This window comes from Francisella marina, assembly GCF_008369785.1.
GTDB lineage: Bacteria > Pseudomonadota > Gammaproteobacteria > Francisellales > Francisellaceae > Francisella > Francisella salimarina.
Genome location: NZ_CP043552.1, coordinates 57,672 through 112,810, shown reverse-complemented (window position 1 = coordinate 112,810; position 55,139 = coordinate 57,672). Strand labels below are relative to the sequence as shown.

Here is a 55,139-nt window from a genome sequence, read left to right as displayed (position 1 = left end):
AGAGGTTTTCGCTTAGTGTATGTTTTATGGTTTTTTGGTATTAATGAATAATTTATTTTGAAATAAAAGTTTGAAATATACATACACTATTCTCCTGCTGTTAGAGGTTCCAAATACGACTCATAAAGTTATAACCAAATGACATACTCATGCTCTATTCCTTTTGGTTTAATTTAACGAAAAATATTATTTATCTCATTAGACTAAACAATAATCAATTTTTTGTAAAATATTTTTATATATGAAATTAGATTATTTGATTTTTATTAATAAAATATTATTATAAAATCATGTTAATTAAGCCAAGTTCGTTGTAAACTGATTTGGTAAAATGCAAACTTGTACATGTAGGATATTCTCTTATATGATTCATCATGAAAATTTATGATTGAGTCGACTTCGTATATGAGAAATATTCTAAATAAATTTTCAAATCACAAAGGAGATGCATAAATGAATGCTCAGAAATATATTGATAGCGTAATTGCTGATGTTGAAAAAAGAGACGGACATGAAAAGGAATTCATCCAAGCCGTTAAAGAAGTATTTTCTACTCTTAAACCAGCTCTAGAACAAAACCCTAAGTATATCGAAGAAAATATCTTAGGACGTATTGTTGAACCTGAAAGAGGCATCTCTTTTAGAGTACCATGGGTTGATAGAAATGGTGACGTACAAGTTAACAGAGGTTTCAGATACCAGTTTAACGGAGCTATCGGTCCTTTCAAAGGTGGTATTAGATTCCATCCTAGCGTATATTCTGGAATTATCAAATTCTTAGGTTTTGAGCAGGTTTTCAAAAATAGCTTAACTACACTTCCAATGGGTGGTGGTAAAGGTGGTGCTGACTTTGACCCTAAAGGCAAAACAGAGCAAGAAATCATGAACTTCTGTCAAAGTTTTATGATGGAATTACAGCGTCATATTGGCCCAGACAGAGACGTTCCTGCTGGAGATATTGGTGTTGGTGGTAGAGAAATTGGCTATATGTATGGCCAATACAGAAGAGTAAGAAATTCTTTTGAAAATGGTGTATTAACTGGTAAGTCGTTAGAGTCTGGTGGAAGCTTGATTCGTCCAGAAGCTACTGGTTACGGTGCTGTTTTCTTCTTAGATGAAATGCTCAAGCATGATGGTGAAACTATGGAAGGTAAAACTATTGTGACATCTGGCTATGGTAACGTTGCTTGGGGTGTATGTAAAAAAGTTGCACAACTTGGTGGTAAAGTTGTTACTATTTCTGGCTCAAAAGGATTCGTACATGATCCTGAAGGTATCACAACAGATGAGAAGATTGAATTCTTACTTAAAATTCGCGAAGGTAAAGCTTCTATGCAAGACTATGCTAAAGAATTCAATGCTAGCTGGCATCCAGGTGAGAAGCCTTGGGGAGTCAAAGCAGATATCGCTATCCCTGCAGCTACTCAAAATGAAATTGATGTTGAAGAAGCTCAAAAGCTTATTGATGCTGGTGTTAAATATGTTGTTGAAGCATCTAACATGCCTACAACTAACGAAGCAATCGAATTCTTAATGAAAAAAGGCGTATGCCTAGCTCCAGGTAAAGCTGCCAATGCTGGTGGTGTTGCGGTTTCTGGTTTAGAAATGAGTCAAAACTCTGCTAGATTGGCATGGACAGCAGAAGAAGTTGAAGCTAAGTTACAACAAATTATGGCTAACATATTCCACGCTTGTAAGTTTGCTAGTAGCAAATACAACCTAGGATATAACTTGGTTGCTGGTGCAAACTTGGCCGGCTTTGAGAAAGTTGCAGAAGCTATGATTCAACAAGGTAGATATTAGTATCTAAAATTTATATTACATATATACTGCTAGTGACTATTCAATCACTAGCAAAATCTGCTAAAATCACTTTCTCTTAAAGTTCTTTCTTAAAACAAATTGATTAAACAAAATAATTTTACGTCCAATAACTATAAGCATAGGGTAAGAATGCTTATATTACTGTCATTCCCCATATTGATGGGCATGAGTATAGATTTATTTGCACCATCTTTACCAGGTATAAGTATTTCATTAAATACTACAGCATCTATTTCAAAGATGGTGATCTCAATATATCTTATAGGATATGCTATTGGTAATCTGCTAATAGGTATCATTACTGATGGTATAGGTCGCAAAGTTCTACTTAGATCATCATGCGTACTATTTGTGATAGTTAGCTTACTACCTACTCTAATACCAAACGAATATGTATTGCTAGGTTCAAGATTTTCTCAAGGGTTCCTTATGGGGTCAATGGGAGTTGTTACTCGAGGAGTTTTTTCAGATATTCTGCCACCTGAGAAGCTACTAAAACTTGGGCCAACAATGGGATTTTTATGGGGATTAGGACCTATTGCAGGACCTATAATCGGTGGCTTCTTACAAGATGCTTTTGGTTGGAAATCTGGATTTTACTTCTTTAGCATAGTAGTAGCATTGCTGACAATATTAGTTTTTATCTATATCCCAGAAACGCTTAGCAAAAAATCAAAACTAAGCATAACTAAAATCAAACAAGATATAATAGAGGTTGTAACTAATAGAGAATTCATGACTCTCTGTGTAGCTATGGGGATAGCTTATTCACTTATCATTAGTTTCAATACTTTGGGACCTTTTTTAATTCAAGATGTAATGGGATATTCAGCCGCTTACTTTGGTAAATTAGCTATATTTTTAGGCTGCGCTTTCCTACCAGCACCGATACTTGGGCGTAGATTATTAGATCACTATTCTGTTGGTAAAATATTTTTTGTAGTTATACATCTATTTATAGTATTGACTAGTATTTTCTTTATAATTAGCTTAATAAGCAATAATATATCTTTGATCATTATTGCTACTATGGCTGTTTATTTCACATGTGGATCAATTTTTCCATTATCGATGGGTAAAGGTATATCAATGTTTCGCCATATCCCCGGAACTGCAGCAGCAATTATGTATTTTGTGAATATCTCAATGACTAGTCTAACATCATTTTTACAAAGCTACGTTCATGCTCACAGTATTACAAATATTATAAGCATTTACTTGGTTTTAATGTTTATAATTATTGGGTTATACTGGTATAAACTAAAGGATCTTTAAAGTCTTATGTCTATAAAAAGCTATGATGTAATAATAATTGGTGCAGGCGCTGCTGGACTTATGTGTGCTATAGAAGCTGCTAAAAGAGGTCGTAGTGTACTAGTATTAGACCATGCCAATAAAGTAGGCAAAAAGATTCTAATGTCTGGTGGTGGAAGGTGTAATTTCACAAATTATAACATAGCCGCTGATAGGTACTTAGCAGATAATCAACACTTCATGAAATCCGCACTATCAAGATATACCCAATGGGATTTCATCAGCTTGGTTAGTGAATACAACATTCCTTATCATGAGAAGACACTAGGCCAGCTTTTTTGTGATAACAAAGCTAAAGATATCGTTAATATGCTTCTAGATGAGTGCCAAAAATATCAAGCTAAGATACAACTACATACAACTATTGATAGCGCCATAAAAAAAGAAGACTTATTTTATCTAAAATCTAATTCTGGCGAATATGTATGCCAGTCACTGGTGATTGCTACCGGTGGCTTATCTATACCTACTATGGGTGCAACTGGATTTGGTTATAAAATCGCTAAAAAATTTGGATTAAAGGTTAATCCTCAAAGAGCTGGTCTTGTGCCTTTTATTTTCAGCTCAGAAGATCAACAAAAGTTTGGACAATTACGTGGAGTATCAACTTATTGTAGAGTTTCAAACAATCGGGCAAGCTTCGACGAAAACATTCTTTTTACACATAAGGGATTAAGTGGTCCAGCAATTTTACAAATATCATCTTATTGGCATTCAGGAGAAAGTGTTGAAATTAATCTTTCTCCAAATATAAATATTATTGATTTTTTGACTTCGAAAAAAGAACAAAGTTCAAAAGTCACTTTAAAAAATACTCTATCGGAGTTACTACCAAAAAATCTTATTAGTACATTTTTTGAGAAATTTCTACTTGAAAAAAGAATTTGTGATTTGTCTGCTGAACAAATAAATAAGATTCATCAACAGCTCCATGAGTGGGTAATATACCCTCAGACAACAGAGGGCTACCGAACTGCAGAAGTTACCTTGGGTGGTATTAGTTGTGATGAAATGTCATCAAAAACTCTTGAAGCAAATAAAGTCAAAGGTTTATACTTTATTGGCGAAGTTATTGATGTAACTGGATGGCTAGGTGGATATAATTTTCAATGGGCTTGGGCTTCTGGTTGGGCCTCGGGACAAGTTGTATAAATCTAATCGCTAAGCTATAATTAAATAAATATTTTTCGGGTCAAATATTTTAATATGAAAATACCTAATGAGAAAGAATTTGCTATAAAAAAAGCTATTCTAAAAGCTATTGAACAGGGCTATAGTGTTGCCCAATTAGCAGATGGTTTTGGAGTTTCTAGAAGTTTAATATACAAATATCGTAGGGCACTCAGAGACCGGGGTTTCATCAAAAAAAATGAAAATGATGTTTATGTCATAACTGAGAATAAATTTTCTATGAAGCCCGAAGCCCCAAAAACTGCTAGCCTTGATTTAAAATATACTGATTTAAATGACCCAAATATTTATTCTGAAGAAATACAGCTAACTGAAGAAGAAGAGACTTCTCCTAATGAAGACTGTCTGCAAAGTAACGATTCAGAAAATATAGAATCTATTCAAAACTCCGTAGATCAAATGCATAGGCTTAACGAACTGAAGAGAGCCAATAAATCGCGAACTAAAAAAGGTTTTCTAAACAAAGTCTTTGGCAAAATAAAAAAGATAATTTAAGGAAATAACATGACAAAAATTATTGAAGACGTTGCAGAATTTGCACATAAAAACCATATATCAGAAGAAACTGTAAAAGAGTTAATTGCTCACTTTACTAATGATGTTGAGAAAATCCAAAAATTTATTTTAGAGAAAACAGAATGTATTTTTGATGCTAATATCAGAAATCTAGAAATAAAAGAAGCCCTTAAAAATCTTAAATAATTTTTGTCTTCAAAGTCATCTCTATGCTGCTATTGTTTGTGTAGTACTCTTCAAATTATTCAATGAATTCTTCGCATTAACAATATTAGGGCTATAAATATCTTTAGAATCTTGCAATGCTTTTCTTACTACACTTACATCTTGCCCTAAAGACTGAGACTCTTGTAAATTGGCGTACAATAATGCAATGATACCAGCAACATGAGGAGTAGCCATAGATGTACCCTGCATATAACCATATTCATAGTTATTTAGAGTAGAGTATATTTGAGCTGTTTTGCCATAATTATAACTATCTCCACCTGGAGCTCTAACAACTAGACTGTTTACTACCCACTTTAGTATCCCATCAGGAGCATAGTATGTCGAGTAAGGTGCTAACAATCCTTCCGGCCCTGTAGATTCAACAACTATAGCATTAATATCTCTACAGCCTGATGGTATGTCATTAAATAAATTTTTACCATCATTACCTGCGGCAATAACTACTGTTACACCTCTTTCATGTGCAGCTTGAATGGCCTCTTTCCATGCTGGGCATAATGTGCCCATATAGTTCTCCCTCCACTCATCTCGACTGACTATAGGCTGTCCAGTGTATGGATCAATTCTAGACATCCCAAGGCTAAGATTGATAACTTTAACTGGAGCTTTGTTGTCCTCTAAATATTGCCCACTACTATTTTTTGCATATACTTGCGCTCCTGCTGCCCATTTGACAGATTCTAAAATAGCATAAGTATCACCGCTGCCATCATCTCCTAAAGCTCTAATAGGCAAAATCTTAATACTATCTATTGGTCCTGCAACACCTTTGACTTTAGGACCATTTGCAGCCACTGTCCCTGCTACATGTGTACCATGAAAACTACCATTATCATAGATATTGCTAGATACTCTAAGCTCTCTATTCTTCATAAAAAAATAGTAATGGCTATGATCTCTATCTATTTTTTTTGATATATCTTCAGGAGCAGCATAAGCTAATCCTGAATCAATTACAGCGACATCAACTCTCTTTGGGTTATCTAAAACCAAGTCCCATGCACCATAAGCATCAATCCCGCCTGTGACCTCTTTCGGGCTCTGCATATCCCACTGTTGTCCCCAGCTTATGATGTTATTTTGAAAGTTAGTCGTATTGGTTGTTTGTGTATTGTTTAAATCATAAGCATACATTTTTGAATTTTTTGGGATAGCATATTCAACATTTGGATTACTATCCATAAAATTTTTGGCAGCGGCATAAGCATTATTGTTTGATACCTTTTGGGCTGCACTACTTGACTGAGTTTTTAAACTAGTAGTAGTTGGCCGTAAAGCCTGGCCATCACTTACTTTTACAACTTTTGTTCTCGAATCTATATCTTCAAGGACTTGATAGTTTTGAACTGTACTCATAGTAGCTACAGAATTAGCACTAACAGTCCCTATTTTATTTTGATTATCTTTATACTTAACGATTAACTCAATATCGTTTGCATACGCTGAGGCATACAAAGAAGCTCCTATTAAAAATATTTTTTTAAACATATAGTTTGTCCTTAAGTTGTATATTTCACAAATTGTAAACCATTAATTATTTTAATGGTTTACAATATCATTATATAAAAACAACTCTTTTTAAATATTTTTACAGCAGCTTAGAATTTAATTTTCCGTTATTTTGACTATTCGATAGACTTAAAATAAACTAACTTAGTAGGATACTTTAGATTTTATAAATATGGATAACAAAAAAAATATTCTAATAACAGGTTGCTCTCATGGTGGCATTGGCTACGCTACAGCCATCTATCTTCGAGATAAAGGATATCAAGTTTTTGCTTCTGCTAGAAAGCAAGAAGATGTAGATAAGCTCAAAGCTGAAGGCTTTGATACTTACTTGATAGATGTCACTAATTATCAACAAGTTGATCAAGCTTTAGAGTCTATTTTAGCTAAAACTGGTGGCAAATTAGATGCTGTATTTAATAATGCTGGATTTGGACAAGTTGGCGCATTAGAAGATATCGATACGCAATTTATCAAAAAGCAGTTTGAAACCAATGTATTTGCCGTACACAATCTAACTAACAACGCTATAAAAATCATGCGTAAACAAGGTTATGGGAAAATAATACAGCATAGTTCAATACTAGGACTTATTGGTATGAGGTATCGTGGATCATACGTAGCTAGTAAATATGCACTAGAAGGTATGACTGATACTATGCGACTTGAACTTAGGGATACTAATATTTTCATTAGCCTATTAAATACTGGACCTGTAACAAGTAAATTTAGAGAGAATGCTCTAAAGACTATAGATAATGTTGAAGTAGAAAATTCACCTCACAATAAAGAATACTATAGAATAATGCTTGGTAATCACAAACCTATCCCTTTCAACCTACCTGCAATTGAAGTAGCAAAAGTTGTTGAAAAAATTCTTGTAGCAAAAAAACCAAGACCTAGATACTTTATAACGAAAGCAACTTGGATTATGACAACTCTCAAAAGATTTTTGACAACAAAAGCTTTCGACAAGGTTGTAGGAAAATATTAACCATTATTTTCTAAACTTATACAAAAACCATCCTACAAATATAAAAATCATTGGCCCTAAAATTAGTTCTGATTCATATATTGCAATCTCATAAGCATCAGTCATATCGCTTGGAGGTTGAAAGCTAAATATTATACCTAATGATGTCGATACAAAAACTAGTACTGCAAACAGATATTTTATCTTATGATTCATAAGCTTGATATAAGCGATTACAAGATATAAATAAGGGATAAAATAAAGTACAGTTGCCATGAGAATCAAGATTTGATACATCGCATCAACTGATGGCAACAAGTTTGTAAATACGACTATAAAGGTGACCAACACTCCCATAAATATCAAAGCATTTCTTGGAGAATCGTGCTTGTTAGTTTTATGCAACCAGTCCGGCAAAATTCCTTTAGGAGTACATTTAAAAAACATAATAACAGGTGCTAATAACCAAATACTAACTGCGGCAAATTCAGCAAATGTTAATAAAAATGCCATGAGTTTAGGAAACCATGCCCAATGAAATTGATGACCTATAATCTCAAATGCAGTCATCAAACCAGATGCTTTACCGATATCATCAGGTGATGCTACCAGATTCAGAGCTACGGTACCTAGTATATATAGTCCAAGTAATATAAAAGCAGATAAAATCAAGCCATAATAGAGGTTTTTCTTAGCATCTCTAACAGAGTTGGCAAAAGTAGGAATTATCTCGATACCCGCCATAGCAAACATAATAATAGTCAAAGTAGAAAGATTGTCCCACGAGCTACCATGAGGAGCTATATTAGCCATAGAAAAATCAGTAGCACTATGCCCTACGGCTATATATGCTGCCACCCCTAAAATGATTATCACAATAGCAGGTATAAATGAGCCTAAAATACCTCCAATATCTACTAGATATTTATTTGCCTTTAGACCATAAAAGCTAATTACCGTAATCAACCAAAAAGCGATTAATACCACCACAGTAATATAATAATGATTCTCGACCAACTCAGGCTTACCGATAAAGTAAGCAAAATTTGTAGCCAAGAATATTAGAACTGCTGGATAGTAAAATATTGTATTAATCCAATAAAGCCATGCAACCATAAAGCCTGATTTTTCACCTAAAGCTCTAGTAGTCCAAGCATACATACCGCCCTCATCAGGATACTTACGTGACAATTGTGTAGCTATAACAACCAATGGTAGGAAAAATACTAAAGCTCCAAGTATCCAAAAGAATATTGCAGATGCCCCCAAGCCTGCGGCAACAGGTATCCAACGAATACCAAAGTTAGCAGTGACTGCCATTATAGTTACATCTTTTAATCCAAGAACTTTATTATCTGTTGAGATTGAACCCATAAAATATATTACTCGCTAATAATTCATATAATGATTATATACATCATAATTAAGAATAAATATTCTAGAAGCTTATTTTTTAATGATGAATTTAATTTTTAGATAAAAGATATATGAGAATTTGAAATGTAGTCTTTAGATGATATCAAAAACATATCTAACAAGAGATACTTTTGGATATTAAGACTTTATTACATCATGCTCGGCATACCGCCCATGCCACCGCCCATAGGAGGCATAGCTGGAGCATCTTCTTTGATCTCACCAACCATAGCTTCTGTTGTGATCATTAGACCAGCAATTGAAGCAGCATGTTGTAGAGCTGAACGAGTAACCTTAGTAGGATCTAAGATACCCATTTCAACCATATCACCATAAGTATCATTAGCTGCATTATAGCCATGGCTTCCTTCTTTAGCTTTAACTTCGTTTACAACTACAGAAGCTTCGCCACCAGCATTTTGTACAATTTGTCTTAGAGGAGCTTCGATTGCTTTTCTAAGTAAAGCAATACCGTGGTTCTGATCATCATTATCACCAGTCAAGCCATCAAGAGCTTTTTGCGCTCTAATAAGTGCAACACCGCCGCCAGCGACGATACCTTCTTCTACAGCTGCACGAGTAGCATGTAAAGCATCATCAACACGGTCTTTCTTCTCTTTCATCTCAGCTTCTGTAATAGCACCAACTCTAATTACAGCAACACCGCCAGATAGCTTAGCTAATCTTTCTTGTAGCTTCTCTTTGTCATAGTCAGAAGTAGCTTCTGCAACATTTGCTTTGATTTGAGAAACTCTATTTGCAATAGCATCTTTATCTCCAGCACCATCAATGATTGTAGTATCATCTTTAGTCACTTGTACTCTATTTGCAGTACCTAAGTGCTCCATATTAGCTTCTTCTAGCTTCATGCCAAGCTCTTCAGATATAACTGTAGCACCTGTTAAGATTGCAATGTCTTCTAACATAGCTTTTCTTCTATCGCCAAAGCCAGGAGCTTTAACTGCACATACTTTAACTACACCACGCATATTGTTAACAACTAAAGTAGCTAAAGCTTCGCTCTCAACATCTTCAGCGATGATCAATAGAGCTTTACCAGACTTAGAAACACCTTCTAATACAGGAAGTAATTCACGGATATTAGAGATTTTCTTATCAACTAGTAATATATATGGGCTCTCTAGATCAGTAGTCATGTTCTCTTGGTTTGTCGCGAAATATGGAGATAAATAACCTCTATCAAACTGCATACCTTCAACGACATCAAGCTCATCTTCAAAACCTTTTCCTTCTTCTACAGTGATCACACCTTCTTTGCCAACTTTTGCCATAGCTTCAGCGATAAGCTTACCTACAGTAGAGTCAGAGTTAGCAGAGATTGTGCCCACTTGCTCGATTGATTTAGAGTCAGAACACGGCTTAGAAAGTACTTTTAGCTCTTCTACTAATTTAGTAGCAGCCTTATCAATCCCTCTTTTTAGATCCATAGGATTCATACCTGCAGCAACAGCTTTTAGACCTTCTGTAAGTAGCGCTTGAGCTAATACAGTGGCAGTAGTAGTACCATCACCCGCCACATCAGCAGTTTTAGATGCTACTTCTTTAACAATCTGAGCACCCATATTCTCAAATTTATCTTCTAGTTCGATTTCTTTAGCAACAGATACACCATCTTTAGTAATTGCTGGAGCACCATATGATTTGTCTAATACGACATTACGACCTTTAGGACCTAAAGTAACTTTTACAGCATTAGCTAAAGTGTTAACACCATCTAGCATTTTTGCACGAGCGTCATCTGAAAATAAAACTTCTTTTGCAGCCATTTTTATTTCTCCTTTGAAATTTCTAAGATTCTTTTTAATTATCCGATAATACCCATAATGTCGTCTTCTCTCATCATAAGAAGAGTCTCATCATTTACTTTTACCTCACTACCTGAGTATTTACCAAATAGTACTTTATCGCCTACTTTCACATCCATAGGTTGAGTAGAACCATTGTCTAATTTCTTACCATTCCCAACAGCTACAACTTCACCCTCACTTGGCTTTTCTTGAGCACTACCAGTTAAGATAATCCCACCTGCAGACTTTGTTTCTTCTTCTGCACGACGTACTAATACTCTGTCTTGTAATGGACGAATGTTCATAACAATCTTACTCCTTTGTTAATTATTGCTATTTTGTGTTTTCAAAAATTTTTTAATTTTTGTGCAGCTTAGAAATTTTCCTATTCTAAGTTCTTGCATGACTAGATATTGAGCCAAAAAAGTCATTTTCAAGATTTTTTTGTATTTTTTTTGTTAGAATCTCCTTGATAAAAATCAAATACACCAAAAAGATGAAGAAAATAGTACTGACCATATTCCTTATTACTATTACAACAAGTATTTTTGCTTTAGATATCCAAAGTAAAGAAATAATGATAAACAAAAATAAGGTTCATTATTATCAAGTTAACAATTCCAAGAGCGACTTAAATCTTATTATGTTAACTGGTATTGGTACTACTGCTAACTTTTGGCCAAAAGATTTTATAGATATACTCTCGCAAAAGTATAACTTATATATTCTTGATTATCGTGGTATAAATACAAGTCAAGATAATTCAAATGTAAACTATTCCATCTATGATCTAGGAAATGATACTAACTCCTTCATCAAGAAACTAAATTTGAAAAATACGTATCTATTAGGTTGGTCAATGGGAACTACAATTGCCCTACAAACAGCTTTTGATAAAAGTAAATCATTTAAAAAAATCTTTTTAATATCTCCACCTTTGCCAACAAGTGCTAATGACAACTCTACAAAGTTTAAAAAAACTCCTAAATTCAATAGTAATGACGATATCTATAATTATGTATTTAACAATAATTTATATAAATACTCTCCTAAAGATCTAACCACTGAAAAATCTAGATTTATAAACTCTGATATAAGCACTTTATTTCCTACTCCAGAAGTTTATGCGAAACAGAAAATAGCTCGAAATGAATGGATTTCAAATAAAGATGCTATTAATAATTTTGTTAATATTGATATACCTACTGTAATATTCTTATCAAAGAATGATCAAATAGAGCATATTGATAGTATTCAAAAAACCATATCTTTAGTAAAAAATAAATCTATAGTAAGTACAATTTATCTAAATAAATCCGGACATGCTATTGATTGGGATCAATCTCTCAAATTAGCGAATATCATAAATAACTTAGCATAATTAAATATATAGTATTAACAACAAAACATGAGGTATAACTTTGAACAATAAAAGTATGAGCTTCACTGCCCGTTTAGTTCACACAATAGGCTTTGAATTTTTTGGAATAGTGATTTTCACCCCATTTGCCATGTTTGTCCTACACAAAGATATGTTTCATATCGCAGGACTAGCTATCATAGTATCAATAATAGCCATGCTATGGAATCTTGTATATAACTATATTTTTGACATCGTCGAGAATAAAACAGGCGGGTGTCGCTCAAAAAGAGGAGTTATTATAAGAGTGTTGCATGCCATTCTCTTTGAAGCTGGTCTTTTAATTGTTACTATCCCTCTTGTTGCATATATGCTAGATATGGGGCTAATAGAAGCAGTTATTGTTGATATTGGCTTTGTTATTTTTTATCTTGTATATGCTTTTGTGTATAATTATATTTTCGATAAGATTTACTTCGGTTTTATACATAATTAGATATAGCACCCATAGCTTAACTGGATAGAGCGTCGCCCTCCGGAGGCGAATGCGGGGGTTCGAGTCCCTCTGGGTGTGCCACTCTAATTAACAAATTATTACTTAAGAGCTTTTAAAATAATGAGTTTTGTTAAATAAAATATCTAATATTATTTTTCATAAGGTGCAAATAAGGTGCAAAGATAAAACTTTTCCACAGGTTTAAGTATTTACACGAACAACCCATCCTAGACCCTCGAGATTAGTCTTATTAGTTAATCCTGACGCACTTGGGGCTGAACTTGTGCCACTATTAAGATCTAAAGTACCATTCTGTATATTATTAGTATTAGCAGAAGTCCATACGGAAGCAAGTATATTATCAACTGATTGTTGTGTTAATGCACAATCCTGAAATGCATTTTGATATGCACTACAAACAGTTTGATTATCAAATAATCCAGCCGGTACATCAGTAAGTAGCGTACAATCATTACATAAGCCAGTAAAATTTGTAACATTAGGTGAATTATCAAATAACCCGTCCGGTAAAGATGTTATATCTGTTTCAGCAAATGCATACGCATAAACAATACAAGAAGTTAAGCTATCAAACCATCCAGATGTAACGCTTGTTATACCAGATCTTTGGAATACAGACTGCACCGTTGTAGCATTTGGCATTTTATCAAAGAAATCAGATGGTATATCTGAGTTATCTATATCTGTAGATCTAAAAGTCATGAGTCTAGCTGTATCACAATTAGGTAAACTAGCTGGTAATGTAGGTATACTCTTAAATCCATAAGCGAAAGCGGCGTATAATCCATTTATAGAACTTGCATCTATTGATTCAACAGCGCCTAAAGATGTGAAAAATTGTTTAGCTGTATCAATTAAAGATGTGTCAGCTGTAGATTTACCCTCTATAATAAAAGCCCCTATAAACTCAGGCAAGAAAGCATATATGAAGAAATTACTCATATAAGGATCAGTTGCACCAAACGTCTTATCTACAGCGTATATACCTTTTCTTGTTGCGTAAATAAATAATCCATCAAATGGACCTTGCACATCAAAATAAACTCTTGTACTAAGTGAAGTGGTTTCAAGATATTCGCCTCCTGTAGTTCTGTATATAGGTCTATAAGATATTGTGCTAGATGACACTGTACCATTAAAACCATTAACTGATTGGTCATCTATTCTTCTAATAGTATCACCATCAGTTGTGACTGGAGTTGTTCCTCCTGTATTTTGCCACAGATATTGGCTTTCAGCAGTAATAAGAAATCCCTTAGCTGTTTCAAGCTCCCCTAATAGAATTGATCTATAATCTACTTTAGATTGAGATGCTACTATTCCAGCTATCATGCTAAAGCTCCGATTAATGACCAAGTATTAGAACCTAGATATATTAAAGTAACAGCACATCCAACAGCTCTAATATTAAGCAAACTGTCCTCTGATATTATTGTTTGAGATCCACCAGTTGCAAAAGTTACAGTATTAGATCCAGTATCTGACTGCCAAATAAAATCTATTTGATCTCCAGCAACAATATTAACTATACTAGTATCATCAATTGTCAAAGTTACAGCACCAGTAATATTTAAAGTATTTATATTGTTTTTGATCGAAGATGTAACAGTAGTGTTAGTTGTTATATCATTAATTGCTGGTGAGTTTCTTGCTACTTCAACCCATACAGCATTATTCTGAGCATTATCAATTAAAACATAATATTGATCTGTATCTGTATTAATCCATGTTTTACCGACATTATATTGCCAGTCTGTTAATGTTGGACTAACATTGGTGCTTCTAGGGTTTTCCATTTGATAATCTTGATGAAATTGATCAAGAGTTTGACCAGCAGTACCAACCTTTACAAATTCGCCATTTACATATTTAATCATTTTTTTAAACCCTTATACTGTATCCACCAACTAAATCAGCAGACTTATGAATTATTATATAACTATCTTCAATCATTTGTAGATCTGACTGTATTTCTGTTGCATCCTCATATATTTCTAATGTACAACGGTTATTAAAATACACTTTAAACTCTCTATCATCTGATAGACTGGCAGTATTAAGTCTTAATGTAGAATCTGTTGAACCAGTATAAACATAATCAGTATCATTGGATACATCTATTGTAGATGAGCTAGATACAGTTACTTGATTTGTTTGTCCAGTAGTTACGGTTGGCTGTGATCCACCGCCGCCAGCGCCAACATTATTAGGCGGTAAAAAACCCATAAATTACACCTCGAAGTTTATTATTGTATTAGGGTCAATGCTTTGGAATTTCTTAACATAAAGATTTTCCCCAGCAACCTTAACATACCCCCTATCTTCATGAGGATATATAATACGCCCTTTAGTTTCAGTTGGTAGTGATGAGCCACTGAAAAATACTATAGGTCTTTCACTGGGATTTTGAATACTGAAAACATCACCATCTGATATGCCCATAGATGCAAGATCTACTTGTTGAAAAGTATTAGAATTAACTGTATGAAAATTTGTTGCCATAAGATTAATCTTTGAATAATTTACATATATTGTATGGCTAGTTTTAAATGTCGGATTTAAGCATTAAGTAAATCTCTATCTGCTTGAGATAATGCACGGTTGTAAAATCTTGTTTCTCCAATAGTTACATCACTAAAAAGTCCAGCAGTTCCATTATTATTAAACGCAGCAAGAAAGATATTATTCGGAGCTGACAGTGCTGTAGAAACAAAATTAACACTCCCAATTTCAACATTGTCTAAATACAATCTAAGAGTTGTACCATCGCCACTAGCAATTATATTATGTTTATTGATATCAGATGGAATATTATTAGTGACTTGAATGTCTGTAGCTGTATTGTTTGGAGCATCGGCTTGATAAAATAATCTAATGATCTTATTTGAACCGGTTACAACTCTGTTATCGTAAGCTATTGATAATCCATTAGTTGCTGAAGCAAAAGAGCTTGATAATAAAGTATCTATAGTGTCACCAAATGTCGAAGAGTTTCTATAAATATCAATACTTATAGTAAATATATTTGTGTTTGTTATGTAATTAAACGTATTATTTAGGTCTGCATACCCTGTAGAACCATCAAATTGTATACCATTAGCAACAGCAGTCCAACCGCCAAATAATGTACCATCACTAAAACCTTGCTCATCAATAAGGGTATTGCCACTTATATTATCCATTGTGTAATGAGCTATTAGACCAGTAGTAATATCTCCACCACCTGATCCACTAGTAGTTATTGTCTTTATCGGAGTTTCTAAGCTTTTATTTAATACAGTTTCTGTAGCTAAAACTTGGCATTCATAAGTTGTAGAATTTGGAAGCCCTGATATTGTATAATCTGTATTTGATGTAGCTGAAGACTCTATCCATGCGGTTTCGCCTTGCTCTCTGTATCTATAGACAAACTCTAGATTGCTAGAGTCACCCTCGTTCATGCTGTTAATATTGGTTGAAATCTGAATATCTGGCATATTATATCTCCGTTAAACTGACTATTATATCAGCATCTAACACCTCAAAAACATCTATTGTAATATCAGCATCAAGCACACTATTGTTATCAAATACAAAATTAACTGATAATGATTGATAGCTTTCTACGGTATCTCTAATTGATGAGAGTGTGGCTATAACATCAAATGTATTTGTACCTATATCGTTAGATACTTCTGATTGTGTTAATGTGATTGAGTTTGTATCTGTTGTCTTTGTTATTGTACCTTGTGATACTCCTGATAAGAAAAACTCAAAAACCACTTTGTTTTCGGTGTCTTCTTCTATCGCTGTACTACCATCGTAATAATCTAGAAATAAAGATCCTGTTTCTGTGATTCTGTTACGACTTGCAAGCGTTATAACAGCATCAACCAATATTACCTCTATGTTTTCTGTTAATACATCTAAGCTATTTATTTTTATATTTTTAGGTGGATATGGTTTGTAATATCTTGAAGATAAGATTAAATCATTCTTTGTTGCATCTGCTGGATCAAGTTGAAATCCATTTTTGATAGGTAATAATTTAACATCTAAATCATCATTGATATAATATGACTCATTAACGCTATAATTGCCTTGTGTGGCGAATAGATAAGATCCTGCGTTATGTTCTTGTGGGTATGTGTCGAGTAATCCACGCTGTATAGTTATTTGATTATTGTTGTAATCTATACTTTGTATATATATAACTTCATCATTTATAAATGCATACTTGTTAGCCTTAACTCTTGAGTTATTGTATACATCTGAATATGATATAACCGTATCAGTTTTAGAAATAGCAGAATCAATCAAGAAACCAGCACCAGCAGTATAAGAAGCTGGCAAAGTTACATCATTAACATCAAGCCTATAAACAGGAGAATTATTACTATTTATTATTTGGTGTATAAATGCTACTTCCGTACCATCTTTAGCTCTTGCATTAGCATCTCCAATAAGTGTAGCCATTTGGTAATATAATATATTATCTACTCTTGCTGGTAGGTCTGTTGGCTTCTCTGGAACTGGTACAGGGTCTACTGTCTGATCTATCGTAGCAACATCAAGCCATAAGTCAGATATAAGTTTAAGTGTTACGTACTTAGCACGAATAAAGCCTCTTTTCTGTTTACTCACAACCCTAAAACCACGATTAACATAACCAAGTTGATCGAATGAAAAAATAACTAAATCGCCAGCATTAAGAACATCAGCATGTATTGTTGCCTTGATTGTTATAGTTTCAGGTGCTGAATTTAATTTTCTTAATTCTCTATCACCAAGAGAATAAGCAATATTTGCATTAGTAACACCAAGATAACTAATCTTTGTTATGTTATGTCTACCAAGCTCGGCAAACATACCGCCGTCAAATACAGATATAATATCTTTATTATCATTTCTATCGTAGTTTGTGTATTCAATATCGACTTGAGTTACAGCTTCTCCTGCTTCTGATTGCGAAGACTCAATAAACTCAATAAGATAACCGTTTGTGTCTGATATTTCGAATGCCCCTGTCGGATTTGTATACCTTAACAGTGTAAGATTGTATTGCTGTGTGTATTCATCAAAAGAAAGATATATATCAGCTTGCTCGCATATTTCATCTATAAACTCTTGGACATTTTTTGGTTGAGTTATGACATAACTTAATCCGATACCTTCTGAATAAAGCCTATCAGCTACATCCATAAAGTTAGATTGATTGATGTTGTACCATTGTGCTCTTACTGGCGACCATTCTTGAGTTAGTAACTCATATATAATATGTACAGGGTTCATTCCTCCATAACATTTAACTTTAGATGGATACCACATAGAAGCATAATTTGTATGTCTATAGAATCTCTCACCATAAACAATGACATTCCCAAAATTAGAATTGTTGCCAATGTAAGCATTTTTAAAAGTTAAGCTTGTAACGTAATTATATGCAGGCTCTATAGCAACTCCAGCAGTAGAGTTATCTAACTTATTATTGACTCCGAAATAATTATCAGTTCCTTGTGCTGGATGTCCACTTTTGATTAAAATGTCAGATAGAAAACCACCCTCACGATCTCTTGAACCATATAAGTCATAACTACCAACTTGGCTTGATATAGTATGACTATTAACTATATTATAGCTATCAATAAGTAAATCCTTATCATTAACTATAATTTTAGTGATAAAGTCCAATCCTCCTTCACAAAACACAAGTCTAGAAGAATAATAATACTCAACCCATTGAGTCTCTGTTTGTGTGCTTGTTTGACTTTGACCTGAACCACCACCGCCACCAAAAAGAGCCATCTAATTAAACCTCTTCTTAACTTTGCTAATATAAAGCCTCATGTGAGAATCTTTTATATTTTTTATTTGCTCTTCTTCAATTCCATTTTTGACAAAGTTATCAAAGTCAATATTGTTATTTTTGCAAAATTCTACTATACCATTATGACAACACTTAACTCTTCTTAATTGCGAATAGGTAATATTCATTACTTACCACCTCCACTACTACCACCATCTGCAGTTTCAGGATCAACGACATTACCATCTTCATCTGTTATTTTGGAATTAATCTCATAATTAAAACCTCCATCTACCACAATATTTGAACCCTCAAACTTACCATATCCAAAACATAACGGTATTGACACTGATAAATTTGCAGTTGGAACAGTTTCTTGATCTATTGATACTTCTGACTGTTGTTTTTTTTGTGTTGTATTTCTCTTAACAAATAGCGTAGAGATAGCAGCTAAAACTAAGCCAAATAAAAGCAACCACATAAGATAAAAAAATAGATTATATTAATTTATATTTTATGGTTATTAGATATTCTCGGATTTTAGAAAGTTTGTCTTTTAGCTGGATTTAGGTTTGATATATGGGGAAATCCACCGAAGTTATTATAATTACCAAACTTATTAATACAGGTGCTTTGGTTTTTATCACAACCAGCATATATAGTAACTATCTTACCATTCAAAAATTGACCATCAAATACATTAGCTACGTTTATGGTGTTGCCAACATGAGAGCGTATAACACTTGTACGATATCCAGTGTCAGCAGATACAACATAACCACCAACATACCACCCATTAGGTTTGTCATTACTTGACATAACTATAGTTAAATTATCACTTCCAGTGGTAATACTTCTAACATCAGCATAAGAAGCTTTATTTACCCCACATTGCGAACCGTATAACTGAAATCTGCAACGCTTACTAAACTGATTGCTACAAAACTCATCTTGATGCTTATTTGGCAATGTCTTTATCTGAAATGATACATATTCGTTACGCTCTCTTTTACCTTTTGAAAGCTCGCCTTGTATGAGTAAAGGTTGATCAGTTGCATTTTTATCGTAACCATAAACACTTATAACCCACTTCTTTAGATCTTTTCTTCTATATAAATAATTAGCAGATTCATTCATAGCTGATATTTTTACTGTAGCAGTATTCTTGCTGTTCTCTGTCTCTGAGTTAACTTGTAAATCAACTTCTATCGATACTGGTACATAAGTTATCGTATTTATTGTTTTAGCTCTTGAACCTGAATAGAAGTATAAATTCTCGCCATAATCTGATTCGATAGCTACTAAGTATTGTGGACTGCCTAGTCTAACACTTCGTAATAATTCTAAAAATGTAGCCATTATTTATAGCTCCTTTTCTTCGTTATGTAATCTTAAACAACTAAAACTATGCCTATGAGTTCTGCTATTGATATCTTCTATTGATACCATATCGCTAGCCATTCTCACTAGCATTAAGAATCCTGTTTGAACTATATTTATATTGCTTGGTAAATCAGTATCTAGTGTAAGCTTGAAAGTATAATTACTATTATCTACAACATCTGTAACTTTTCTATAATGCTTAAAACCATCGCTATCAATAAAATAGATATGTGAATTTTCAAAAGATGTTATAACTGAATAGCAATCAACATTTATTACATTGTAATTAGTACCATCAAAATTAATAAAATTAAATTCATCTTTGTAACTCAATAACCAAAATGGCTTCTGTTGACCATTGCAGTCAAAAATGAAAGCTAGATAATCATCTAGTAGCTTATTATCAAATATATGCTGAACGCCGAATATATCATCGTTATATAATCTATTTTCTGATATATCAAACAAGCCCATACCAGTAGTTATAATATTTTTATTCTGTGATACTGACCTTGTTACCTTGTCAATATAGTACCAGTCATCAACATACAAGCCATTATATGTGCTAAATGGTATAGCACCATTAACTTTTGGTATCTCATTCGTGATTATTTGAACATCAAAAGTTGAGTATTTGCGTATATTTTCAATACTTATATCATCTACATAGCCAGCGCATAAAGGCACTACTTGAAATCTATCGTAATAATTTCTAACCTCATTTCTAAGATTTATAGTATTGCTAGAAATATTATCAATCTGCACCACTTCATAATTGCGATGGTCTTTATATATAAGAATGTTTAAACCATCTTCAAATCTTTCTGAGTAAGATTCTTCATAATCTATTGAAGTTGTTCCAATACTTAATTCTTTATAGAAATATTTTGACTTTTCCCATAATGGGAAACTGTACTTTGATTTAAAACTTTTCTTAGCATAAGCATCTAATAAAGCATATCCTTCACGATTTATTAATTGATAGCTTCTACTAGATTTAAAGTTTGGGGCTTCTCTTAATGCTGTGCGATACTCTCTATCGTAAGATTGAGATATATTAGTTAGAAACTCAAATGTATCTGTTTTTGTTCTATTCTGTTCAAATATCCATACAAGTACTCTTGACCCTTGCACTTTGATTGGTGTATCTGTAGTGGTGTAATTAGATGTTACAGTACCATCTATGATAGGGTCGCCATCTGCTGTGGCTGTGATAGTTACTAGTATCTCTTGAGTAGGCTGTAGCGTAATGGTATCGTAGTTGATATCCACATTAGAAGTATCGCCAATAAATGTCTTAGAGCTTAATGTTTGCACCTCATTAGTAGCATTCCACACATAAGCAGATATTGATACATCATCACTAAATGAGCCAAAGTTAAATATATGACCTAGTTTATCATTTGGTGTGAGTGTATTGATTATGTACACACCAGAATATACATAATCATAAGTTGATAACGACTTTGCAACATTGTGTCCATTGTCTTTAGTGTATTGTATATTTGCCTGTACAGAGAAAGAAGCTGAATTGTTTATATTATCTACAGGGTAAACATCATTTACATATGCGGCTGGCGATTCTGTAGTAAAAACAGGTATCGACCTATTATTAATATGAGCAATCATTATACTTTGACCATTATGCAGTATTTCAGCAAGTCATCTGAATAGTTTCCTGAACTTGGTTTAGCCGTTATATTCGGCATCCTTAAATAAGTTGAAGCATTAATTGTAGTTGTATCGTATTTATTTAAAAGGTCGTTTCTGCCTATATAAATATCATCGCTAAATGAAAGTATAGGCTTAACAAGTCCAGTTTCCATCTTGTAAACATTTAATGGCACGCCAAATGTCGAATAGTATATATTGCTTAATAGTATACTGAATAAATTATCGCCTGATACATCTATTTGAGGTTGCCTAGCACCTGAAGTCGATACACCAGCACATAAAAAATCACTAAAAACACTGGTAACTTTAAACACACCAGAACCAGTTGAGTATATTATATTATTAATACTTGTGTTAGTTAGTTGGGAATACTCCAACACCTCAGATATGTAGTTATTAAAACTAGACGCACCTAAACCGTCATTACAAGATTGTGAAGAAATCCAACAATCTCCAATACTATAGACATGACCAAAGTTAAATAAGATACCATTACAAACTATAAACCCAGTATCTCCACCAAACCTTTCATATTCAAATATCTGCTTAATATGTATTAAGGTTGGAGTTACAACTACAACAGTCTCTCTATCATCAACAAATAAGTTGCTATCTCCATAATTAGCACTCTGCGCCCCAGCTTGTAGCCTACCCTCTGTTCCGGCAACATATCCAGTTGACATTGATGATATTATGTATTTAGCTGATGAATCATAGTCAAGATGAAAGTATGTAGAACCATTATTCCAAGTCATGCACGTATCAGAATTTACAGACTCATTTATTCTATCTACAGCAAAACCGTTAGCAGTCAAAAGTGTTGACAAAACCCCAAAAATATCATTGATACTTGCTGGACTAGCTACAACTTGATAACTCATATTAAATATTCTCCATTGATACTGCGTACATTTTACCGTTAGATAAGTCTTGGTGTTGTGGGAAGCATATATATTGCATACCGCCAGCATCAGTAATTATATTTTCAGCAGTGTTATTTGTTGAGCTAACTTGGTAAACACCATCTAGCTTGCCAGCTAAGAAAGAGTTATATATTACATGACAATCTCTAAGTAAAAACTCGTTAGTAGTACCTAAAACATTACCCAACAAGAAATCACCGTCATAAACAGCACCATTAGAAATTTTCCTAAATGGATATATTCTTAGGGTTGATTGATTAACAGCTGAATTAAGGTTGCTAACAGCGCTACAATAGCCTCCAGAGTAAGTTTTAGTATCATCTGTATACTTTGATGTCGCAGTCCCAATCTGGTTGCCTATAGATATTAACGGTGCAATGTATTGACTAGGTAATACATAAGGATAGAAATATCCAGCATAGAAATGATAATAACTTGAGCCTATACGCCAAGTACACATTATCCTACCAATAGATATTGATAACCAATAATTAATAGTGCCATCCCAAAGAGTAGATTCTGTGTAAACTGTGCTTAGGTTTGTCTTATAAGAAGTCACTCCGGCAATATCATATATACCGGTTCTAAATTTGTAGTTATATCTACCAGCAGAGCTATTCTGATTAGTCATTAATTCTACTTGTACATTAGTACTCCCACTATAACCTGTTGACTGTAGATAGCATATATTTTGGTCGCTATCATTATCTGCAGGAGATGTGTTTAAGCTTGCACTAGATCCATTAGCAACGCCATTGATTGATACGGCATTCCAGCCATTAAGTTTAGCATTATCTATTATAATACCTAATAAGTTTATGTAGCTGGTTGCTGTTCCTTGTATGAACATTTAGAATAGAATTAGAATAAAACTTATAAAGATTGTAAGAGAAGTTGAGAAAGTCGGATTTTACAGATATTCTTGCTTCCTTTTCATGATATCAAATATCTTAGTTTCAAATTGAGGCTCGTTTGTAGCTTCCATAAGAGCCTCTTGTTGATTAGATACTACGACTATTTTTATATTATTTTGACCAGTTGCATTATTACTAACTTGCTGGTTATTGCTCATAGACTGTGATAATGTAGGCTGAGTGCTTACATATCCACCAGTAGCATATTTTGGCAATCTACCATATTTGTTCATGTAGTCTAATGTTGATCTACCTATAGCATCAGTTGCTCTAGTTCTCATCACGAACTCACCATCGCTGAGCATAGCTGGTATAGAGTCACTTGTAGCAGTACCAGCACCAAAGACAGCCCCACCATTTGAGAACGCTTGAACAGATCCACCTTGTGAGAAGCCACTAAATAAACCTCCAAAACCACCACCTTGGAAGAATGAAATAGAAGACGATATAGCTTTGAATACCTGCATTTTAATTATTAATGATGAGATATCTGCAAGTATTTTAACTGTCATATCTCTAAAGCCATCAGCCATGGTTTTATTGCCATTGGCAACCTCAACAATAGTACTCGATAATGTATTACCAAAACCATTAACAGAATCAGTCAATAACTGCGTATAACCTATACTTTGCAGTGCTTTAAGATCAAAGTTTGATATTGCTGTTGATAAGCTTTCTGTTCCATCTTTTGCTTGTTGTGCAGCTTCGGCACTTGCTTTCATTTTTTCTTGAAGTTTCTCTAATGGTATATTTAATGCTTCTGCTATTTTCTTTAGTTTTTCTAGCTCCTCCCTCTGCAATGCTAATTTATCAGTAGCAGATAGTAAGCTTTCTACATCAGTAATTCCTATAGAATTTAAAGCTTGAATCTTTAATTGAGCTTCTGATAATTGGTATGTTTCTTGAGATAATTTAGATTGTGCATTTCTAAGAGTATCGAGCTTAGCAATAGCTTCTTGAACTCTATTATCATCCAAGCCAAGAGACTTTAAAAAGTTTTGTTCATTAAACTGTAATTGAACTGGTTTTTGTATGTCATTTTTTACAGAATCTGACTTACTCTTTATATCATCTAGCTTCTGCTTAGCATCATCGGTGTATAGTTTGTAGGTTGTTTCGACAACTGCATTTATACTATCTGAGAATATTTCTCTTTGATTATCTTCATAAGCTTTATTAATAGCATCTTTTTCAGCGAGTAATTGTTGTATTCTTTTAGTTGTTGCCTCATCGCCAGTATCAATACTTTGTCTTAAACTATCTCTAAGGTTATCTAAGCTCTTAGCTATATTATCAAATGTTTCAGAACCTGTTACCCAAGCTATTGCACTTGCGATATCCCTCGCATATCCAAGAACACCTCTAGCTAAATACTTAAATAGATTTAATACCGCTTTTACTGGATTTTTAAATGCTGATTCAATAAATGTAGCTACTAGTTGCACATTTATTTTCATATATTCAAAAATATTGAATATAAATAAGAAAGTAGATTTAAATACAACTTTTATACTCTCAACAGCTGTCTTAATTATTATTGCAGCGTTTTTAAAAGCATTTCCTATAATCTCTCCAACTGATAAACCTGTAGAGCCTGTCAAATCTAAAGCTTCTACAAGATCACTAAAAGCACCGAAGACATCTCCAACAATATCAACAAGAACTTTAAATGCTGAAACTATACCCTGTATAGCACCTGATATATTCTGAGCTAACCATTTACCATTAGCCTGAAACCATTCTGTAGTTCCCTTTACTAGCTCTATAATGGTTGGCAATAGCTCGCTTGCTAGAATGTTCTTGAAACCAGATACAGTAGCAGTTGCTCTTTTCATAGCATCCCTAAACTCAACACCAGCATGAACACCATCTTGAGATATGACATTACCTGTTCTTTGTGCTTCATCTCCCATTTCAGCAAGACCTTGAGAACCATCCTTAAGCATATTAACAAGGTTTACACCTTCACTATCAAAAAGCTTAAATGCAATTCTTACCCTATCAGACTGACTAGTCACATTTTGCATAGCATCTGCTATCTTAGCTAACTGTTCATCTGGAGTCATTTGTGATAGCTCTTGAGCCGATAAGCCTAGATCTTTTAAAGCCCCTACAGCTTCACCAGTTCCAGTTCCAGCTTCTGCAAGTCTTCTTGTCATTCTTTGCAAAGCCATATCAAAAGTATTAGAACTTACACCAGATAATTCAGCGGCATATCTATACTCTTGTAACTTATCTGTTGATATACCGAGCTTTGAAGATGTTTTATCTACAGAATCAGCAACATTTGCAAAGTTATTAACTAGTGCTGTTGCTGTCCCTGTAACCGCACTAAGAGCTGCAGTCATAGCAGTAACAGCTTTAGTTGCTTTCACAACACCAGTATTCATTTTACGAATAGAGTTACCTACTAATGCCGCACCATTTTCAGTTATTTTTATGACTACATCTAAAGATTGAGACATGAAGAAGAATATTAGATTTTATTAGAAAGTATAGAATGTGAAATAAAGGTAGGATTTTGAGCTATTTTTTGAGTTTAAACTTAGGTGGCTCAACCTCTTCTAAGGCTTTACTATAAATACCATTTGGAGCTTTTTTTGAATATCCATCCTCTAATCTTCTTGAGTAAGGTAAATTTGTTTGAATAAATATAGGATCTTTAGCTTTTCTGTTAGATAAGGATAACGTTGCTTGAGTTATTGCATCTTTATTATCCACATTGTAGTACTTACTTGGATAGCCTACAGTTATTCTATGCGAACCCTTGTATGTACCTTTATCAACAGGAGATCTTTCTATAATGTCTTTTTGTAACGATAAGGCGTAGGTGTTCATCATATCCTTAGTAGATTTATCAATACCTTTAGATATATTGTTTAATTCTTTAGATAATTGCTTAAAATTAATTTTTTTTGTTGCCATTCTGTGCTTTCTTAATCTCCTCGCTTCTTATCTTTTGTATTGCTGATAAATAATTATCATCTACAGATTGCATCACTTCTATAAAAAACTCTTCATCAGCAACATTAAAACGCTTAGCATAATTAACACAATCAAAGTACCCTATTGACTGAGGATATTCCCCAATGGTTCTGCATCTAGAAAGATCATTAAAAGCCAAAACATAAAATCCTAACCAGTCATCTATATCATCACTTTTAAGTTCATTCTCTAGCCTTTCTACTGTTTGGGTATCTCCAGCTTTCTTTGCCTGTTCAATAAACTTTTTTATGGCTAGGGTATCTTTTATATTTTTCTTTAAGTTATTTACAAACAACTCACTTACTTTTTTACAATTTCTTCCTTTTTCTCTTCAAGAAAGTTAGTAATCTTAGAACATTTATCTTGTACAAAATTAAACAGTTCTGTGCCTGTATCTTCATCTTTAAACATCTCAACAATATCTTCATTGCTAAGCTGGTACTCTTTCCCTTTTGTATCTTTAACACCAAGAACAATACTATTAGCATAAGCAAAATACAAAGCTTGCAACACTTGCTCTTCGTTCTTGCCAGACTTAATCTCTTTTGAATAATGCGTATTAATATCTACAACTTTCTTTGCAAACTCTTTATTTTTCTTAGCACATGATATTTTTACTTGCCCCATGTACGCATCATCAATATAGAAATCAAACCATCTACCTTTTGTTTGCTCTTTATCTACTTTTAGATTAAATATTTTAGACATTTTATTTGCTCCTAATGGTGCTAGAATGGGAGCTACATTCCAGCATTATTAAACTCTAAAAGCTCCGAGAAATTTAATTAAACTGCTTCTACTGATTGGAATGACATTTGATATCCTAGCTCTTTATTTTCTGAACTTGTAAATGTGCATGCTTGCGTTACACTGCTTTCATCATTACCTCTATCACCAAGAGTTAGTTTGATTGCTGGTAAATTGAAAAGTAAAACTTGATCGTTATGTTGATTAACACGTAAATAATTGAACTCTTCATTATTACGAGCCTTCTCAATAAGAGTAGGATCATTTAAAAACATTGTCATATCGCCAGTAACTTCAAAATCTCCTACAACCACTAATGCATCGTAGTAATAACCATCAGCAGGCTTAGAAACAACATTGTTGTTAATATTTACAGTTGATGATGAAATATAGTTAGTTCCTGATTTTTCTTCACCATTAAATACTAATCTTTCAACATTTGATGAAGTGTTAAATATTTGAGAATCATAAAGTGTTGACTCTGTTTGACCTGCAAGTTTTGAACTTAATGGCTTAGTCATCTCCTTACCAACTGTCGTAATCTCAACATCAACTCTATCCTTAGCATTAAAAGACATATTAAAAGTATTAACAATATGATTAGTTGAATATTCATACATTGTTGGCGTTGTATCTGTTTTTTGATATAGAGAGAAAGTATGTCTAACATCACTATCAAACAAATAATCTCCCCATATAATTTGAATTGTTCCAGTCTCTCCAGAATTCCATCCACTTGGTAAAGTATCTAGAGTAAGCTTATTAGCTTCTATTTTTGTTATTCTCACCCAATTACTATTAGCACCTGTAGAGAAGCCTATAAGTTTAATATGTACACCAATAGCTAAACCTAAAGATGTATAATCCAGTATTGTTGAATCAATACCATCTACTAGAGTATTAATATCGCTTGCATCTGCTTGCACGCCGACTTTAACTAAATCTAACCCAACTATAGCGTTTGTTAATACTGTATCAACTGTAATAGTGACACCGTCAACATCAACATCAGTTACAACAGCTTTAGAACCTCTACAAGCTACAACATCATCTTCTGCAAATCCTGAGTTATCAGCAACAACAATAGATGTGCCACTTACAGATGTTATTTCTGATCTATTTTGTTTAACCCAATAGCCACCTAGAGCAGCCTCTATCATATCATTATGCGTGCCATATTTAAGGCGTGTAGTAAAGCTACCAGATGCAGATTCACCAGTTACTATATTTCCTGAACTACGGCGTTTATTACCACGTAAACCAACTTCAGCTTCTTGTGATTCACCACCAAATAAAGCTTCACCAGGTGATATTTCTAACAATTTAAATTCTGGACTTGTTGGAGTAGTTCCCTCAACAATTTCTTTAATATAACCTATTTCGCCATTATTCCATGAAGCCATTTATTAACCCTGCATTTATTTAATTACAGAATTATTTTAAATAGAGTAATAAATGTCGGATTTTGAGACTATATTGAAACTGATCTACGAGATATTATTTGATATGGAGCTTCTATAACTGCCATGTCATACATTTGATCTTTTGATGTTGCAGATTTTGCATTAAATAATACATTTGGAGTTAAAGGATTTAATTGTATCGGCAATAAGTTTCTTTTATTAAGAACTTCTTGAATATTATAAACAGCATCGTAACGCCATGCACTAGCACTTCTCATCTTTTGTCTACATTCAAAAACAATTAATATATCTTGATAAAAACTTGCCTCATTAGAGCTAGTTAAAGTTGTTTTCTGCTCAAAATCATTAATAAGCTGAAACTTTATGTTAATATAATGATCTGCTGGAGAATCTGGAATATTATCATCAAAGTAAACAGTATAAGATGATAGCTCGTTAGCAAATGTAGTTTGTAGATTGCGTATAATGTCGCTATATAAACTCATTAAACACCCCTTAATTGAGCTTTATAGCCTATTAAAGTATTAGCTGGCTTTATCTCCTCTAAGCTAATAATCTCGTATGTTTTGCTATTATCTATTTCTCTTATTCTGTCGCTATACTTAATAGCTTCATTTGCTCCGAAAATAGCCATAACATCACCAGCTTTGATTGTGGTGTTATTTATTTCTGTAGATTTATATCCAACAGCTATGCATTTAGTCTGAACTTCAAAGCTAGTAGTTGCTTGATCTATTCCAATACCAGTTATACTAGTACGTAAGATATTGATATCACGACCATACTTATCGACGTTATTAATAAGTTTTGTTACATACTTAGAATAGTCGTAAGCCATTAATATGTCCTCATGATATCAATAGAACCAAAGCCACCACCACTATTTTTAGTTAATGATTTAAGATACTTCATAGCTGACTGGAAGTATTTTTTAGTATATGGAGTAATAGTAAAACTATCAGTATCATAAGTTTTGGATTCCTTAATAGCTCCTGCTATTTCAATGCTTTCAGCTTGTAAAGTACCATCCGTATTTGCATAATCATAATTATTATCTAGATCTTGAGCAGATGCTAACACAGCAAACTCATATTGTGCTTTCTTGAGCTGTTCTGGTATACCAGTAGCTTCTACACCATCTATATATAGATATTCTCTAGGAAAAGCTGTGTTTTGATCCGTATCTGATAATCTAGAACCTTTGAAAGTATAATTGTTTTCTAAGTAGTCAAAAGCCTTGATAATAGCATAACCCTTTTCATCAGTTGTTAATGCTGACCAAGTAGTATTATTTCTATCTGCAAAGTAAGTATCAGCTTCTGCTACAGTTATATAGCTGTTAGCATTAGAGATACTACCATCATCAAGCTGTTCTATTATCGTAGGCATATTTATTACTCTTTATTTTTTTTAGGTTTAAGAGTTTTTAAAACAGCTCTAGCAACTGCTCTAATAAGATTCAAAAGAAACTCTTTAAGCTTTTGCATTTGCTTTTTCTGCCTCTTTCTTCTGTCTTTCCTTTTCTTTCTCTTGCTCAAATTGTCTTATCTCAACTAAAGAAAGTTTTTGACCTTTTTTAAATTTAGACATATTTTGCTCCATTAATTATTAGTCGTTTACTTGGAAGAACGCCATAGGAACGTTTTTACGTTGCCATACTCTATCCCAGTTAGTAGCTAATTCTAAATCAGCCAAACCAGCTTGACCACCAGTTAGAGTCAGAGTATTGCTAGTAAATGTAAATCCAAGTGGATGGATAATACCACTGTTTCTATATATTAATATATCTTGACCTGAACCATTACCAGCAAGCTCTTCACGTTGCATAGCTGATTGCGATCTCATAGGTACATTAGCATAAGCAAAAGCACCTGAGCCAAACACAATACCGGTATAAGTGATTCTGTTAGTACCTGCTATTGCTGGAAGATTATCATCTACGATAACTCTCATACCGTTATAAGTTTCAATAGTGAAACTACCATCAGATACACGCTCAAAGCTAGTAGGATCTTGTTTTAGCATTCTTGTATATACCTTTGAATGGATAGCAATAGCTGACACATTGTTCATGTGATCGCCAAGAGTTGATTTAGCTTCAAGTATCACATCTCTTGATACTCTCTCAGCATCTGTAACAGCACCCACAGCATCAGTGGCAACAGATACAACCATATCGCCTGAATAGTTAGCTACGTTGTCAGCTAAAACACCTAGAGCAGAATTAATTACTCTTGATTGCTCTAAATTAGCCCAATAGCCGCCTATTCTTGAAGTTACAGCCTCTACAGGGTCTTGACCTTGTTGTAAGTTTTGCATTCTAGCCAAGTCTGAGAAAGAGAAAGTTCTATTTAAGTCATATCTTCTGTATCTCATTACTTGAGACTCTACTTTCTCTGGAGTAGCGATTATTGATAGGTCATCAGTAGAACCATTCTCAACACTGAAATCCATTGGCTTATATTGAGTAAGCTCGCCAACAGTTCCACCTTGTGAAGCCATGCTAGCAAGTGTAGCATCATTAGCCATTACGCCTGACTGTATAAAAGCGTTCTTTTGAATTTGTGCTTCTTGAACTAATCTATTAAAAACTAATGGATTGTATAAATCTTGTAATCTAGTATCAGCCATTTTTTTATATTCCTTTTATTATTGTTTGCTTAACTGTATGTAAAGCTCTGGATTTTCATTAGCGAGTTTTGTTTGCTCACTTGCTGTCATTTCTTTAAGTGATTTTGCTGTACCTGTATGCGATCTATTGCCGATAGCTCCGCCACCTGATGCATGAGATACAACAATGTACTTACTTAGTCTTTCATCACCCTTTAATTTTTCTTTTAGTTGATTGATAGATAGCTCTGCTTCACCATCAAAAGCAGACACGCTCTGCGAGTCTTCGTTGAAACGTAAATATTTAGATACATGTGGAGTGAATAGCTCTGCATCATTACCAAATAATTCACTAGCAACTGATAATGTTTGCCTCTGAACTTCTTTATCAGCTATAGCCTTTTTAAAATCTTCTAGTTGTGTTTTCCACTGTTCGCTTTCAGACTTATATTTATTAGATAAAGATTCAAAATCTTCTCTACTGGCTAACTTCTCATCTTCTAAAGCATTAAGCTTGTTTTGCAGATCATCAAACTGAGCCTTAAGCTGTTTCTTTTCAGCTAACAACTTATCTTTAGTATTAGCTAAACCATTAACTTCATCTTTCTTAACAGCATTAAGCTCATAACCATCATCTGATACTTGATAAAGTTCTTTAAGCTCATCTGGTAAGCTATCAAACTGCTCTTGTGTAATTGGCATTAATATTCGCTCCTATTTTTAGTAACGAATAAATGTTAAATCTGTTTAGAAAAGTCGGATTTTGAGCTTGTTATAGAATATAAAAGATTGTATATCGTACGATATAGTTGTATAGTATTGTACATATAAGCAATCAGTTATTTATATTTGAGCAAATGGTTGATAGGTATATAAAAAAGGAGTAAATTATGAGTTATAATATAAGTTTTTTTAAAGATAATATTGCTGATAAGTATGCTTCGATGATTAAAGATTTATCTATAACTTGTACTGATTATATAAATAATCCAAACTTTAAACAAAGTGATGCTAGATATCATAATGAAGCTGTTAAGACTGATAGTAAAAACATGAGAAGAGATTATGACAAAGCACTCACCACTTTCAAAAAAGACTCCTAATCAGCAACATCAAAAAAAAGTAATTGGTTCAGCTACATATTCAGCACCACTCCCTGAAGCATCGCAATTTGAAAGATACGAAGCTACTTGTGAAGGAGCTGGTCAAAAGATTATTGACTATATGATGTTGGAGCAGGAAGGTAGGCATTACAATGATAAAAAGCTGTTAGATATAAAACAAAAACAGACTGATAATATATATAAAGTATCAGTTAAAAACATAAGGCTTAAGACACTAGCAATCATTCTAGGATTTGTACTAATTGCTTTAATGATAGGAGTATCAACTTTTCTAATTATCAATAATCATGAAATATTGGGTTTTATTTTTGGTGCTCCAGCCATAGCTACAGTTCTATATGCTTTCTATAGCATTTTAAAAGAAAATAAAGATCAAATATCGACAAATAACCCCAATTGACATCCTCCCACAAATAGCTTAAATTAAAGTGTTGTTTAATTTTTTTGAGTAATTATGAAAATAAGAAGAAAATATTGTAAAAATTGTAAAGACTATGTTAAAGCTGAAGCTCCGCAAACTAGAATTGTCTTTCATTTGTTAATGACTTTATTAACTGGTGGTTTATGGCTTATTGTGTGGCTATTAGCTGGTGGTTCATCTAAATATAGATGTAGTCATTGCGGTACTGTATGTAGATAGTATCTTGACAAATAAATAATTCTCTTTTATTCTTTCTAGTGGGTGTCGTAACCCTTAACAGGTTGTTTGTGTAAAATTCAAAAGTATATCCCCTTAATCTTTTTGATTTCGGGTAGTGATAGAAATAAAATACCCATCAAGGGGAATACTATCAAATCCGCCTGTAGGATTACGAACTGCCCGATTTATCAATATCGTAAAAATACAGGAGACAATCATGTCAAATTTAATAATCGCAAATCAAGAAGTAAAACAAGTTAATGGCCTGTACTGTCTAAACGACTTTCATAAAGCTGGTGGAGGAAGTAATCAACATAGACCTAGCATATTTATGTCTAACAAGCAGACTAAAGAGCTTATTAATGAGATAGAAGCCGAAGCAGGAATTATTGCTTCGAGAACTGTAAAAGGTGGTGATATAACTAAACAAGGCACATACGCATGTAAAGAGCTAGTATATGCTTATGCTATGTGGATAAGTCCAAAGTTTCATTTATTTGTAATTCGTACTTTCGACAATTTAGTTAGTGAACAAATGAAAGAAGCTGAACAAGAACTATTTCATAAAGAAAGGACTATTAAATCAATGTCTGTTAGATGGGCTAATGATAGAGAAGAGCTAAGAGAATTTAAAGAATATCACCATCAAGAAATATCTAAATGGCAGTATGAAGTTGAGCAGATGAGAAAAGGCAATCAATCAAAATTTGAAATGAAAGATACTAAGTACATAGAAAAATATACTATTGGATATCTTGCAAGTGGTAAAACTAATTTAGATAATCTTCTTAAAGCAATGCAATGTTATGGTGTTGAAGTAAGAGACTTTGTAAGAGATTGGAAATCAGCAATTATATTTTTAAATATATTAAGAGATAAAAACAGACTTCTACATAATAGAGCCCAAATGTTAATACATGAGTACGAAGAGACTACACCGACTATCTACTCACACGAACTAGTTGGGCTTTGTTAATTTATAAATTTGAAAATAATTCTCTAAAATTCCGTAAATATTTTATTCTGATACATTTCTTTGTTAATATATCCAATATAGTAGTTATTTACTATAAATAAATTATAGGAGGCTAAACATGAATGTTAAATTTATAACTAACTTGTTTACTTTAAAGAAAAGAAAATTATATAGAAGAGTTGATATTTCTAAAGAAGTTTATATAAAGCCTTTAAGAATTGTTGACTTTAATTATAGTATAGATAGTAGCTTTGAATCATCAATACATAAAATAAATTTAATGCAAAACAATATAAAAGACTCTCTATCTCAATGCACACGGGTTGCATATGACAAAACAATCTAATAATCCAACTAAATTCCAAATATCTAAAACATCTTCTTTGCTTCCTAGTGCTTCAGAGTTAGATTTACTCAATAAAATTAATCCTAAACTTGTAGATACATATGATAATTATGTTAACAAACAACATGATCATCAAATGCAAATAGATAAAGAAGCTCTTATACTAAAGAGAATGGAATTAGATGCAAATTCAAATATAGCATCTAATAATTATAAGCTTGCTGATAAAAATGCAGAAATAAAATTAAAAGAACAAGCTAATAAAAGTAAAGAAATTATTATGAATTTTATTTTAGATGTATTTATTGTTATGTGTATAATTTTTATGGTATGTTTTTGTATTGTCGCAGCTATATATTCATATGCGCACGGATATAAGAATCTAGGAATAGCATTGGCTTCATTTCCTGTTGTAGCCATAGTATCTAGCATAGTTTCAGTAGTTATAAGTAAATATAAATATTCAAATAGATAACCTCTCAAAATCCGTATTTCTAATCTAATCTTATCATCTCTGCACTAACATTTATCGTTTGGCTTAGTTAAACTTAGCGATGTAAAATAATTAAAGGTGTCTAAGAAATGTTAAGATTATGCAGAAAAGCTCTTTACTGACAAGCCGGAGTATTAAACAGCGTTATAGTGACATTAATTACAGGTCGAGTGTTTACCCACTTAAAAAAAGGTTGCTGATAAGTTTTCTACATGAACAATTTATTTATCTTGGTACAGGTCACTTATAGGCTTGTCATAAGACTAGTTGTATAAATTATAACAACTCATCATACTTAACTTTCAACTGAGCAACACTTAAAGGCTTACCTGAACTATCTACAAACTTCTCTAACTCAACACCATTTTTAAATAGCCTATATTTTGTTGCTCCTAAAGCTTCTTTTTGAAACTCTACTGATTGATTTTTTAAAAAAGTATCATATCTCTGATTTCGTGGTATTTGCTCTACTCCATCACTTCCTACAGCTGGCTTAGTTTTTCCTTGAGTAAAGATATCGTATTCATCTTTAATTACTGGTATTATTGTTGACCTGCAATTAGGGTGAAAAGGAGGAACTGGAGCTTCACCAACATTATATACCTTATCTTCTGCACCGTAAGCTTGACATATTGGCGAAGTTCTAGAGTCAAATGTAACGTTTATTTTTTCACCAGCTATATATTTACTATTGTTTTTATAAAAAGACTCTCTGGCACTATTAGCAACACCATTTAAAGTCGTTCTAGCTATTGTTTGAGCAGTCTTGGCACGCTTATTAAAGAAACCATTATTATAATTAAAATCTTTAGTTCCTATTATAAGATTACTCAATTCTTGTTGCGTGAGCCCTTGAGAATATGCAAGTCTTGCTAACTTAACAATCTCTTCTCTTTGTTTGTATGCGTAATTGTCTAAAAACTCGTTAACCGTTTGATTAACTACAAATGATGATGATACCAATGTAGACGCTTGACTTGCTGTAAGTCCTGTAGCTGTAATACTTTTAATTGTAGCCTTATTAAATGACTTTTCTAGCTGTTCAGCTTCAGCTAAAGCGAAATCAGTTAGTACTTCTTGAAACTCTTGTTTAATCTCTGATAAATCATCACCTGTATAGAATTTATTAACTATTTTTTTAAGGTTGTTTATTTCTCTTTTTGTCTTAATTTCATGTTTTGATATATAAGCTAATAACTCTTTTTCTAGCTGAGAATCTTGATTAGTCAGTATATTACGTAATGTACCAAGTAGCCTTTGGTTTAAGACATTACGTTTAATAAGATCATTTTCAAAAGCATTGGACATTAGATATCCTCTTGATTCATTAACTCACGATCATTACTAAGCTCTATTTCTGCTATAATCTCTTCATCTTTCTTGTCTTTGCCTATGATACCAGTTCTTTTTTGATAATCTATAACAGCACTTTGTGGAGTATTTCCAATTGAGTAACTAGCATTAAGAGATTGTAGTTTTTGAGCATCAAACTCCTCATCGCTAAAGTTAGTTGATATGTGAAACTCATTATCATTATATTTTGGATTAGTAGACTCAAATTCTAAAGCGATATCAAGAGCCATTTTAACAGCTTCATTAATATTATTGATTACATTAGCTAGAGTGGCATTCTCTGTGCTTGCTTTTATTCTTGTTGTAGTGGCTGTCTCTTGCACGCTATCACGTAATAATCTAGCACCTGAAGCTATCATCTTATCTTCAAGATTCTTGATCTCTTGAGATAAAGCACTATCACTACTAACCTCTAAGAAATAAGCTCTAGTATCTCTAGGGATACAATTAGCGCTAGTTGCTCCTAATTTAATCTGGTCAATATCTTCTCTATCTTCTCTATCTACACCCTCAATAAACAAACTAGGTAAAGCTTGAAAGTGCATCTTTATAGCATTATCAGCATATAATTGATAATGTTTAATATTAAGAACAGCCAAATCATACATTGGCGACTGATCTATAAGGCTATTATTACAATCTGCACCAACAAGAATAAAAGGTATATACTTAAATGGTTGGTTTTTAGCATTTCTAGGCTCAAAGATGTCAATTAAAACTTCATCTTTATTGTATACTTCTTGGATGTAATTACCATTGTCTCTATCTATTCTAAGAACTCTGTATTGATCTTCATACTCCACTTTAAATTCATCTCCAGCGACTTCTTTTTCTACACATTCTCTAAGCACAACCATACTAAGCATTGACTTAGCGCCAATCTTAGTTTCTCGCCAGTTGATAATATTAAATGTAGAGTAATATTGTAAAGTAGCTCTTATGTAGTTTTCTTCTTTCTGCTTTATGGTCGGTGATTCTTCAATATTTGGATAATCCACCAATATTCCACATCGCGCATAAGCTAGATTTTCACTAGTACATTGTTTAGCAAATTGTTGTAGTGTTTCACCTGTGCTTGTAGCATCTTCTAGTAAATACTCTATTTCTTTGGCTAATTTAATGTGTGGCTTATCTCTAAAAGCCAAGCCTAACAAAGCATCATGGGTACGCCCAACAACGTTATAGAACATTGCCAGATTAAGATATCGCTGATAAAAAGGATCATCTGTTTTTTTATTTTCAGCACCATTAGGAAAAGGCAGGTACTCAGTAGTAGCTTTTTTAATAGCTTTATCGCCGATGATACAATCACGTATCATTGACCATGTTTCATGGTTAGATGTATACTCTTTTTTAGCTTCAGAAACTGACATTAAAAATCTTTGATAAAAATACTTATAGAGAGTTTAAGACAAGTCTTACCATACGGATTTTCGAGACCTGCCAATAAAGCCATTTCTTTTTTTCATTAAAGGTTCTAAAGCGTATCTAATAGCATCTATACAATGATTATGCTTATCTTCAAGAGTAGTTAATATATCATCAGTTCGCTTATCAACTTTGTAGCTGTATAAACTAAACTCTTCTGCTGTTTTCTTACATTTTGGATGTATTATTATTTCATCGAAAGACTTCATGAATGCTATACCATCCTCAACACTTCCTTTTCCTTTTTCAACTGCAGTCATTCTTGGTATACCATGTCTTTTTAGATAGCTTATTGACTCTGGTCGCGCATTATCAGCCCTTACTACATATTGATCTATATCTGGTATGTGATTTTTAATATATTCAGCCGTGTAATCTAACTCTAAACCTACCTTATAAGCTTCCTCGTAAATGTATAATCTATTATCTTTGATATATAATCTAATTGCTGTTGTAGGATCTTGAGAAAATCCAAAGTCTAAACCATGTAATGGACTAACAAAGCTATTATCAATATCAAAATGATCTACTTTGAACTTACCTTTGAATACTTGAGCATCGCTTATTATTAGAGGTTCACCAAGCCATATATGTCTATATAGTTCATAATCTGCTTTTTCTTGCCAAGCTCTTTCATCTTCTAAAACATCAGGGAAGTGTATATTCTCATCAAAGTTTATTTTTCTTACATAGCTCTTTGGTGGTGGATTATTGACTATAAAGTCTTGATAAATAATTCCATTGATATCTTTAGGGTTAAATGTAATATATATCTGTGAGTTTTCTTCTCGTATAGTTGGTTTAATTATTCTCCAACTTTCAGCAGATAATGTTTCAGCCTCCTCAATCCACAAAGCAATAATGTTAGCCATAGACTTAATGCTTTCTACATTATGTTTTAATCCCTTAAAAATAAACTTTGAGCCTGTGCTATTATTTCTTATCTCATTATCAGTAATTGTGAAATATTCATCAAGGTTTAGTCTTTTGATTGTTGCTTTAATTAATCCATGTACAGAATCTTTTATCGAGTTTTGAAATTCACGACCACAAAGAATTACTTTATTTGTCCTAAATGACTTAATTATTAATATTTGAGCAATTTCCCAAGATTTACCACCACCACGACCACCATATAAAACAATGTAGCGATATATATCACCATCTTTTAAAGCTTCTAAAAATGGCTCTTGGACATCAAATTCCATATCATTTATTGGTTATTGGATTTATTATTATTTCAGGTATTTTTGGCGACATAGATCCATCGCTTGATTTATGGTCTACAATTTTGTCAGCTTCGAAACCGTGCATTTTGTTTAATTCTTTAATTGCATTGATTCTATCAGTATCTTTTACTGCTATTTGCATTTTTTGATTACCATTATCATCAGCAAAAATCAAAACTCTATCATCTAAAGCTAATCCTTTTAGTACTTTAACAGCATCTTCTCTTGTCCATAAATTCTTATCAGCTAGCTCTTTTTTTAATTCCTCTACCCTAGCCAAAACCTTACCATTTCTTAAAATACTGCTAGCTTTGTTCCACACTGCTGATTCTGTCCACTTTTCAGCCTTGGGATAAGCAATTTTATAAGATTGAGTAGCATTACCACACTTAACATATTCTTGTGCAAATATCTCCTGTTGTGGCGTTAGTTTACTCATCTCTTTTGCTCCAGTTTTAATATCTCTGCTTGTTGCTGTGGGTTAGGCAACTTATAAGCAATAGTAACTATTCCAGAAGCTATCGCTATAAATGTTAAAAGTATTACTCGACCCCTTGTTAGGTACTTGGTAATAATATTGCTTGTCTCTTCTTTAACTTCTTTATTTGTTTCGAGTGTAGTTATTCTGCTATCATGATTTTTAAGTATTTTTTCTGTGGTACTTATTCTATGCTCATGACCTCTAACATCTGCATGAATCTCTCCAAGCTTGTAATAAACATCACTAGCATTTATCTCATTATTATTTGTCATTACCAAGCCTCTTGATTGTACGCTCTCTAACCATTCCTCCAAGCCAAAATATAAATACTAATATCAAGGCATTAAAGTTATTTTCTATAAAGCTAAATATCCTATTTTGTATAGTCTCGGCAAAATTAATTACACTTGCTGTGTAAGTGTCATCATCTGTAGCTGTTTTTGTATGTGTTGATGATGAATTTTTACTTTGATCTTTGATATATCCAGCAACCTGCATTTTATCTTGAGATGTTTCATTTTCTTGCTTTTGAGTGGTTTCTGTTTTATCTACTATAGATCGTTCATAGCTTTCAGAATCACCAGCAGTTGCTTTAACACTAGCTTCTCCAACAGTTCCACCACTAGCACCACCTGAAATACTCTTAGAACCTATGCTTGGTAAACTATCAGGCATCATTGAGCAACTAGCAAGCAGGCTTATAATAATGCAAATAATAGAAAAAGTTAAAACTGCATCTAAAAAAGTATATTTCACTTGATAACCCTATAATTTATATAAAAAAAGCTAGCTTCAGACCACACCGCTAGCGAGTGTTGAGGAGGTAACAATGAAACCTTAGTCTTAACTTGATAAATTATAAGATATGTTGATTAGTGCTGATTTTATTTACCTAATCTAACAAAGACATTTGCGCCCTTTCATCTGTTTTTTTTGCCCAATAAGGATCATCCATATTAATTTGAGTTGAGTATGCAACCCTGAATCTTCGTAACAACTCTTTCTTATCGTCAAGCAATATCTCTAATGACTTAATGACTTTTTCAATAACATCTACATCATTTTCTGTAGCTATTACAGATTCTTTGATAATGCTTTTATCTTCTTCACTGTCGTATTTTTCTATCACTTCCACTGGTGATAAATGTAACTGTTCTCTTACATCTTCAAGGCTTAAACCATGCCAATTAACAATCTCCTCTTCTATGTATTCAAATATCTTCTCTGCGCTTAAATCATTCCACCAGCCATTATTTACTATCATACTTTTCATATTTTGATCCTTTGGTTGCCTGAGAATTAATTTTTATGGTCATCAGAACGGTATATCATCATCAAAATTATTAGCATTAAACTGTGGAGCTTGCTTATAATCTTGAGCAGGTCTTTGCGGTTGTGGCTGTGATTGTGATTGATTGGCACTAGATACAAAATCAAAACTTTCTAAAGTCATTACATTTTTGCTTTTTTTAGTTCCGTCTTTTGCTTCCCAGCTTTCTGTTTTGAGCTTACCAGTAACATATATTTGCTGTCCTTTTTTTCCGGAATACTGAGATAAAACTTCTGCTTGCTTACCAAAACAAACAAAATCCTGAAATAGACTTGATTCTTGATCTTTGTATTTTTCAGAACTAACAAAAGTACCTTTAGCTACAGACATACCTGATGCAGTTTGCGACAATTCGACATCCCTTACAAATCTTACTAATCCAATAATTTTCATTAACATTTTATTATCCTTATTTTTTTTAATTTTAAATCTTTATAACACGCCCACAACTAAGCATTATTTGATTATCTTCAAGCTCTACAGCATCGCCAACTATCTCGTTCTCAACTTTAACTTCATACTCACAATGAGCATCCATAAGACTGTTACAATGTTCTGTTTTTTCTCTAAATTTTTTGCTTTGTTCTTGTCTTAAATTATCAATAAAATTAAGCTCACTAGCTGAATCTTGCAAAGCATCATTAAACTGTTTATTTGTCATTATTTAATCTCCTTTGAAATCTTTCTTTTATGACACTTAGAACATAAATATTCAATTGTTTTGACTCTTTGAAAAATTCTTTTTTTAGGTGTGAAATGTTTAGCATCTTCAACTCCGCAATCATATGAACGCGATGCTGATGTTATTGCTCCGTGCAATCTACAAAATTCGTATTTGTCCATAATTAGCTTTTTATAAAATTTGCAATCTTTACAATCTTTAACCATTAATCACCTCATCAACTATTTCTTTCAACTCTAACAATGTGGTTGCTCTATACTCTTTCTTTTCTCCTTTCAAGATATTATTAACAACTGCTATATATTCCCTGCTATCAAAAGTCACATAGCTCTCACTAGAAACGCTTTTAACGGTCGTTAAAATTTTGTTATATAACTGTTGATTATTTAAACTACTCATATACTCCCACCATCGTATTTTTTGATCCTTATTAGTGTTTTACCTTGCTTAACTGGGCAAAGTGAAACTATCTCAGTCTTTACACTTCTTACATACTTCCAGTTATCATCTCTCAAAACTTTCGCCTTAACTAAGCCATCCAGAACAGTTTTATTAACATTATCAACATCCCTTAAACGCTTATCTTTCATATATAAATAAACGCTTATTTCTACTGGGTATTGCTCTATCTCTTTACTAGATAAAGCAGAATAAAATATCTCATCTCTAAATTGCTTATGTGCTTTTGATAGCCTTTGGCTACCGTTAGCATTGCGCTTATATAAATCATTAGCACTTGGCGGATATGCTGACACTGTGATAATTACTTCTGACATGATCAACCCCTATATACTACTTTCAGTAAATTTAGCCTTAGCACTCTCAAACAATAAATCAAAAGAATGTCCTGTACGACCCATTCGATTTTTAAGCACTCTCACGGTTACAACTTTTTCATCAAGCTTTTTCCATGTATTGATTAAGTCGGTATTAAATAGCTGTTTTTTATTATCGTAAATAGGCTCTCCCTCGCATAATTCATCCCTACAAGGCTCGATAGCTAATACCATTTCAGCAGAATATTCTAAATTACCACTTGCTTTTAATGAGCTTAAAGAAATACCTTTTTCATAGCTTGCACGGCTTAAACTAGAGATAGCTACTATGTAAGCTCCTGTTTCTTGTATAATGCTTTTAAGCTCGCTCACAGTCTCATTAATAGCTACGTATTCATTACCTCTACTTTGAGACTCTGGCAGTGTAGGAAGTATTTGGATATAGTCGATAAAAACTACTGGTGGCTTATTGTCATTAATCTTTGTTAATGCCTTAATGTCTTGTCTTAATTCAGAACCCCAGTTTTTACTAACTTGTTTGATTATTAGATTATCTGCAAAAGTGTTGAAGTCATTAATAGAATTAACGAAGCTGTCTATTTTTGGCTGAAATTGACAATCTTTAATTGTTAATATGTCATAGAAGCTAAGTTGCTGATATTTGCCACTTAATCTAGTAATAGATTTACTAAAAACATGACTATCTTGCATCTCAGCGTTAAGATATAGGACTTTATCGCCTCTCATTGCTATTTGGTCTGCTAATTGTGTACAAAAAGTACTCTTACCAAGCGAACTAAGACCTGTAACAATAGTTAATCCTGAGCTAATACCTTTAACTTCATTATCAAAGGCATGAAATCCAGTTTCTATTTTATTTTTTCTCTCTATATCGAGAGATTTTAGGTAATCTTTATATTTATTTTTAGCTGTTATATTCGATATATCATAAGTAACATAATCCTTTTCAACAGCAGTTAATAAGTTATTTATTTCATTGTATTCACTTATATAATCTTTAGGGCTTATATCATCTTTAAAATACTCTAAATATTCATTTATTAAGTCTTCTCTTTTTCTATCAGCTGTGGCGTTTCTTTCTGCATTAGAGATGATATTATCATTAACATCAAGTTGTAAATCATCAAGTATTTGCTCATACTTAGATGTGCTTATATCTCTTATGTCTTGTTTATTAAAGGATTTCATTTATTAACCTCATCAAGTAGTTTAAGTAGCTTTTTACAATCTCATCATTGTCGCAATTTCTTATAGTCATCTTGGATATTCTTTCAGATACTCTATCTATAGAACTAACGACCTTATACTGCTTATTGTCGCTATTCTTTATTGAACTTGAACAAGAGTTTAGATAAGCAACTATTGATTCATAATCTGATTTATTTCGATTACTAGAATACTTCTTTAGCATTGCTGTGCACTTTCTAATATCCTGTTTAGCAGTCAAGAAAGTATTAAACAAAGTTGTTTTTAACACATTTAAATTTTCCATTAGATACTACCTTTTAGCCTTATATATCCATCTTCGACCAAGATGAATTTGTTATCATGCAAATCATTAAACTTTTCAAAAGCCTGATTAGTTGTGAATCTATATCTGCGCAGATTGTTTAGATCTATCGGTTTAACATTTTGATTAATCTTGTACTTGTCGTTATGTTCTTTAGATAACCAGTTGTTAACTATCTTTAGCTTCCAGTTCTTGATAACGTTATTGTGTGAATCTTTCCAATCGTTAGAATCATAAGTCTCATAAACAATATTTGCTAAATCTTCAGAGTAGCCTTTGGATACGATAAAGCTAATAACGTCGTTTAATGATGGTTTATTAAACTGTTCTTTATATTTGGGTGTCATTTTGACACTAGTATTTTTTGTCATTTTGACACTAGTATCAGGGTCATTTTGACACTGGTGTAATTTTGACACTGGTGTAATTTTGACACTATCAAAAACTAATCTATAACAATTTTGATTCTTAAAATATTTCTTAGGGATATAGTCAGTTGAAACCTCTTCAATAAGACCTAATTCTTTAAGATTTTTTATTGATCTATAGATAGTTTTTCTTGAAGAAGTACATCTTTCTTCTAATGTTGCCCAGCTAGGATAAGAAACACCATCATCATTTGCATAATTAGCCAATGATAATAGAACCAACTTAGCTGATGATTGCTTAACATCTTGATTAAATGCCCAGTCTAATGCTTCTATACTCATTGCTTAACACCTTTTTCTAATTTACTTTTTTCTCTTCTTATTAGTGATTTAAGCCTTCTTATTAAATCCTTAACTACTTTTTTATGAAGATTATTAGAGTTGTATATTTTGTGATATCTTAAATTTTGTCTTGTTTCACCAATTCTTTTAGCTACTATTGACTCATTGCCCACTAAATTAGAAGCTTCTTTTATTAAGTCTTCAAGATTCATGTAAGTACCCATTCATTTAACTTTACATAAATATTACATCAAATGTAAAAAATAAGCAAGATTTATCTACTAAAACTTTACAATTATTTGTTAATTTTTTGTAAAGCGTATTTTACACATCTACATTTTTTTGATATTATTTCTAGTGCCCTAATTAAGGAGATATTAGCTATGAAATTAACTGGCGATTTAATATCACAAAGAATGAAAGAGCTTAAATTAACAAAAATGTATGTATCTAAAACAGTAGGTACAAGTAGACCTACTCTTGATTCTTGGATAGATACAGATAAGAAGCCTCACGATGATACATTAGATAAACTTCTAGATGTATTGGATTTATATAAAATTGGTACGGATGTTTATAAAAAAGAGGAAGCTACCAAGCAGGACTTTTACAATCTTTCAAAAGAAGCTAAAAAAGTTATTTATGCTCCAGTTCTTGATTACGTACAAGCTGGACACTTCACTAGCTTGTCTAATATAGATACTTCTGAACTTGAGCAAATAATATTACCTCCAAATGTTGATTTTGACCCAGACAAAGACTTTATTGTTAAGGTTAACGGCGATAGTATGCTAAATAAATCTCATAAGAAATGTTTATACCCTGATGAATATCTAGTTGTAGACACTAAGAAAAATTATCACATTGGGGATATTGTTGTTGCCTACATAGAGGGCAATAATGAAGCTACTGTAAAGCTTCTTACTGGAGAAGTTGGCAATATGTATCTAGAACCATTAAATGAAAAGTATTTAGGTCGCGATGGCTTTGTAATACCTAAAGGTAGTCAAGTTACTATCAAAGGTGTTGTTAAGGCTGTTATACCACCAGCAAGACAGTTTATATCTTAACAAACCCTTTCTTATCAAATTCTTTTTTATCTAAAAATTTACACATATTTGGATAGTTATTGTCACATTCTGCTTTTGCTAACTCATGCAATATTGCAGATGATGTGTAAGACTCAAAACACAAATATGATAATTGAAGTATAATTATTGCTAGTAATATTGGGATTAGTTTTTTCATTTTTTACCTAAATCAGGACATGGAACAATTATTTCCACATTGCAGTCATCGCAGCGATATTTATAATCTTTATATACACCTCTAGCAAATTCAGGGATTTTATTATTTATTACAAAATCAGTAAATCTCATTTCTTTCCCACAATTAGTGCATTTCTTGTAATCAGCAATTTGTGACTGTTTAGATAATTCATTTAGCTTTTCATGTAACTCAAAAATTTTATCATAAGCATCATTAAGATTATGTTTCATTTCAAGCATATAATCTTCTAGCTCCGATATTTCTTTTTTACTTATTTTGCCTTTGTTACGTATATTGTTTAGCAGATTGAAAGCTTCTTTAGTTAACTTAATCATAGCTAGACCCTGTGATGGCTCCATGAATATATCCCTTACATTTTTAAGTTTATCTTTAATATAAAGTATATAGTCTAGGTCTAAGTCATTCAATTCATTATTAATTACCCTATTTATAAAAAATTCTTTTTTGCATTGCTGATAAAATAATTCTTTATAGGCTTCATCTCTTTTCTGTATCTCTGTCATTTTTTAAATCCTTAATTTTCAATTTTCACAACCATTCAACACCTTTATTTTACAGCAGTTAAAAATATTTGTGTAAATTATATGTAAATAAATTACAATTATTTTACAATTTTTGTTGACAATGTGTAAAGTGAGCTTTACAATATATTTACAGTTAGTCGAGTGATGACAACTAAAGAAGATACTTAAAAACCTAAAACCTGAATGATAACCGAACAGAGCGACATAAATAGAGTTTGTTGCTAAGTAAGTGAAAGATAAGGTTGCTAATTACATTAGTAGATAGCTTGCGAATTTATTAATTTACAGGGCGCAATGCGAGCTATCCATTAATGTAACTAGAACCTATAAATGATGCTCTATTGATTTACACACACAACCGCACAACACGTGGAGCATCACTTATAAGTTTTATATAAAAGGAGATGATTATGGATAGTACACAAATAGCAATAGAAATGATTAAGTCGTTTCTTAGAGATACCGAGCATGAATTTGATTTTAATCTTTTAATTGAGAGTTTTGAGAGAGTTAATCATCAAAATGAAAGACTTAAAAGAGTTATTCGAGATGCAAATAATGTCATGGGAGATATTGAGGATGCTGTTAGATTTTTTGATTTTGGAGATGAATTATGAGTACTAGAAACATTATAGACCTATCAGAATTTTACGAGATTGAGCTAGATAACTTAGAAGTATCAAAGCTTGATGATGAGCAGATGAAAACTTTCTTGTCTGAGTGTCTAGATGAAGAAGTTGAGAATATTTGGCACATTATTTTAGATTTCAATAAAGGAACTCATAGTATGCACTTAATCGACTTCGATAATGGTTATTTGAATGATGACCACGAAATAGAAATTAAGTTGAGTGATAACTTAATTGTTAATGCTTGGGTAAATATCAAGTTCGATATTGATTACAACTGTAATAACCCTCGTTACGATAATTCAGGTTGTTATCACGATTACAGAGCGTACTCAGTATTAATGAAAAAATTTGAAGTAGTAGAAAATAAAAACTTGCCAGCATTGGTGGCTTAGGAGATGTTATGAAAAATATAAATTAACAAAAGAATTTAAATTGGATTTTTTAGGTAGAAAGATTTTTAGAATAAAAGCTTTAGTAAGTTTTGGCAACGTTATCAAAGGCGAATTAGGAGGTTTTATTAGTAAAGAAGATAATCTAAGTCATTATGGCGATGCTTGGGTTTACGACAATGCTTGGGTTTCCGGCAATGCTAGGGTTTTTGGCGATGCTAGGGTTTACGACAATGCTTGGGTTTCCGGCAATGCTTGGGTTTACGACAATGCTTGGGTTTACGGCAATGCTAGGGTTTTTGGCGATGCTAGGGTTTTTGGCGATGCTAGGGTTTCAAAAAAAGTACTAAGTATTAATTATGAAATATACAACATTACTGCTACTGATAATCACATAAAAATAGGTTGTGAGAATCACACATTTGATGAATGGTGGAATTTTACCGATAAAGAAATTATAGCCATGGATGGTAAAGAAGCCTTGAAGTGGTGGAGAAAATGGAAGCCTATATTGAGACAGATTTTGGAGGTTAAAGATGAGTAAAAATAAAATAAGAGTTGAAGCGTATATAAATAATGAAAAAGAAGAATGTGGGTGCATGATTATTTGCGATGATTTAGATCTTGGTGAAGAAATTTATTTTGAAGCAATCGAATGGATTAAGAACAAATATGGTTTAAGTGGTGATTCAGATGCTTAGATTAGAACAAAGATACTTATTAAGAAAAGGTAATGTTTACGTTGTCTATGATGATAAAAACTACTGGAAAATTATTAAAGATTTTAAATCTAAAAAGATAGCAAGTATTTATCTTTTTGTTAAGAAAATGTTTAGGAGAGGTTATTGAGATGAGAAATTTATACAACATAAATAGTGAACTATACGAGATGCTAAACAACTATCTTGAAGTAGATGAGTTTAGCGTAAATTCAGAAACTGGCGAAGTCCACACACAAGAAGAATATCAGCAAATGCTATCAGATATTGAAATGAAGCGAGAGGATAAGATACATAACATCTTGCTTTATATTGAGTCTGTAGAAGCTGAAGTTGAAGCGCTATCAAAGAGAATAAAAGCTATACAGCAAAAGAAATCAGTAAGAGCTAATCAAGTAGAAAGACTTAAAAAATATCTTTTAGATAATATGCAACAAGGTGAGAAACATGATTTTGATGATATATCCATATCAGTACTTAAAGGTCTTGAAAGGGTCGAAATTGATGATGAGGCAAAGATACCTACTGACTTCATGAAAGTTGAATACAAACCAATTAAAGCAGACTTAAAGAAAGCTTTAAAGCTAGGCTTAGATATACAAGGTGTAAGGCTTGTAAGAGAGCACAAGCGAATTGTTATTAAGTAGGTGATTATTATGAACATACAACACCCAGCTAATCCGTTTTTTCAGATGCCTACATTTAGGCAGTTAAGAAGTTTAAGCAAACAAGACTTTAAAAAGTTTGCAGATGAATATAGAGAGTTTAACGGAGTTAAGAAATGAGTAATTTATATCAAATTTCACATGAGCTTGAGCAAGCTATCAATAACATTCTTGATTTAGATGACATGGTAGCAAATACTGAAACTGGAGAAGTTATAAGCAAAGAGCAATACAATGAGCTTTTAGATAAGCTTCAAATGGATAAGCAAGAGAAGATTAAAAACATATTGCTTTATATTAAGAGCTTAGAGGCTGATTCTTTAGCGATTCAGCAAGAGATTAAAAGACTTCAAAATCTTAAAAAGACTAAAGATAACCTAGTAGAAAGGTTAAAAGATTACGTTCTTGAGAATGTCAGTCAAGGCGATAAGTTCGATTTTGGAATTATTAAATTATCTGTACCAGCAGGTATTGAAAAAGTTGTCATAGATGATGATGCACAGATACCAAAAGACTTGGGTAAGATTGAATTTGTACCTAACAAAACATTGATTAAAAAAGCTTTGAAAGCTGGACAAGATATTCTTGGAGCTAGGCTGGTTAATGATGATAAGAGGTTGTTGATTAAATAATTATATAAGGGTTTATGAAATGGATTTACATAGCGAAAACATTAATGAGATTGCAACATCATTATGCAAAGCTCAAAGCGAAATACAAAATGTGTCAAAAGATAAGCAAGCGTACGGTTATAAGTATGCTGATTTGGCAAGCTGTTTAGAGGCTTTAAGAGAGCCTTTTGCTAAAAATGGGCTTAGTGTTACTCAATTAATACAAAGCCATGAAAATGGCAAGCAAATGCTCGTTACTATGCTAATGCACTCTAGCGGGCAATGGATTAAGTCATATTTTGACCTAGAAAATGTGCCAATGAAAAGTTGTAATAACTTACAACAGCAGGGAGCAGGTCTTACTTATGCGAGAAGATATTGCTTGAGTGCTATTGCTGGATTAACTCAAGAGGATGATGATGCTCAAAGCATACCAAAGCAAAGTAGCAGTAAACAAAGTATTCAAAAGGATGAGGATTGGTATTCTTGGGATGATTTTTCAAAAAACAAAAGCGCATGGTCTCAAGCTATATCAGATGGTAAGTTAACCAATGTTGCAGTTATTGAAAGAATTGAATTATCTGGTAAAAAAATCGCTGGTAAGATGCGAGATCAAATAATGAGTTTATAGTCGACATGGAGGAGGTATCCAACAATGAGTAAGTTTATAAAATTACACCCTTATGGGACTGATTATGCGGTGTTTGTGAATATCAATAAGATATTTGCATTTCATCATGATATTGAATTTAACGGTACTTGGATTAGGTTTGGCAATAAAGAAGATGATATGTATATGGATTATGAGCCTTGTAATGAAGATGATTCTAATATTTGCTGGGTAAAAGAAACGCCGGGGCGGATAATGAAACTTATTAATGAGGTGTGTGATGATTAATCAAGTTAAATTAAAAGAATTAAGCCAAGAAATATCCATATCAAGAACTGCTCTTAATTACCGAATTAGGGAGCTTGGTATATATCCTAAACAGCATGGTAATGGTGGTAGATGGTACAAATATGTTACTGAATCTGAAGCAAAAGAGATACAGGAGTTCATAAGAAAAAATAAATACAGTAGAAGAAATTTTGTTTTTAATAATAATATTGTTGAAGTAAAAAACGATATGACTTGCTTAGAGCTTGCTAACCTAATGGGCGTTTCTAGACAAAGTATTAACAACTATATTAATGATTTGAATTTGCAAACTTATGAAGATATAGCACCTGCTGGACATGGTAGAGCTAGATTTATACATAAAGATGATATCTATAAGATATGTAAGCATAAAGAAGAAAAAGACAAGCTTTATGAAAATAATAGAATTAACGGTATTAAGATGTCATATCTAACTAAAGAGGAAGAATTGGCAAGAATTAACCCAGCTAACATAGTTGCAAAACTAAAGCAATCAAAGCATTTTAATATTTTTAACAAAAAATTTAGCAATTATAAGCTTGTGAGAAATGAGCATCTTTGTATAGATAATGGGTATGGGTTGGAAAAAATATCATAAAGCTTATTAAGGAGTCTTAAATGAAAATAAAGCTTAACACAAACTGTCATACAGACAAATATTACATCAGGATTTGGTTACAAGATAATGGTATTTACTTTGCAAACATGTGTAATGGTAAAAACTATAGCAAATTAAAGAATAAGAATAGCTATCTATCTATTGCATCATTGCACTTGTACGATAAAGACATTAATAATCTAAAATCAAGGATTCAGTCGATAATAAATGCTTTAGAGGATTGTGAATATGAGTTGAAATATGTTCAAGATGGAGAAAGCAATGGAGCTAAATAAAGATTTTTTGAGTGATGTTTTGGGTTGTAAGATTCGCAAGGATATTGGTGGAGATTCAATAAAATATAACAATGAACAATTAATACGCATAATGAGAGATTATAGTTATGACTTCGAAGTAAACAAATACGAACTAATGCACAGAATTAAGGAGTGGGTTAAAGATAAATTTAATAATGGTATATATAGCGGGTGGAATAAAAAAGGCAAAGGATATAAAGCAAATATGCATTTTCTAAATAAGCCTACACAATCTTTTGAATATCCAACAGAATTTGAAGCAGTTTACAAAGCTGGATTATATTTATGGGAGAAAGATAATGAATAAAGAAGATATTGTTTTATATAAAAAGCTTAATGATGAATTAGAAGAACGATGTGATGAAGTATATAAAAGTATTAACTTTAATGTGATAAAAAAACTGGATAGTATTGATAACGCTGAACTCCAACAAAGAGTTAAAAATAAGCTTAGTTACTTTGAATATTTTTACGATTATACATATATTGAAGATATAGAAGAAGAACATATTTATCTAAGACTAGAAAAATCTCATGATATTGATAATGAGCATGGAAATATCAGATTACCTATCTCATTTATTGTTTCAAATGATGAAAAAGAGATAGAGAATTTTGTTGAGGATAAATTTAAAAAAATTTTTGATAAATTAAAAATTGAAGATGAAAACAAAACAAGTCCTAGAGATAGAAGGTATCAAAAATACCTAGAACTAAAAAAAGAATTTGAGAATATATAAATAATATAGTCAAGCAATTAAACCACAATCAAAGCCTTTAAGTACAAAGGTTTCATATAAGTAATCAAATACAAATTTTATAAGTGTTGGTATGCGTAACAAGTAATGAAAGCCTTATATATCAATACTTTGCCACATTAAATTATAGGTAAGGAGAATATTATGAATATAGAAATATCAAAAAATAAAATAGGCAGTGAAGCGATTAATAGTGTTAATGCTAGAGAGTTATATAGTTTTTTAGAAAGTAAGCAAGACTTTTCAACATGGATAAAAAATAGAATAGATAAATATGAGTTTGAGGAAAATATAGACTATATCCGCCTCCATAAAAAAATGGAAGCGAACAATGCTACTCAAATTGATTATATTATTACTATTGATATGGCAAAAGAAATATCTATGTTACAAAGAAGTGAAAAAGGTAAGCAAGCTAGAAAATATTTCATAGAGTGTGAAAAACAGCTATTAAGTAATTCTTTACAATTGCCTGACTTCACTAATCCAGCTATCGCAGCTCGAGCATGGGCAGATGAAGTAGAGAAAAAACAAATAGCTTTAAACACTATTGAACAGCAAAAACCAAAAGTATTATTTGCTGATGCTGTTTCTGCTTCTAAAAGTGCCATACTTGTAGGAGAGCTTGCAAAGCTTATTAAACAAAATTTTCAAAAACATAAAGATGAAGAATTTAAAATAATCAAAGGATATAGTAATTATGTTGTTTCTAATTACGGCAGGATAATAAGCCTAAGATATAATAAACAAAATATTATAAAAGAGCGTATTGTTCAAAAAAACAGGAATGGTTATATTATGGTTGATTTATTTGATGACAATAAAAAAACAAGATTATTGTCTGTACATAGACTTGTTGCAAAAGCATTTTTAAAGAAAGATACAAACAGGAATTGTGTGAATCATATTGATGGTGATAGGGGTAACAATCATATTTCAAATCTTGAATGGTGTAATAATTCAGAAAACACTAAACACTCTTACGATGTTACCAAGAATCAAGACTATTCAAGGCTTAGTGATATAGGTAAAGAGGCAGCTCGTAAACTACGCAAATTCACTATGGATGAGGTATATAGCATTAGAAATGAGTACAATAAATCAAAAACCAGTTTTGCTAAGATGGCTATAAAATATAATGTTGGTAAGACTACAATGGCAAGAATTATAAAAGGGGTAACTTATGCATCATAAAGTTACTGGTAAAGCTCAACTTTATTTTATCAACAAGTTTATAAATATGTTGCCTAAAGTGGCTTAAAGGAGATGTTATGAGCATAGAAGATATCATACAAAATAAGGTGCAAGAAGCCATACAGCCTTTAGCTAATGCTATAGAGTTACTTGCAAGTAAAATTAAATCTGATACAAGCAATGATGAAATAGCTTATCCTGTAGCTATGGTTGCTGTCCTTATAAATAGAAGTAAAGCTACTATCTACAATATGATAGATAGAGGTGAGCTTAAAACATGCAATAAAAAAGGAGAATCAGACAAAATAAAATATAAAGATTTTAAGCATCTTATTAACTCATAATGTTAAATATTGACAACCTCTTTTTTTTATTTTATTCTGTAGGGGTTGGGCTTGATAACCCACTGCTAAAAGACGGATAGATTACGACATTAATCTTTCAAAAATATTCCGAAGTTTAACGATTACTCAATTTTGAGTAGCCGTTTATCGATATAAGTTTCGGGTGGGCTTATGCCATAAAAGACCAGTAATGGGAAAGTGTAAGCGCATGATCTTTTAGCATGTTATCAACCACCCGATATTTTTGATAAAAAACTAAAAGGAACAACTAAATGAAAGAAATAAAAATCTTCCAAGACAATAACCAAATACTAACAACCAGTAATGATATTGCTAAAGTCTTTAATAAGCGTCATAGCAATGTTACAAGAGATATTGAAAGCCTTGATATACCTAACGATTATCGAGAACGCAATTTTGCGTTATCGTTCAAAGATGTTGTAACTGGTAACGGAGCTATAAGAACATATAAGCAGTACAATATCACTAAAGATGGTTTCGTGCTTCTTGCTATGGGTTTTACAGGCAAGAAAGCTATGGAATTTAAAATAGCATATATTAATGCTTTTAATGCTATGCAAGATACTTTAATCAGTCAGCAAACCAAAGAATTAGAATCTAAGATAGCTAAACTAGAGAATCAACAAGAAACTCTTACACCAGCACAGCAAAGAAAAATCCAACAGATAGTAGCTCACAAAGCAAAAAATAGTTCAGAGCATTATCAAACTATCTACACTCAGATAAAAGATAAATTTGAAGTAGGTAGCTACAAAGATGTACTACAATCAGACTATACTGAATTAGTATCATTTCTAGGTGGCGAAGTTCCTACTAGAAAAGCAGTCAAGTACAAATCTAGTCAAGATGTATTACAACCTATTAATCAAACTCTATTTGATAAAAAAGATAGTGAACTACAAAAAATGCTTAGAGAATTTCATAAACAAGGTCATGATGTTTATCGCCAAGTTTGTGAGCTAGATTTTTTAATTACCAAGATTTACGATCTTAAAAGATATATTAGAGAATCTATTATAGATCTACAAGCTAAAATGAACAATAACACACCTATGTTGACAGACAATTTCTTAAAACCTACTTATATGTGGCGAGCTTTAGGAATTGATACACTAAAAAAATAACTAAATCATATCTACAGCAGACTTCTTAACATCAGGGCTTAGATGTGCATATATCTGAGTGGTTTTAACATCACTATGCCCTGCTAACTGTGCTACAGTGTATATAGGTACGCCTTTCATCACTAACATACTACAAAAATTATGTCTTAAATCGTGGAATCTAAAATTTTCTATCTCTGCTTTTTTCTTGAAGCATCTCCACTGTTTTTCAAAATGTTTTATATCTTCGCCAGTTTCTTTGGTAAAAATTAAACCATGTTTTTTTATTTTCATTTTTTCAATTTCTAACCATAGCTTGGAGTGTATTGGTACATCTCTAGACTTGTTAGTTTTTGTCTTGTGAGCTTTTATATTTATTGATTTAGATACATGGTTTATATCTTCCCATGATAAAGTCAATATCTCGCTTTTACGCATACCTGTATAATAAGCAAATAATATTATAGTTTTGTAAGGTTCTTTTACATTATCAATATTATCAAAAAATCTTATAGTTTCATCATCATGTAAGTATCTTATATTTTCACTCTTAACAGGTAGTTTTTTATAATTTGATAAATTGTTTTTATCTATATAACCATACTCAACAGCTCTACTAATACTACCTTTAATCATTGCAAGAACCCTATTTGTAGTTGCATTGCTCCAGTGCTTAGATTCTTTTAATGTATTTAAATATTTTGATATGTTATTTTTGTTGTTTACGTAATCAATATCTTTTTTATATAGATCATGACATACATACTTCAACCAGCTATTATTTTTCTTCCAGCTCTTATGATTATTCTTGAACCATTTAAAGTAGAACTCTTCTAAATATTCTCCATAAGT

General features: G+C 32.4%; 76 protein-coding genes and 1 tRNA gene (1 of these 77 only partly in view). 32 read left to right on the top strand and 45 right to left on the bottom strand.

What is annotated here, in order from left to right; genetic code table 11:
- Window positions 1–453: 453 nt before the first annotated feature.
- The 5 genes from gdhA (at window position 454) to F0R75_RS00630 (ending at window position 5,031) form a co-directional block, all read left to right on the top strand.
- Window positions 454–1,803, top strand: a complete 1,350-nt coding sequence (gene gdhA / locus F0R75_RS00650) for an NADP-specific glutamate dehydrogenase (protein ID WP_146420800.1) — start codon at window positions 454–456, stop codon at window positions 1,801–1,803.
- 150 nt (window positions 1,804–1,953) lie between these two features.
- A complete protein-coding gene (locus F0R75_RS00645) occupies window positions 1,954–3,099 on the top strand; it encodes an MFS transporter (protein WP_149377171.1) in 1,146 nt (381 codons plus the stop codon).
- Between the two features lie 6 nt (window positions 3,100–3,105).
- A complete protein-coding gene (locus F0R75_RS00640; RefSeq protein WP_149368714.1) occupies window positions 3,106–4,290 on the top strand; it encodes a BaiN/RdsA family NAD(P)/FAD-dependent oxidoreductase in 1,185 nt (394 codons plus the stop codon).
- Window positions 4,291–4,344: 54 nt separating this feature from the next.
- Entirely contained in the window at window positions 4,345–4,824 is a 480-nt protein-coding gene (locus tag F0R75_RS00635) for an FTL_1293 family small RNA FtrC-regulated protein (protein WP_149377170.1), read from the top strand.
- A gap of 9 nt (window positions 4,825–4,833) precedes the next feature.
- On the top strand, window positions 4,834–5,031 hold the full coding sequence (locus tag F0R75_RS00630; RefSeq protein WP_013922470.1) for a hypothetical protein: 198 nt from the start codon (window positions 4,834–4,836) through the stop codon (window positions 5,029–5,031).
- A 21-nt stretch (window positions 5,032–5,052) separates the two neighbouring features.
- Here the strand turns inward: F0R75_RS00630 and F0R75_RS00625 are convergent, their stop codons facing one another.
- A complete protein-coding gene (locus F0R75_RS00625; RefSeq protein ID WP_149368716.1) occupies window positions 5,053–6,564 on the bottom strand; it encodes a S8 family serine peptidase in 1,512 nt (503 codons plus the stop codon).
- Between the two features lie 193 nt (window positions 6,565–6,757).
- On the opposite strand from F0R75_RS00625, the gene F0R75_RS00620 reads away from it, so the two are divergent.
- Window positions 6,758–7,579: an SDR family NAD(P)-dependent oxidoreductase gene (locus F0R75_RS00620; protein ID WP_149368717.1), complete on the top strand. Its 822-nt coding sequence runs from the start codon at window positions 6,758–6,760 to the stop codon at window positions 7,577–7,579.
- A 3-nt stretch (window positions 7,580–7,582) separates the two neighbouring features.
- Here the strand turns inward: F0R75_RS00620 and F0R75_RS00615 are convergent, their stop codons facing one another.
- The 3 genes from F0R75_RS00615 to F0R75_RS00605 all read right to left on the bottom strand — a co-directional run bounded on the left by F0R75_RS00615 (window position 7,583) and on the right by F0R75_RS00605 (window position 11,087).
- Window positions 7,583–8,932: an APC family permease gene (locus tag F0R75_RS00615; RefSeq protein ID WP_149368718.1), complete on the bottom strand. Its 1,350-nt coding sequence runs from the start codon at window positions 8,930–8,932 to the stop codon at window positions 7,583–7,585.
- A 191-nt stretch (window positions 8,933–9,123) separates the two neighbouring features.
- Window positions 9,124–10,761: a chaperonin GroEL gene (groL, locus tag F0R75_RS00610; protein WP_149377169.1), complete on the bottom strand. Its 1,638-nt coding sequence runs from the start codon at window positions 10,759–10,761 to the stop codon at window positions 9,124–9,126.
- A gap of 38 nt (window positions 10,762–10,799) precedes the next feature.
- On the bottom strand, window positions 10,800–11,087 hold the full coding sequence (locus F0R75_RS00605) for a co-chaperone GroES (protein ID WP_013922465.1): 288 nt from the start codon (window positions 11,085–11,087) through the stop codon (window positions 10,800–10,802).
- Between the two features lie 191 nt (window positions 11,088–11,278).
- Between F0R75_RS00605 and F0R75_RS00600 the strand changes: the two genes are divergently transcribed.
- The 3 genes from F0R75_RS00600 (at window position 11,279) to F0R75_RS00590 (ending at window position 12,719) form a co-directional block, all read left to right on the top strand.
- Window positions 11,279–12,163, top strand: a complete 885-nt coding sequence (locus F0R75_RS00600; RefSeq protein WP_149368720.1) for an alpha/beta fold hydrolase — start codon at window positions 11,279–11,281, stop codon at window positions 12,161–12,163.
- A gap of 40 nt (window positions 12,164–12,203) precedes the next feature.
- Window positions 12,204–12,638 (top strand): PACE efflux transporter, encoded by a 435-nt coding sequence (locus tag F0R75_RS00595; protein WP_041263637.1) that lies wholly within the window; start codon window positions 12,204–12,206, stop codon window positions 12,636–12,638.
- A 5-nt stretch (window positions 12,639–12,643) separates the two neighbouring features.
- A tRNA-Arg gene (locus tag F0R75_RS00590) sits at window positions 12,644–12,719 on the top strand.
- A 120-nt stretch (window positions 12,720–12,839) separates the two neighbouring features.
- Here F0R75_RS00590 and F0R75_RS00585 read toward each other — a convergent pair.
- From F0R75_RS00585 to F0R75_RS00480, 22 genes are all read right to left on the bottom strand, one after another.
- Window positions 12,840–13,991: a hypothetical protein gene (locus F0R75_RS00585; RefSeq protein ID WP_149377168.1), complete on the bottom strand. Its 1,152-nt coding sequence runs from the start codon at window positions 13,989–13,991 to the stop codon at window positions 12,840–12,842.
- Entirely contained in the window at window positions 13,988–14,536 is a 549-nt protein-coding gene (locus tag F0R75_RS00580) for a hypothetical protein (RefSeq protein ID WP_149377167.1), read from the bottom strand. The genes F0R75_RS00585 and F0R75_RS00580 overlap by 4 nt, the downstream gene beginning before the upstream one ends.
- Before the next feature lie 4 nt (window positions 14,537–14,540).
- Window positions 14,541–14,885: a hypothetical protein gene (locus tag F0R75_RS00575; RefSeq protein WP_149377166.1), complete on the bottom strand. Its 345-nt coding sequence runs from the start codon at window positions 14,883–14,885 to the stop codon at window positions 14,541–14,543.
- 3 nt (window positions 14,886–14,888) lie between these two features.
- Entirely contained in the window at window positions 14,889–15,161 is a 273-nt protein-coding gene (locus F0R75_RS00570) for a hypothetical protein (RefSeq protein ID WP_149377165.1), read from the bottom strand.
- A 56-nt stretch (window positions 15,162–15,217) separates the two neighbouring features.
- Window positions 15,218–16,135 (bottom strand): LamG-like jellyroll fold domain-containing protein, encoded by a 918-nt coding sequence (locus F0R75_RS00565; protein ID WP_149377164.1) that lies wholly within the window; start codon window positions 16,133–16,135, stop codon window positions 15,218–15,220.
- A 1-nt stretch (window position 16,136) separates the two neighbouring features.
- Window positions 16,137–18,443, bottom strand: a complete 2,307-nt coding sequence (locus F0R75_RS00560; RefSeq protein WP_149377163.1) for a hypothetical protein — start codon at window positions 18,441–18,443, stop codon at window positions 16,137–16,139.
- Window positions 18,444–18,632, bottom strand: a complete 189-nt coding sequence (locus tag F0R75_RS00555; protein WP_149377162.1) for a hypothetical protein — start codon at window positions 18,630–18,632, stop codon at window positions 18,444–18,446. It abuts the gene before it with no gap.
- Window positions 18,632–18,925, bottom strand: coding sequence for a hypothetical protein (locus tag F0R75_RS00550; protein WP_149377161.1), 294 nt, complete (start codon window positions 18,923–18,925; stop codon window positions 18,632–18,634). The genes F0R75_RS00555 and F0R75_RS00550 overlap by 1 nt, the downstream gene beginning before the upstream one ends.
- A gap of 59 nt (window positions 18,926–18,984) precedes the next feature.
- A complete protein-coding gene (locus tag F0R75_RS00545; protein ID WP_149377160.1) occupies window positions 18,985–19,803 on the bottom strand; it encodes a phage BR0599 family protein in 819 nt (272 codons plus the stop codon).
- 3 nt (window positions 19,804–19,806) lie between these two features.
- Window positions 19,807–21,456, bottom strand: a complete 1,650-nt coding sequence (locus F0R75_RS00540; RefSeq protein WP_149377159.1) for a hypothetical protein — start codon at window positions 21,454–21,456, stop codon at window positions 19,807–19,809.
- Entirely contained in the window at window positions 21,456–22,382 is a 927-nt protein-coding gene (locus F0R75_RS00535) for a hypothetical protein (protein ID WP_149377158.1), read from the bottom strand. The genes F0R75_RS00540 and F0R75_RS00535 overlap by 1 nt, the downstream gene beginning before the upstream one ends.
- A 1-nt stretch (window position 22,383) precedes the next feature.
- Window positions 22,384–23,274: a hypothetical protein gene (locus F0R75_RS00530; RefSeq protein WP_149377157.1), complete on the bottom strand. Its 891-nt coding sequence runs from the start codon at window positions 23,272–23,274 to the stop codon at window positions 22,384–22,386.
- Window positions 23,275–23,334: 60 nt separating this feature from the next.
- Window positions 23,335–25,803 (bottom strand): phage tail tape measure protein, encoded by a 2,469-nt coding sequence (locus tag F0R75_RS00525; protein ID WP_149377156.1) that lies wholly within the window; start codon window positions 25,801–25,803, stop codon window positions 23,335–23,337.
- A 61-nt stretch (window positions 25,804–25,864) separates the two neighbouring features.
- Window positions 25,865–26,263, bottom strand: coding sequence for an HK97 gp10 family phage protein (locus F0R75_RS00520; protein WP_149377155.1), 399 nt, complete (start codon window positions 26,261–26,263; stop codon window positions 25,865–25,867).
- Complete coding sequence (locus F0R75_RS00515; protein ID WP_149377154.1) at window positions 26,244–26,618, bottom strand: hypothetical protein; 375 nt, start codon at window positions 26,616–26,618, stop codon at window positions 26,244–26,246. The genes F0R75_RS00520 and F0R75_RS00515 overlap by 20 nt, the downstream gene beginning before the upstream one ends.
- A 5-nt stretch (window positions 26,619–26,623) precedes the next feature.
- A complete protein-coding gene (locus tag F0R75_RS00510; RefSeq protein ID WP_149377153.1) occupies window positions 26,624–27,031 on the bottom strand; it encodes a hypothetical protein in 408 nt (135 codons plus the stop codon).
- Window positions 27,032–27,108: 77 nt separating this feature from the next.
- Window positions 27,109–28,473 carry a phage tail tube protein gene (locus F0R75_RS00505; RefSeq protein ID WP_149377152.1) on the bottom strand — a complete coding sequence of 455 codons (1,365 nt, stop codon included), beginning with the start codon at window positions 28,471–28,473 and terminating at the stop codon, window positions 27,109–27,111.
- 68 nt (window positions 28,474–28,541) lie between these two features.
- Window positions 28,542–28,979, bottom strand: coding sequence for a hypothetical protein (locus tag F0R75_RS00500; protein WP_149377151.1), 438 nt, complete (start codon window positions 28,977–28,979; stop codon window positions 28,542–28,544).
- Entirely contained in the window at window positions 28,979–29,332 is a 354-nt protein-coding gene (locus F0R75_RS00495) for a hypothetical protein (protein WP_149377150.1), read from the bottom strand. Before F0R75_RS00495 ends, F0R75_RS00500 begins: the two co-directional genes overlap by 1 nt.
- Window positions 29,332–29,883, bottom strand: a complete 552-nt coding sequence (locus tag F0R75_RS00490) for a DnaT-like ssDNA-binding protein (RefSeq protein WP_149377149.1) — start codon at window positions 29,881–29,883, stop codon at window positions 29,332–29,334. Before F0R75_RS00490 ends, F0R75_RS00495 begins: the two co-directional genes overlap by 1 nt.
- Window positions 29,884–30,102: 219 nt before the next feature.
- A complete protein-coding gene (locus F0R75_RS00485; protein WP_149377148.1) occupies window positions 30,103–31,125 on the bottom strand; it encodes a hypothetical protein in 1,023 nt (340 codons plus the stop codon).
- An 18-nt stretch (window positions 31,126–31,143) separates the two neighbouring features.
- Window positions 31,144–31,806, bottom strand: a complete 663-nt coding sequence (locus tag F0R75_RS00480) for a hypothetical protein (protein WP_149377147.1) — start codon at window positions 31,804–31,806, stop codon at window positions 31,144–31,146.
- A 188-nt stretch (window positions 31,807–31,994) separates the two neighbouring features.
- Between F0R75_RS00480 and F0R75_RS00475 the strand changes: the two genes are divergently transcribed.
- The 5 genes from F0R75_RS00475 to F0R75_RS00455 all read left to right on the top strand — a co-directional run bounded on the left by F0R75_RS00475 (window position 31,995) and on the right by F0R75_RS00455 (window position 34,665).
- Window positions 31,995–32,207: a hypothetical protein gene (locus F0R75_RS00475; protein ID WP_149377146.1), complete on the top strand. Its 213-nt coding sequence runs from the start codon at window positions 31,995–31,997 to the stop codon at window positions 32,205–32,207.
- Complete coding sequence (locus F0R75_RS00470; protein ID WP_149377145.1) at window positions 32,170–32,628, top strand: DUF2335 domain-containing protein; 459 nt, start codon at window positions 32,170–32,172, stop codon at window positions 32,626–32,628. The genes F0R75_RS00475 and F0R75_RS00470 overlap by 38 nt, the downstream gene beginning before the upstream one ends.
- A gap of 54 nt (window positions 32,629–32,682) precedes the next feature.
- Window positions 32,683–32,868: a hypothetical protein gene (locus tag F0R75_RS00465; RefSeq protein WP_149377144.1), complete on the top strand. Its 186-nt coding sequence runs from the start codon at window positions 32,683–32,685 to the stop codon at window positions 32,866–32,868.
- Between the two features lie 217 nt (window positions 32,869–33,085).
- A complete protein-coding gene (locus F0R75_RS00460; protein WP_149377143.1) occupies window positions 33,086–33,844 on the top strand; it encodes a KilA-N domain-containing protein in 759 nt (252 codons plus the stop codon).
- 329 nt (window positions 33,845–34,173) lie between these two features.
- Window positions 34,174–34,665, top strand: coding sequence for a hypothetical protein (locus tag F0R75_RS00455; RefSeq protein ID WP_149377142.1), 492 nt, complete (start codon window positions 34,174–34,176; stop codon window positions 34,663–34,665).
- Window positions 34,666–34,959: 294 nt separating this feature from the next.
- Here F0R75_RS00455 and F0R75_RS00450 read toward each other — a convergent pair whose 3' ends face one another.
- The 16 genes from F0R75_RS00450 to F0R75_RS00375 form a co-directional block, all read right to left on the bottom strand.
- Window positions 34,960–35,991: a minor capsid protein gene (locus F0R75_RS00450; protein WP_149377141.1), complete on the bottom strand. Its 1,032-nt coding sequence runs from the start codon at window positions 35,989–35,991 to the stop codon at window positions 34,960–34,962.
- Complete coding sequence (locus F0R75_RS00445; RefSeq protein ID WP_149377140.1) at window positions 35,991–37,409, bottom strand: DUF4055 domain-containing protein; 1,419 nt, start codon at window positions 37,407–37,409, stop codon at window positions 35,991–35,993. The genes F0R75_RS00450 and F0R75_RS00445 overlap by 1 nt, the downstream gene beginning before the upstream one ends.
- Before the next feature lie 45 nt (window positions 37,410–37,454).
- Window positions 37,455–38,672, bottom strand: coding sequence for a PBSX family phage terminase large subunit (locus F0R75_RS00440; protein ID WP_149377139.1), 1,218 nt, complete (start codon window positions 38,670–38,672; stop codon window positions 37,455–37,457).
- A gap of 1 nt (window position 38,673) precedes the next feature.
- Window positions 38,674–39,132, bottom strand: a complete 459-nt coding sequence (locus F0R75_RS00435; protein WP_149377138.1) for a terminase small subunit — start codon at window positions 39,130–39,132, stop codon at window positions 38,674–38,676.
- Window positions 39,129–39,446, bottom strand: a complete 318-nt coding sequence (locus F0R75_RS00430) for a hypothetical protein (protein WP_149377137.1) — start codon at window positions 39,444–39,446, stop codon at window positions 39,129–39,131. Before F0R75_RS00430 ends, F0R75_RS00435 begins: the two co-directional genes overlap by 4 nt.
- Window positions 39,436–39,930 (bottom strand): hypothetical protein, encoded by a 495-nt coding sequence (locus tag F0R75_RS00425; RefSeq protein WP_149377136.1) that lies wholly within the window; start codon window positions 39,928–39,930, stop codon window positions 39,436–39,438. Before F0R75_RS00425 ends, F0R75_RS00430 begins: the two co-directional genes overlap by 11 nt.
- A gap of 136 nt (window positions 39,931–40,066) precedes the next feature.
- A complete protein-coding gene (locus tag F0R75_RS00420; protein ID WP_149377135.1) occupies window positions 40,067–40,447 on the bottom strand; it encodes a hypothetical protein in 381 nt (126 codons plus the stop codon).
- Window positions 40,448–40,489: 42 nt separating this feature from the next.
- Entirely contained in the window at window positions 40,490–40,903 is a 414-nt protein-coding gene (ssb, locus tag F0R75_RS00415; RefSeq protein ID WP_149377134.1) for a single-stranded DNA-binding protein, read from the bottom strand.
- A 25-nt stretch (window positions 40,904–40,928) separates the two neighbouring features.
- Window positions 40,929–41,165 (bottom strand): hypothetical protein, encoded by a 237-nt coding sequence (locus tag F0R75_RS00410; protein ID WP_149377133.1) that lies wholly within the window; start codon window positions 41,163–41,165, stop codon window positions 40,929–40,931.
- On the bottom strand, window positions 41,165–41,347 hold the full coding sequence (locus F0R75_RS00405) for a hypothetical protein (RefSeq protein WP_149377132.1): 183 nt from the start codon (window positions 41,345–41,347) through the stop codon (window positions 41,165–41,167). The genes F0R75_RS00410 and F0R75_RS00405 overlap by 1 nt, the downstream gene beginning before the upstream one ends.
- 37 nt (window positions 41,348–41,384) lie before the next feature.
- Window positions 41,385–41,585, bottom strand: coding sequence for a hypothetical protein (locus tag F0R75_RS00400; RefSeq protein WP_149377131.1), 201 nt, complete (start codon window positions 41,583–41,585; stop codon window positions 41,385–41,387).
- Window positions 41,582–41,962: a RusA family crossover junction endodeoxyribonuclease gene (locus F0R75_RS00395; protein ID WP_149377130.1), complete on the bottom strand. Its 381-nt coding sequence runs from the start codon at window positions 41,960–41,962 to the stop codon at window positions 41,582–41,584. Before F0R75_RS00395 ends, F0R75_RS00400 begins: the two co-directional genes overlap by 4 nt.
- A gap of 9 nt (window positions 41,963–41,971) precedes the next feature.
- Window positions 41,972–43,171, bottom strand: coding sequence for a DnaB-like helicase C-terminal domain-containing protein (locus F0R75_RS00390; protein ID WP_149368764.1), 1,200 nt, complete (start codon window positions 43,169–43,171; stop codon window positions 41,972–41,974).
- Window positions 43,158–43,475: a hypothetical protein gene (locus F0R75_RS00385; RefSeq protein ID WP_149368765.1), complete on the bottom strand. Its 318-nt coding sequence runs from the start codon at window positions 43,473–43,475 to the stop codon at window positions 43,158–43,160. The genes F0R75_RS00390 and F0R75_RS00385 overlap by 14 nt, the downstream gene beginning before the upstream one ends.
- Complete coding sequence (locus F0R75_RS00380; RefSeq protein WP_149377129.1) at window positions 43,475–44,203, bottom strand: helix-turn-helix domain-containing protein; 729 nt, start codon at window positions 44,201–44,203, stop codon at window positions 43,475–43,477. Before F0R75_RS00380 ends, F0R75_RS00385 begins: the two co-directional genes overlap by 1 nt.
- Entirely contained in the window at window positions 44,200–44,427 is a 228-nt protein-coding gene (locus tag F0R75_RS00375) for a hypothetical protein (protein WP_149377128.1), read from the bottom strand. The genes F0R75_RS00380 and F0R75_RS00375 overlap by 4 nt, the downstream gene beginning before the upstream one ends.
- A 159-nt stretch (window positions 44,428–44,586) precedes the next feature.
- On the opposite strand from F0R75_RS00375, the gene F0R75_RS00370 reads away from it, so the two are divergent.
- Complete coding sequence (locus F0R75_RS00370; protein ID WP_149377127.1) at window positions 44,587–45,273, top strand: LexA family protein; 687 nt, start codon at window positions 44,587–44,589, stop codon at window positions 45,271–45,273.
- Here F0R75_RS00370 and F0R75_RS00365 read toward each other — a convergent pair.
- Window positions 45,263–45,451 carry a hypothetical protein gene (locus tag F0R75_RS00365; RefSeq protein WP_149377126.1) on the bottom strand — a complete coding sequence of 63 codons (189 nt, stop codon included), beginning with the start codon at window positions 45,449–45,451 and terminating at the stop codon, window positions 45,263–45,265. The genes F0R75_RS00370 and F0R75_RS00365 overlap by 11 nt on opposite strands.
- Window positions 45,448–45,996: a hypothetical protein gene (locus F0R75_RS00360; RefSeq protein WP_149377125.1), complete on the bottom strand. Its 549-nt coding sequence runs from the start codon at window positions 45,994–45,996 to the stop codon at window positions 45,448–45,450. Before F0R75_RS00360 ends, F0R75_RS00365 begins: the two co-directional genes overlap by 4 nt.
- A 431-nt stretch (window positions 45,997–46,427) precedes the next feature.
- On the opposite strand from F0R75_RS00360, the gene F0R75_RS00355 reads away from it, so the two are divergent.
- The 17 genes from F0R75_RS00355 (at window position 46,428) to F0R75_RS00290 (ending at window position 54,308) form a co-directional block, all read left to right on the top strand.
- On the top strand, window positions 46,428–46,634 hold the full coding sequence (locus F0R75_RS00355; protein ID WP_149377124.1) for a hypothetical protein: 207 nt from the start codon (window positions 46,428–46,430) through the stop codon (window positions 46,632–46,634).
- A complete protein-coding gene (locus tag F0R75_RS00350; protein WP_149377123.1) occupies window positions 46,631–47,041 on the top strand; it encodes a hypothetical protein in 411 nt (136 codons plus the stop codon). The genes F0R75_RS00355 and F0R75_RS00350 overlap by 4 nt, the downstream gene beginning before the upstream one ends.
- Window positions 47,042–47,081: 40 nt before the next feature.
- Entirely contained in the window at window positions 47,082–47,582 is a 501-nt protein-coding gene (locus tag F0R75_RS10115) for a hypothetical protein (protein ID WP_188030137.1), read from the top strand.
- Window positions 47,575–47,739 carry a hypothetical protein gene (locus tag F0R75_RS10110; protein ID WP_187985973.1) on the top strand — a complete coding sequence of 55 codons (165 nt, stop codon included), beginning with the start codon at window positions 47,575–47,577 and terminating at the stop codon, window positions 47,737–47,739. The genes F0R75_RS10115 and F0R75_RS10110 overlap by 8 nt, the downstream gene beginning before the upstream one ends.
- Window positions 47,732–47,887 (top strand): hypothetical protein, encoded by a 156-nt coding sequence (locus F0R75_RS10105; protein ID WP_187985974.1) that lies wholly within the window; start codon window positions 47,732–47,734, stop codon window positions 47,885–47,887. Before F0R75_RS10110 ends, F0R75_RS10105 begins: the two co-directional genes overlap by 8 nt.
- Window position 47,888: 1 nt before the next feature.
- Complete coding sequence (locus tag F0R75_RS00340; protein WP_149368773.1) at window positions 47,889–48,404, top strand: siphovirus Gp157 family protein; 516 nt, start codon at window positions 47,889–47,891, stop codon at window positions 48,402–48,404.
- Between the two features lie 9 nt (window positions 48,405–48,413).
- On the top strand, window positions 48,414–48,542 hold the full coding sequence (locus F0R75_RS10280; RefSeq protein ID WP_262875364.1) for a hypothetical protein: 129 nt from the start codon (window positions 48,414–48,416) through the stop codon (window positions 48,540–48,542).
- Window positions 48,539–49,054 (top strand): siphovirus Gp157 family protein, encoded by a 516-nt coding sequence (locus F0R75_RS00335; RefSeq protein WP_149368774.1) that lies wholly within the window; start codon window positions 48,539–48,541, stop codon window positions 49,052–49,054. Before F0R75_RS10280 ends, F0R75_RS00335 begins: the two co-directional genes overlap by 4 nt.
- 19 nt (window positions 49,055–49,073) lie before the next feature.
- A complete protein-coding gene (locus tag F0R75_RS00330) occupies window positions 49,074–49,664 on the top strand; it encodes an ERF family protein (RefSeq protein WP_149368775.1) in 591 nt (196 codons plus the stop codon).
- A 24-nt stretch (window positions 49,665–49,688) separates the two neighbouring features.
- Window positions 49,689–49,931: a hypothetical protein gene (locus tag F0R75_RS00325; RefSeq protein ID WP_149368776.1), complete on the top strand. Its 243-nt coding sequence runs from the start codon at window positions 49,689–49,691 to the stop codon at window positions 49,929–49,931.
- Window positions 49,924–50,550, top strand: a complete 627-nt coding sequence (locus F0R75_RS00320; protein ID WP_187985975.1) for a YfeC-like transcriptional regulator — start codon at window positions 49,924–49,926, stop codon at window positions 50,548–50,550. The genes F0R75_RS00325 and F0R75_RS00320 overlap by 8 nt, the downstream gene beginning before the upstream one ends.
- Window positions 50,551–50,570: 20 nt before the next feature.
- The gene (locus F0R75_RS00315; RefSeq protein WP_149368778.1) at window positions 50,571–50,846 is read left to right on the top strand and encodes a hypothetical protein; all 276 of its coding nucleotides are present in this window, start codon (window positions 50,571–50,573) and stop codon (window positions 50,844–50,846) included.
- Window positions 50,833–51,174, top strand: a complete 342-nt coding sequence (locus tag F0R75_RS00310) for a hypothetical protein (RefSeq protein ID WP_149368779.1) — start codon at window positions 50,833–50,835, stop codon at window positions 51,172–51,174. The genes F0R75_RS00315 and F0R75_RS00310 overlap by 14 nt, the downstream gene beginning before the upstream one ends.
- Window positions 51,167–51,607 carry a hypothetical protein gene (locus F0R75_RS00305; protein WP_149368780.1) on the top strand — a complete coding sequence of 147 codons (441 nt, stop codon included), beginning with the start codon at window positions 51,167–51,169 and terminating at the stop codon, window positions 51,605–51,607. The genes F0R75_RS00310 and F0R75_RS00305 overlap by 8 nt, the downstream gene beginning before the upstream one ends.
- A gap of 162 nt (window positions 51,608–51,769) precedes the next feature.
- On the top strand, window positions 51,770–52,819 hold the full coding sequence (locus F0R75_RS00300; RefSeq protein WP_149368781.1) for an antA/AntB antirepressor family protein: 1,050 nt from the start codon (window positions 51,770–51,772) through the stop codon (window positions 52,817–52,819).
- 77 nt (window positions 52,820–52,896) lie between these two features.
- Entirely contained in the window at window positions 52,897–53,163 is a 267-nt protein-coding gene (locus tag F0R75_RS00295; protein WP_149368782.1) for a MerR family transcriptional regulator, read from the top strand.
- Between the two features lie 272 nt (window positions 53,164–53,435).
- The gene (locus F0R75_RS00290) at window positions 53,436–54,308 is read left to right on the top strand and encodes a Rha family transcriptional regulator (RefSeq protein ID WP_149368783.1); all 873 of its coding nucleotides are present in this window, start codon (window positions 53,436–53,438) and stop codon (window positions 54,306–54,308) included.
- Here the strand turns inward: F0R75_RS00290 and F0R75_RS00285 are convergent, their stop codons facing one another.
- Window positions 54,309–55,139: the 3' portion of a site-specific integrase gene (locus tag F0R75_RS00285; protein WP_187985976.1), read on the bottom strand. 291 nt of this gene lie beyond the right edge of the window; 831 of the gene's 1,122 nt are visible here — the last part of the coding sequence; its start codon lies beyond the right edge, outside the window — the gene reads right to left on this strand; the stop codon is at window positions 54,309–54,311.

Bases quoted from the DNA above. Each gene is read 5' to 3' on its own strand.
- gdhA (WP_146420800.1), top strand. From the start codon at position 454: ATGAATGCTCAGAAATATATTGATAGCGTAATTGCTGATGTTGAAAAA.
- F0R75_RS00645 (WP_149377171.1), top strand. From the start codon at position 1,954: ATGCTTATATTACTGTCATTCCCCATATTGATGGGCATGAGTATAGAT.
- F0R75_RS00640 (WP_149368714.1), top strand. From the start codon at position 3,106: ATGTCTATAAAAAGCTATGATGTAATAATAATTGGTGCAGGCGCTGCT.
- F0R75_RS00635 (WP_149377170.1), top strand. From the start codon at position 4,345: ATGAAAATACCTAATGAGAAAGAATTTGCTATAAAAAAAGCTATTCTA.
- F0R75_RS00630 (WP_013922470.1), top strand. From the start codon at position 4,834: ATGACAAAAATTATTGAAGACGTTGCAGAATTTGCACATAAAAACCAT.
- F0R75_RS00625 (WP_149368716.1), bottom strand. From the start codon at position 6,564: ATGTTTAAAAAAATATTTTTAATAGGAGCTTCTTTGTATGCCTCAGCG.
- F0R75_RS00620 (WP_149368717.1), top strand. From the start codon at position 6,758: ATGGATAACAAAAAAAATATTCTAATAACAGGTTGCTCTCATGGTGGC.
- F0R75_RS00615 (WP_149368718.1), bottom strand. From the start codon at position 8,932: ATGGGTTCAATCTCAACAGATAATAAAGTTCTTGGATTAAAAGATGTA.
- groL (WP_149377169.1), bottom strand. From the start codon at position 10,761: ATGGCTGCAAAAGAAGTTTTATTTTCAGATGACGCTCGTGCAAAAATG.
- F0R75_RS00605 (WP_013922465.1), bottom strand. From the start codon at position 11,087: ATGAACATTCGTCCATTACAAGACAGAGTATTAGTACGTCGTGCAGAA.
- F0R75_RS00600 (WP_149368720.1), top strand. From the start codon at position 11,279: ATGAAGAAAATAGTACTGACCATATTCCTTATTACTATTACAACAAGT.
- F0R75_RS00585 (WP_149377168.1), bottom strand. From the start codon at position 13,991: ATGATAGCTGGAATAGTAGCATCTCAATCTAAAGTAGATTATAGATCA.
- F0R75_RS00580 (WP_149377167.1), bottom strand. From the start codon at position 14,536: ATGATTAAATATGTAAATGGCGAATTTGTAAAGGTTGGTACTGCTGGT.
- F0R75_RS00575 (WP_149377166.1), bottom strand. From the start codon at position 14,885: ATGGGTTTTTTACCGCCTAATAATGTTGGCGCTGGCGGCGGTGGATCA.
- F0R75_RS00570 (WP_149377165.1), bottom strand. From the start codon at position 15,161: ATGGCAACAAATTTTCATACAGTTAATTCTAATACTTTTCAACAAGTA.
- F0R75_RS00565 (WP_149377164.1), bottom strand. From the start codon at position 16,135: ATGCCAGATATTCAGATTTCAACCAATATTAACAGCATGAACGAGGGT.
- F0R75_RS00560 (WP_149377163.1), bottom strand. From the start codon at position 18,443: ATGGCTCTTTTTGGTGGCGGTGGTGGTTCAGGTCAAAGTCAAACAAGC.
- F0R75_RS00555 (WP_149377162.1), bottom strand. From the start codon at position 18,632: ATGAATATTACCTATTCGCAATTAAGAAGAGTTAAGTGTTGTCATAAT.
- F0R75_RS00550 (WP_149377161.1), bottom strand. From the start codon at position 18,925: ATGTGGTTGCTTTTATTTGGCTTAGTTTTAGCTGCTATCTCTACGCTA.
- F0R75_RS00545 (WP_149377160.1), bottom strand. From the start codon at position 19,803: ATGGCTACATTTTTAGAATTATTACGAAGTGTTAGACTAGGCAGTCCA.
- F0R75_RS00540 (WP_149377159.1), bottom strand. From the start codon at position 21,456: ATGATTGCTCATATTAATAATAGGTCGATACCTGTTTTTACTACAGAA.
- F0R75_RS00535 (WP_149377158.1), bottom strand. From the start codon at position 22,382: ATGAGTTATCAAGTTGTAGCTAGTCCAGCAAGTATCAATGATATTTTT.
- F0R75_RS00530 (WP_149377157.1), bottom strand. From the start codon at position 23,274: ATGTTCATACAAGGAACAGCAACCAGCTACATAAACTTATTAGGTATT.
- F0R75_RS00525 (WP_149377156.1), bottom strand. From the start codon at position 25,803: ATGTCTCAATCTTTAGATGTAGTCATAAAAATAACTGAAAATGGTGCG.
- F0R75_RS00520 (WP_149377155.1), bottom strand. From the start codon at position 26,263: ATGGCAACAAAAAAAATTAATTTTAAGCAATTATCTAAAGAATTAAAC.
- F0R75_RS00510 (WP_149377153.1), bottom strand. From the start codon at position 27,031: ATGTCTAAAATATTTAATCTAAAAGTAGATAAAGAGCAAACAAAAGGT.
- F0R75_RS00505 (WP_149377152.1), bottom strand. From the start codon at position 28,473: ATGGCTTCATGGAATAATGGCGAAATAGGTTATATTAAAGAAATTGTT.
- F0R75_RS00500 (WP_149377151.1), bottom strand. From the start codon at position 28,979: ATGAGTTTATATAGCGACATTATACGCAATCTACAAACTACATTTGCT.
- F0R75_RS00495 (WP_149377150.1), bottom strand. From the start codon at position 29,332: ATGGCTTACGACTATTCTAAGTATGTAACAAAACTTATTAATAACGTC.
- F0R75_RS00490 (WP_149377149.1), bottom strand. From the start codon at position 29,883: ATGCCTACGATAATAGAACAGCTTGATGATGGTAGTATCTCTAATGCT.
- F0R75_RS00485 (WP_149377148.1), bottom strand. From the start codon at position 31,125: ATGGCTGATACTAGATTACAAGATTTATACAATCCATTAGTTTTTAAT.
- F0R75_RS00480 (WP_149377147.1), bottom strand. From the start codon at position 31,806: ATGCCAATTACACAAGAGCAGTTTGATAGCTTACCAGATGAGCTTAAA.
- F0R75_RS00475 (WP_149377146.1), top strand. From the start codon at position 31,995: ATGAGTTATAATATAAGTTTTTTTAAAGATAATATTGCTGATAAGTAT.
- F0R75_RS00470 (WP_149377145.1), top strand. From the start codon at position 32,170: ATGACAAAGCACTCACCACTTTCAAAAAAGACTCCTAATCAGCAACAT.
- F0R75_RS00465 (WP_149377144.1), top strand. From the start codon at position 32,683: ATGAAAATAAGAAGAAAATATTGTAAAAATTGTAAAGACTATGTTAAA.
- F0R75_RS00460 (WP_149377143.1), top strand. From the start codon at position 33,086: ATGTCAAATTTAATAATCGCAAATCAAGAAGTAAAACAAGTTAATGGC.
- F0R75_RS00455 (WP_149377142.1), top strand. From the start codon at position 34,174: ATGACAAAACAATCTAATAATCCAACTAAATTCCAAATATCTAAAACA.
- F0R75_RS00450 (WP_149377141.1), bottom strand. From the start codon at position 35,991: ATGTCCAATGCTTTTGAAAATGATCTTATTAAACGTAATGTCTTAAAC.
- F0R75_RS00445 (WP_149377140.1), bottom strand. From the start codon at position 37,409: ATGTCAGTTTCTGAAGCTAAAAAAGAGTATACATCTAACCATGAAACA.
- F0R75_RS00440 (WP_149377139.1), bottom strand. From the start codon at position 38,672: ATGGAATTTGATGTCCAAGAGCCATTTTTAGAAGCTTTAAAAGATGGT.
- F0R75_RS00435 (WP_149377138.1), bottom strand. From the start codon at position 39,132: ATGAGTAAACTAACGCCACAACAGGAGATATTTGCACAAGAATATGTT.
- F0R75_RS00430 (WP_149377137.1), bottom strand. From the start codon at position 39,446: ATGACAAATAATAATGAGATAAATGCTAGTGATGTTTATTACAAGCTT.
- F0R75_RS00420 (WP_149377135.1), bottom strand. From the start codon at position 40,447: ATGAAAAGTATGATAGTAAATAATGGCTGGTGGAATGATTTAAGCGCA.
- ssb (WP_149377134.1), bottom strand. From the start codon at position 40,903: ATGTTAATGAAAATTATTGGATTAGTAAGATTTGTAAGGGATGTCGAA.
- F0R75_RS00410 (WP_149377133.1), bottom strand. From the start codon at position 41,165: ATGACAAATAAACAGTTTAATGATGCTTTGCAAGATTCAGCTAGTGAG.
- F0R75_RS00405 (WP_149377132.1), bottom strand. From the start codon at position 41,347: ATGGACAAATACGAATTTTGTAGATTGCACGGAGCAATAACATCAGCA.
- F0R75_RS00400 (WP_149377131.1), bottom strand. From the start codon at position 41,585: ATGAGTAGTTTAAATAATCAACAGTTATATAACAAAATTTTAACGACC.
- F0R75_RS00395 (WP_149377130.1), bottom strand. From the start codon at position 41,962: ATGTCAGAAGTAATTATCACAGTGTCAGCATATCCGCCAAGTGCTAAT.
- F0R75_RS00390 (WP_149368764.1), bottom strand. From the start codon at position 43,171: ATGAAATCCTTTAATAAACAAGACATAAGAGATATAAGCACATCTAAG.
- F0R75_RS00385 (WP_149368765.1), bottom strand. From the start codon at position 43,475: ATGGAAAATTTAAATGTGTTAAAAACAACTTTGTTTAATACTTTCTTG.
- F0R75_RS00380 (WP_149377129.1), bottom strand. From the start codon at position 44,203: ATGAGTATAGAAGCATTAGACTGGGCATTTAATCAAGATGTTAAGCAA.
- F0R75_RS00375 (WP_149377128.1), bottom strand. From the start codon at position 44,427: ATGGGTACTTACATGAATCTTGAAGACTTAATAAAAGAAGCTTCTAAT.
- F0R75_RS00370 (WP_149377127.1), top strand. From the start codon at position 44,587: ATGAAATTAACTGGCGATTTAATATCACAAAGAATGAAAGAGCTTAAA.
- F0R75_RS00365 (WP_149377126.1), bottom strand. From the start codon at position 45,451: ATGAAAAAACTAATCCCAATATTACTAGCAATAATTATACTTCAATTA.
- F0R75_RS00360 (WP_149377125.1), bottom strand. From the start codon at position 45,996: ATGACAGAGATACAGAAAAGAGATGAAGCCTATAAAGAATTATTTTAT.
- F0R75_RS00355 (WP_149377124.1), top strand. From the start codon at position 46,428: ATGGATAGTACACAAATAGCAATAGAAATGATTAAGTCGTTTCTTAGA.
- F0R75_RS00350 (WP_149377123.1), top strand. From the start codon at position 46,631: ATGAGTACTAGAAACATTATAGACCTATCAGAATTTTACGAGATTGAG.
- F0R75_RS10110 (WP_187985973.1), top strand. From the start codon at position 47,575: ATGAGTAAAAATAAAATAAGAGTTGAAGCGTATATAAATAATGAAAAA.
- F0R75_RS10105 (WP_187985974.1), top strand. From the start codon at position 47,732: ATGCTTAGATTAGAACAAAGATACTTATTAAGAAAAGGTAATGTTTAC.
- F0R75_RS00340 (WP_149368773.1), top strand. From the start codon at position 47,889: ATGAGAAATTTATACAACATAAATAGTGAACTATACGAGATGCTAAAC.
- F0R75_RS10280 (WP_262875364.1), top strand. From the start codon at position 48,414: ATGAACATACAACACCCAGCTAATCCGTTTTTTCAGATGCCTACATTT.
- F0R75_RS00335 (WP_149368774.1), top strand. From the start codon at position 48,539: ATGAGTAATTTATATCAAATTTCACATGAGCTTGAGCAAGCTATCAAT.
- F0R75_RS00330 (WP_149368775.1), top strand. From the start codon at position 49,074: ATGGATTTACATAGCGAAAACATTAATGAGATTGCAACATCATTATGC.
- F0R75_RS00325 (WP_149368776.1), top strand. From the start codon at position 49,689: ATGAGTAAGTTTATAAAATTACACCCTTATGGGACTGATTATGCGGTG.
- F0R75_RS00320 (WP_187985975.1), top strand. From the start codon at position 49,924: ATGATTAATCAAGTTAAATTAAAAGAATTAAGCCAAGAAATATCCATA.
- F0R75_RS00315 (WP_149368778.1), top strand. From the start codon at position 50,571: ATGAAAATAAAGCTTAACACAAACTGTCATACAGACAAATATTACATC.
- F0R75_RS00310 (WP_149368779.1), top strand. From the start codon at position 50,833: ATGGAGCTAAATAAAGATTTTTTGAGTGATGTTTTGGGTTGTAAGATT.
- F0R75_RS00305 (WP_149368780.1), top strand. From the start codon at position 51,167: ATGAATAAAGAAGATATTGTTTTATATAAAAAGCTTAATGATGAATTA.
- F0R75_RS00300 (WP_149368781.1), top strand. From the start codon at position 51,770: ATGAATATAGAAATATCAAAAAATAAAATAGGCAGTGAAGCGATTAAT.
- F0R75_RS00295 (WP_149368782.1), top strand. From the start codon at position 52,897: ATGAGCATAGAAGATATCATACAAAATAAGGTGCAAGAAGCCATACAG.
- F0R75_RS00290 (WP_149368783.1), top strand. From the start codon at position 53,436: ATGAAAGAAATAAAAATCTTCCAAGACAATAACCAAATACTAACAACC.